Source organism: Mesorhizobium sp. C432A (genome assembly GCF_030323145.1).
Lineage (GTDB): Bacteria > Pseudomonadota > Alphaproteobacteria > Rhizobiales > Rhizobiaceae > Mesorhizobium.
Window position 1 is genome coordinate 1,924,085 of sequence record NZ_CP100470.1, and the last position, 57,671, is coordinate 1,981,755.

Genomic DNA, 57,671 nt, shown 5'->3' on the forward strand with positions numbered 1-57,671 from the left:
GGTTCACCGTGTTGCCGGTGGCTCCGGCGCAACCTTTCCTTAAAATCGATCATCCAGTGTTTTTTGCAGAAATGTGTTGCGCATGGGGTGGCATGCACAGTGATGCGGCGAGAGCGAAAAAGCCTGCGGGCTGACAGTCACGTGGCTTTGGTGCTTGCGGCCGGAGGGCTTTGCGCTGCCGTGGTCGCGCTCCTGCTGTCGCGGCTCGATGTCAGCGCCGAAGTGCTGAAGCTATGCTTGCAGATATCGGTGCCGGTCGCCGCCGTTGCGCTGGTTCTCGCCGCCCTGTTCATTTACCGGATACTGGACGACCGCCGGCAGATCGCCGAAAGCGAGCAGCGTTTCCGCCGCGCCATGGAGGATTCGGCGATCGGCATCGCCATTGTCGGCCTCGACGGCCGCATCCATGAAACCAACCCGGCCTTCGCCGCCATGCTCGGCTACAGCAAGCAGGAGATCGAGGCGCTGACCTTCTTCCAGATCACCCATCCCGACGATGTGCAGATCGGCCGTGAGACGATGGACGGCATGCGGGCGGGCACCGTCAACGCCTTCCACTTCGAAAAGCGCTACCTCAGGAAGGACGGCACGCCGGTATGGGCCCATCTTGCCGGTTCCGTCATTCGCGACGAGAAGAGCGGGAGCCCGCTCTACCTGGTCTCCCAGATCGAGGATATCGATGCGCGCAAGCAATCCGAGGCGCGCATAGCCGAAGCCGAAACGCGCTGGAATTTTGCCCTGGCCAGCGCCGGACAAGGCGTCTGGGATCTTGATATGCGGAAGGGCGGCACCACCTACTCCGCCACCTGGGTGAAGATGCTGGGCTATGCCGATGGCGAACTGGACGGCGACCCCGACCGCTGGCTGGCGATGATCCACCCCGACGATCGCGAAAACGTCGCCGAAGCCGATCGTGCCCATCTGGAGGGCAGGACACCGTTCTTCGAAGCCGAGTTCCGGATGCGCCACAAGGATGGCCACTGGGTCTGGATCCTCGACCGCGGCAAGACGCTCGAACGCGACAAGGACGGACGGCTGGTCAGGGCCATCGGCAGCCTGACCGACATCACCCAGCGCAAGCAAACCGAGGAAAGCCTCATCGTATCGGCGGCAATGCTGGCCGACGAGAAGGAGCGGCTGAGGGTGACGCTGCAGTCGATCGGCGACGCCGTCATCTGCACCGATGCCGCCAACCGCATCACCTTCATGAACCCGGTCGCCGAAAAGCTCACCGGCGTTGTTGGCGCGGAGGCGCTCGGCAAGACGCTTGGCCATGTCTACTGGGCGGTGGACGAAGAAACCGGGCAAAGGATCGGCATGACGCGGCCGGCGCTCGGCAGCGCCAGCCCTGCCGACCAGAACAGTCGCGCCGTCCTCATCCGTCGCGACGACACACGCTGCAGCATCCGCCAGGTGGTGTCGCCGATCATGAACGACCGCCAGGAGTTCTGCGGTCTTGTCATCGTCTTCCAGGACTTCACCGATGCGCGCGCCTTGCAGCGCCAGCTCGCCTATGCCGCCGCGCATGATGCGCTGACCGGCCTTGCCAACCGTTCGAGCTTTATCCGCACCATGGAGGAACTGGTCGACCGGAGCCGCAAGGCCGGCACAGCCAGGTCGGCGGGCGAACATCATTTCATGTTCATCGATCTGGACCATTTCAAGCTGGTCAACGACACTGGCGGGCACGCCGCCGGCGACGCCTTGCTGAAGCGGGTTGCCGAGGCCATTCGCGGTGCGCTTGGGCCGGAGGATATCGTGGCCCGCCTCGGCGGCGACGAATTCGCGGTCATCCTGAAAGCCGGGCCGAGCGCCGGCGCCAGGATTGCCGCACGCTCTGTCATCGACGCCATCCGCGGCCTGCAGTTCAGCTGGGACGGCCGGCCGCATGCGATCGATGCCAGCATCGGGCTGGCGCCAATCCACAGCAACAGCGGTGAAGTCGACGAGATCATCGCCCGGGCCGATGCTGCCTGCTATGCGGCCAAGGCCGCCGGCCGCGGCTGTGTTTCCGTGGCGCCTGACGATACCGGGTCAAGAGGCCAAGCAGAGCCGCCGCTTGCAGCGGCGTCCTGAGGGAGCACGGAACTTTCGTTCTGGTGGTTAGCGCGTCGGAACCGGATGCTCGCCGCGATAGTCGTAGAAGCCGCGCCCGGTCTTGCGGCCGAGCCAGCCGGCCTCGACATATTTCACCAGCAGCGGGCAGGGGCGATATTTCGAATCCGACAGGCCGTCATGCAGCACCTGCATAATCGACAGGCAGGTGTCGAGGCCGATGAAATCGGCGAGCTGCAGCGGTCCCATCGGATGGTTGGCGCCGAGCCGCATGGCGGTGTCGATGGCATCGACCGAGCCGACCCCCTCATAGAGCGTGTAGATCGCCTCGTTGATCATCGGCAACAGAATGCGGTTGACGATGAAGGCCGGAAAATCTTCAGAGACGGTGATGGTCTTGTCGAGCTGTTTCACATAGGCCTTGGCCGCCTCGAAGGTCTGATCCTCGGTAGCGATGCCGCGCACCAGTTCGACCAGCTTCATCAGCGGCACGGGGTTCATGAAATGTATGCCGATGAAACGCTCAGGACGGTCGGTCTGCGCGGCAAGCCGGGTGATCGAAATCGACGAGGTGTTGGTCGCCAGAATGGCTTCCGGGTTGAGCTGGGGACAGAGCTGCGCGTAAATCTTGCGCTTGACCGTCTCGTCCTCGGTCGCCGCCTCGATAACCAGATCGGCACCGGCGAGATCAGCCATGGTGGGGGCTGCGGAAATGCGCGCCATCGCTTCGTTACGCAGCTTTTCCTCAAGCTTGCCGGAGCCGACCTGGCGGGCCATGTTGCCGCTGACCGTGGCAATGCCCTTCTCGATACGGTCGGGCGAGACGTCGTAGATCAGCACCTTGAAACCCGAAAGTGCTGATACATGCGCGATGCCGCCGCCCATCTGGCCGGCGCCGATGATGCCGATCGTCTCGATCTTGGCCATTTGCAGCGATCCCGTCGAAAAGGCCTTTGCGGCCTGCTTTTTGTGCAGTGCAAACTAAAAGGGTGGGGCAGCTTCGTCTACCCCACCCTTTCACAATTTAATACGCTTTGGCAGAAAGCGTCAAAGCGCCTTTTGCAGTTCCGGCAGGATGACGAACAGGTCGCCGACCAGGCCATAATCGGCAACCTGGAAGATCGGCGCCTCCTCGTCCTTGTTGATGGCGACGATGACCTTCGAATCCTTCATGCCGGCAAGGTGCTGGATGGCGCCGGAAATACCGACGGCAATATAGAGGTCAGGCGCCACGACCTTGCCGGTCTGGCCGACCTGCCAATCATTCGGGGCGTAGCCGGCGTCGACGGCAGCGCGCGAGGCGCCGACGGCTGCACCGAGCTTGTCGGCGACCGGCAGGATGACTTCCTGGAACTTTTCCGAGGAGCCGAGCGCGCGGCCGCCCGAAATGATGATCTTGGCCGAGGTCAGTTCCGGACGGTCGGTTTCCGAGAGTTTGTTCTCGACGAAAGTGGAGAGGCCGGGATTGGCCGCGGCCTTCACCGTCTCGACAGCTGCCGAGCCGCCCTCGGGGGCAGCCTGGAAGGAGGCGGTGCGCACAGTGATGACTCTCTTGGCGTCGGTAGACTGCACCGTCTGGATCGCATTGCCAGCATAGATCGGCCGCTTGAACGTGTCTGGTGAAACCACTTCGATGATCTCGGAGACCTGCGCGACATCGAGCAGGGCCGCCACGCGCGGCGAGACGTTCTTGCCCGACGAGGTCGCCGGCCCGATTATGGTGTCGTAGGCGCCGGCCAGTGAGACAACGAGTGCGGCGAGCGGTTCGGCGAGGCGCTCGGCCAGTTCGTCGGCCTCGGCCAGCAGCACCTTGCTCACGCCCTTGAGCTTGGCGGCGGCGTCGGCCGCGCCCTTGGCGCCTTTGCCGGCGACCAGCACATGCACGTCCGAACCGATCTGCAGCGCCGCCGAGAGCGCCTTCGCGGTCTGGTCGGAAAGGCTGGCGTTGTCGTGTTCTGCGATGAGGAGAATGGTCATTTTATCTGTTCCTTCCAGTCTCAGAGCACGCCGGCTTCGTTCTTGAGCTTGTCGACCAGTTCGGCGACACTGTTGACCTTCACGCCCGCCTTGCGGCCGCTGGGCTCCTCGGTCTTGAGCACCTTCAGGCGCGGCTTGACGTCGGCGCCGTAATCGGCCGGGCTCTTTTCGTCGAGCGGCTTCTTCTTGGCCTTCATGATGTTGGGCAGCGAGGCATAGCGCGGCTGGTTGAGGCGAAGATCGGCGGTGATGATCGCCGGCATCTTCAGTTCCACCGTCTGCAGGCCGCCGTCGACTTCGCGCGTCACCTTGGCCTTGTCGCCGTCGATCACGACCTTGGAGGCGAAAGTGCCCTGTGCCCAGCCGAGCAGGGCGGCCAGCATCTGGCCGGTCTGGTTCGAGTCATCATCGATCGCCTGCTTGCCGAGGATCACGAGACCGGGCTGTTCGGCGTCAACGACGCCCTTCAGCACCTTGGCGACGCCGAGCGGCTCGGTCTGCTCGTCGGTCTTGACCAGGATGGCGCGGTCGGCGCCCATGGCGAGCGCGGTGCGGAGCGTTTCCTGCGCCTGCTGCGGGCCGACCGAAACGACGATGATCTCTTCGGCCTTGCCGGCTTCCTTCAGCCGGAGCGCCTCTTCCACCGCGATCTCGTCGAACGGGTTCATCGCCATCTTGACGTTGGCGAGTTCCACCGCCGAACCATCGGCCTTGACGCGAACCTTGACGTTCGCATCCACAACCCGCTTCACGGGCACAAGGATCTTCATTGTCTGTCACCTCTCCTGAGATATCCGGGCGCGCTATAGCAGCGTGCGCCTCCGCAGAGTTGTCGAAAGCCGACATTCCTGACTGAATTCCGGCCAAACGGAATCCTGGCCGGACGAATTCTGGTCTTCTGCCGCCTAGCGGTGGCGCTCTCCGTAGTTGTGGCGACGCAACACGTCAATATGCCACGGCAGCGGCCAAACCACCCAAATCGGTTCACTTGTGACCGGAAGCGCCACCCCGGCCCCAACGCGTCTCAGGTTGCACGGGAGCGGGACCGGCTGGCGCCGGCCCAGTAGAAGCGGCTGGCTGATCGGCGGGTTGCGGCTCGCCGTCGCCACCGGCGAGCAGCGGCACGCCGCGGCTGCGCATAATGAGCACCAGCACGCCACCGGCAATGATGCCGCCAATATGGCAGGCCCAGGATATCTGGTTTTCGCCGCCGGCGGCAAACATCACCACCTGGAAGCCGATCCACAGGATCAGCGGGATGAAGGCCGGGATACGCAGCGGAATCCGGGCAAAGACCAGCACCCACACTTTCACCCGGGGGTAGAGGACCAGATAGGCGGCGACGACGCCGGCAATGGCGCCGGAGGCACCGATCAGCGGAACCTCCGAACTCCAGGCGACGAGCCCCTGGAAGAAGGCGCCGGCGATGGCGCAAAGCAGGTAGAAGATGAGGTAGCGGATGTGGCCGAGTGCGTCCTCGACATTATCGCCGAACACCCACAGGAACAGCATGTTGCCGCCGAGATGAAAGATATCGGCATGCAGGAAGGCATAGGTAAGGTAACTCAGGCTCTCGGGAATGACGACGAATTGGGGCGAGAGTTCTGCCGTGTCGTGGACAACCGAAGGAATGAAGCCGAAGCCGAGCACGGCTGCGTTGTTGAAATTTTCGCCGCCGATCGTGGTGATGAGAAACACAAGCGCGTTGACCGCGATCAGGCCGATCGTCACATATTGCAGCCGGATGTGGCGCAACCTGTTGGAGTCGTAAAGCGGGATGAACATGCCCCAAGCCCTTTCCCGCCTTCGAAAATTCAGCGGTTCTTGCCGGGCACCCATAACACGTCGGCATTTCCGTTGTCATTGACCGCACGAGCGGCGACGAACAGAAAGTCCGAGACGCGGTTTATGTATTTCAGCCCCTCGCGATTGACATGTTCGGCCGGGTCCTGCGCCAGCGCCACCATGATCCGCTCGGCCCGTCGCGCCACGGTGCGGGCAAGATGAAGTGCTGCCGCCGCCGGCGTGCCGCCATTGAGCACGAAGGATTTGAGCGGCTGCAGATCCTTGTTGAGAAGGTCGATATCCTTTTCGACGCGGTCGGTCTGCGAGGCGATGATGCGCAGCGGCTCGTAGCCCAGCGGCTTGCCGTCGTCGGGCACGGCGAGATCGGCGCCGAGGTCGAACAAATCGTTCTGGATGCGGGACAGCATGGCGTCGATGGCGGGATAAGTTGCCGCTGTGTGCAGGCGGGCGATACCGATGCAGGCATTGGCTTCATCGACGGTGCCGTAGGCATCGACGCGCAGGTCGGATTTCAGCCTGCGTTCACCGGTGCCGAGGCCAGTGGTGCCGTCATCGCCGGTGCGGGTGTAGATCTTGTTGAGCTTGACCACGTCGCCTCCCGAACGGCCGTCACTTGCGGGTGAAATACACCACCAGCAGGATCAGTGCCAACGCCAGCGCCTGCAGCAGCACGCGTGCCTGCATCAGCTTGTTCGAGCTCACACCGGAGCCGCCGCGCATCATGTTGATGAGGCCGCGGACAAGCACGATCACCACGGCGACCATGACGAGGACGAGGAGGACTTTGATGACGGTTGCCATGATCTGTTCCCAGTTCTGTTGCGATCAGGCGCGTCCGGCCAGAACGCGGTAGAGCATCGATGCCGGCAGGATGCGCTTGAGCATCACGCCAATCCTGGCCGGCACTGTTACCACATAGTGCGGGCGCGGGCGCCGCGACAGAAGTGCATGGCGCAAGGCCGCATAGACCACCTCCGGCCCCTTTTTCAGCCGTGATGAGCTGCCGCCGGCCCGAAGCCGCGCCAGCTGCGTGGCATAGGCGACGTGGTGGACGGAATTCTCGTGGTCGATGTTTTTCAGGAACCAGAACAGCCCGTTGCTGGCGATTTTCGAGGTCACCGGCCCCGGTTCGATCAGCGAGACATGGATGCCGCTGCCCCTGAGTTCCTGCTGCATGCACAGCATCAGGCCTTCGAGCGCGTGCTTGGAGGCCGAGTAGGCGCCGCGAAAAGGCACCGGCGCGAGCCCAAGGATGGAGGAACAATGAACGAGGCGGCCATGTCCCTGGCGACGCATTACCGGTACGATGCGTCGGGTGAGGTCGTGCCAGCCGAAGAAATTGGCCTCGAACTGCTCGCGCAATGCCGCAACCGGCAGGTCTTCCACGGCGCCGGGCTGTGCATGGGCGCCGTTGTTGAACAGGGCGTCGAGGCGTCCGCCTGTCCGCTCCAGCACCGAGCCCACAAGGGCTTCGATAGAGTCCGGCTCACGGTAATCGAGGTAAAACGCTTCGATGCCATCGGCTTCGAGTGCGGCTATGTCTTCAGGCTTGCGCGCCGTTGCAAGCACCCGCCAGCCATCCGCCTTCAGCGCACGGGCGCAGTGGGCGCCTATCCCGGACGAGGCGCCGGTGACGATGATGGTGCGCAACTCTTTGGCAGGCGGCGTCGTGGTTTGAGCAAGGGTTGCCATTTGCCACAATCCCTTCCCATATTCGCGGCGTCGAGACAATCGAAGGGAACGCGGCTCTTGATGCGGAATATCGTCGTGCTGCGCCGCGTGCTCTATGACGCGCTTGGCCATTTCAACACCGATGACGGCTGGGCCATGGCCAGCCATCTGGCGATCACTTCGCTGATGGCGCTGTTCCCGTTCCTGATCTTCGCCACCACGCTGGCGAGCTTCCTCGGCGCGCAGGCGTTCGCCGATACTGCCGTGCACCTGGTCTTCGACACCTGGCCCGAACAGATCGCCAAGCCTATCGCGCGCGAAGTGCTCAACGTGCTGACCGTGCGGCGCACCGATCTTTTGACCTACGGCGTGCTGCTGGCGGCCTATTTCGCCTCCAACGGCATCGAGGCACTGCGCACCTCGCTCAACCGCGCCTACCGCGTCGCCGAAACGCGCGGCATCATCTACCGCCGGGTGCAGAGCATTTTCTTCGTGCTGATCGCGACGGCCGGTTTCCTGGCGATCAGCGTGCTCCTGGTCTTTGCGCCTTTGCTGGCGCGGCTGGCGGAAGCTCATTTCGAGTGGATCAAACCCTATACGGGCACGATCACGCTGTGGCGCTACGTCATCGCCTCAACCGTCATCATTGGTGGCTTGTTTGCCGTCCACTACTGGCTGCCGGCGGGCAAGCGCCGCTTTGTCTCGCTGGTGCCTGGCATCATTTTCACTCTGGCTGCGTGGCTTGTCGGCTCGACGATGTTCGCGACCTACCTCGACCATTTCTCGTCCTATGTGACGACCTATGCCGGCCTCGCCTCGATCATGATCGCCGTGGTTTTCCTCTATATGCTGTCGGCGATCTTCATCCTCGGCGGCGAACTCAATGCGGCGATCAGCCGCTTTCTCGAAGCGCGCGCACGTGTCGGCAGCTAGGTTTTGGCTGGCCGAGCCGTGGCCAGCCCGACGCCGAGCGTCGCGATTGCCATGCCGACGATCTGCACGAGGCTGAGCCGTTCGCCGAACAGCGCCCAGGCGATGACAGCGGTGACGGCCGGCACCAGGTAGAACAGCGACGCGACCTTCGACATCTCGCCGTCGCGGATCATCACCATCAGCAGGAAGATGGCGCCGATCGACAGCACCAGGACCAGCCAGGCCATGGCGAAGATCAGTTCGCCGTTGATGATCACCGTGTGGGTCTCCAGTGCCAGCGAAGCCAGGATCATCAGCGAGCCGCCGCCAATATATTGCCACATCGTCGCCGCCACCAGGTCGCCACCCGAGGCATAGCGCTTCTGCCAGATGGTCCCGGCGCTCATGCCCAGCACCGAGACCAGCGACGCCGTCAGGGTTTCGGGCGTAACGCCGCCGCCGAGAGCGCCGAGCTTCGGCCACAGCACGATGATCACTCCCACAAGGCCGACGGCAAGGCCGGCCCAATGGCGCGGCAGGATGGCCTCGCCGAGGAACCGGCCGGCAAGCACGGCGGTGATCAGCGGTTGCAGGCCGACGATCAGCGCCGAAAGCCCGGCGGGCATGCCCCTGTGGATCGCCCAGAACACGGCGCCGAGATAGATGCCATGCATGAGGATGCCGGCGACCGTGGCGTGAAGCGCTTCTGCCCTTGTGGCTCGCTTCGAGCCAAGCACGAGCATCAGCCCGGCAAGCAGCAAGGCCGCGATGACAAAGCGGGCTGCCAGAAAGGTGAAGGGCTCCGCCCAGGGCATGGCGTAGCGCGCGCCGATGAAACCTGTCGCCCATAGGACGACAAACGAGGCGGGGATGAACCGCTTGAGACTGTGCATTTTCGGGGAAGCCGTTTCCGGTGGAGAGGTCCGATTCGGTGAAGAGACAAATACGGCAATTGCTCTAATGCGGTTCAATCCGGCAAGCAAAGCGAAACAATTGGTACATAAGCTCATCCTGATGTAGGAGGTGGCCGAATTCAAAGGGCGGCGTCAGGGCAATCGACTTCTGTCGATGGATCCGGCGACATGGCGTTTTGGCTTCGACAGGGAGCGCGCATGCTGTTGCATCTCGACACAAGCTGGCTGTTGATGACGGTGGCCAGTGTGGCCGTGTTCGGCTTCTTCTTCGGCTCAGCGCTCGACGCCATCATGCAGGAGGACGGTTTTGGGTCGACCGGCAACACATTGCTGTTCACGCTCGGCTTTTTCGCCGCGGTCATGGCCGCGAACGAACATGGCATCGTCCTGAGAGATCTGAAGCTCGCGGTTGCCTGGGGACTGGGCGGCGCCTTCGCGTTTATCGGCGCGTTGGCGCTGCTCAAGGCGGGGCTGGCCCGGCTTTAGTCATAGCCCGGCCAGCCGCCTGACTTCGTCCGGCGACATGCCTGCCTGCCTCAGCGCGGCAAGGCCGGTATCAGCAAAACTCTTCGACAGTTTGCGCCCATCCGGACCGAGTATGAGACGGTGGTGGAAATACTGCGGCTGGCCCAGGCCGAGCAATTCCTGCAGCAGGCGCTGGATGCCGGTCGCGGAATAGAGGTCGCGGCCACGCACGACATGGCTGACGCCTTGCAGAGCGTCGTCGACGACGACGGCCAGGTGATAGCTGGTCGGGATGTCGCGGCGCGCCAGAATGACGTCGCCCCAGTCCTGCGGACGCGCCTCGACGCGCTGCGTCGCCGAAAGCGTCTCGTTGGTGAATTCGCGCCAGGACAAATCCGTGCCGACGCGCGCCAGCGCTGCATCAATGTCGAGGCGCCAGGCGAAGGGCGCATTTTCGGCGATGCGGCGGTTGCGTTCGCTGACCGGCAGCGCCTTGTCGGCGGCGGGATAAAGCGGCACGCCGTCCGGGTCGCGCGGCCAGTCGCGGCGGCGCTTTTCGCTGTCGGCGATGAAGGCCCTGATCTCGCCACGGCTCATAAAGGCAGGGTAGACGAGTTCTTCGCGGACCAGCCGGTCGAGCACGGCCTGATAGTCGGTGAAATGCTCGGCCTGGCGCCGCACCGGCTGTTCCCATTCGAGACCTAACCATTCGAGGTCGCGAAAGATGCCGGCCTCGAATTCAGGCGTGCAGCGGATCGTGTCGATGTCCTCGATGCGCAGCAGCAGGCGGCCGCCGGCCGCACGCGCCAGTTGCTGGTTGAGCAGTGCCGAATAGGCATGGCCGAGATGCAGTTCGCCATTCGGGCTCGGCGCGAAGCGGAATGTCAGGAGCGTCATCTCACAAGCGGCAATCGGGTTGTGCAGCGGTTTTGCCAATTGCTACCGTGAGGTCGGTTCAGGAACAAGAAAACATGCAACGCATCGCGACACTGGACGATATTGCGCGCGGGCTGGATGCGCTTTGCGCAATCGATCCGCGCCTGGAAAAGGTGCGCGGCATGGCCGGCGAGGTGCCGCTGCGGCTGTCGGAGCCCGGCTTTCGAAGCCTGGCCTCCATTATCGTTTCGCAACAAGTATCCCGTGCGAGCGCCGATGCCATTTTCGGCCGGCTGGTGAAACTGGTCGATCCGCTAACGCCGCAGGCGATCCTTGCCGCCGGCGAGGACATGTTTCGTGAGGCTGGGCTGTCGCGGCCGAAGCAGCGCGGTCTGATCGCGGTTGCGCAGGCCGTGGTTGAGGGGCTCGACCTGCATCACCTCTGTTCGCTCGACGCCGAAGAGGCGATCGCGGCTATGATCGCGGTGCCGGGCATCGGCCCGTGGACGGCGGAAGTCTATCTCCTGTTTGCCGCCGGCCACCCCGATATTTTCCCCGCGCGCGACGTCGCGCTGCAGAGCGCGGTCGGCCACGCGCTCGGCATCGAGCCGCGTCCGCCGGAGAAAACGCTGATCGCCCTGGCCGAATCATGGAGCCCGTGGCGAGGTGTCGCATCGCGGCTTTTCTGGTCCTATTATCGCGAAACCAGGGGCCGGGACGCAGCACCTCCGGCCTGAAACCTTAAAAAAGCATGAAAATCCTGCATTTTTGCCGCTTTTGGCTGATGACAATCCGCTTCACATCCCTGTCATGTCGGGCTTACAGTATCCGCGCCGATCGGTTCTAGAACGAGGAGGTCAACAAGTGACGGTTGCCGTATCTCCGGATGGGCTTCCTGCGCTGGTGCTGAATGCGGATTACCGTCCGCTCAGCTATTACCCCTTGTCGCTCTGGTCCTGGCAGGACGCCATCAAGGCGGTGTTCCTCGACCGGGTCAACATCGTCGCCGAATACGAGCATGCGGTGTCTTCGCCGACCTTTTCGATGAAGCTGCCCAGCGTCGTCAGCCTGAAGGCCTATGTGAAGCCGTCGAGGCACCCGGCATTCACCCGCTTCAACGTGTTCCTGCGCGACCGCTTCCAGTGCCAGTATTGCGGCACGCCCGAGGATCTGACCTTCGACCACGTCATCCCGCGCCATCGCGGCGGGGCGACGACGTGGGAGAATGTCGTGGCCGCCTGTTCACCCTGCAATCTGAGGAAGGGCGGCATGATGCCGGCGCACGCCAAGATGTGGCCGCTGCAGAAGCCCTACCAGCCGACCGTGCACGACCTGCACAACAATGGCCGGCTGTTCCCGCCTAACCATCTGCATGAAAGCTGGATGGATTATCTCTACTGGGATGTGGAGTTGGAGCCGTAGGGATTGGCGCGATCGGCCTTGCCAGGGCAATCGCCGATGTCAGGTGCTGCCCCTCATCCGGCTGCCGCCACCTTCTCCCCGTATAGTGACGGGGAGATAGGGAATTGGCTGCAAATTTGGCGCCCTTCTTTCAGCGTTCGGGATTGGCGAAACCATTGATGACTGCGTCTTTCTCCCCGTCACTATACGGGGAGAAATGCCCGGCAGGGCAATGAGGGGCGGTGCCAACATTTAGAGACTGGCCGTATGGCGCGACCTCGCACTTGATTAATCGCGGGCCAGCGCGCCGCGAAAGGCGACGGCGGCGAGGATGAAGCTGGCGATGGCGTTCCAGCCGGCCAGCGACAGGCCGAGGATACGAAGGGCTGCCTTGTCGCAGGATGGCGGCACGAATTTGTCGAGCGCGTCGAGCACGCCCTTGCCGCCGGTGTCGACCGGGCCGGCGCCGGCCGTGCAATCGGCCGGGCCCTGCCACCAGGCCCATTCGACGCCCGAATGATAGACGCCGAGATAGAGCCCATAGAGCATCAGCAGGCCGCCGACGGCAAGCAGGCCGCGCGTCAGCCATGCGGGCGCGCTAAGCATCGAGGTAATCACCGCCAGCAGCATCAGCGGGGCGCCGATATAATAGGGCGTGCGCTGCTCCAGGCACAGATGGCAGGGGATGTAGCCGCCTATGTGCTGGAAGGCGAGCGCGGAGCCGACCGTGGCGGCCATGGCCACGGCGAGAAACAAAGCGGTGCGCGTCCGCTGGCGTCCGGTATCGGCTGTCATCGTGGCTGTCATGTTTCGTCCGTTGAATTCGCCGTCCGCCGGCATAGTCCTGACCCACCGCCCGCCTTGGGCGGTCAGAAGGCGTATTTGACGACGATATAGAGCAAAATCAGGGCAGCGGCGCCGGCGCCGACGATCAATCCCAAACGCTTCTCGATGAATTCCTTGATCTCTTCGCCATAGCGGCGCAGCAGCCAGGCAAGAAGCAGGAAACGAGCGCCACGCGCCAGGATGGCGGAGACGATGAAGACGAAAAGATTGACGTGGAGGGCGCCTGCCAGAATGGTGACCACCTTGATCGGCGGCAAGTGGGCGGCACCCGATGTGACAAGCAGCACCAGCATCAGCCCGGTGCCGGCCGACTGCCACCTCTCGAACGCGTCAAGGCCGCCAAAGTGCTCCAGCATCGGCCGTGCTATCGTGTCGTAGGCATAGTAACCGATCAGCCAGCCGGCAATGCCGCCCAGCACCGACGCGACAGTAGCGGTCAGCGCATAGCGATAGGCGCGTTCGGGCCGCGCCAACGCCATGGGCAGGTACAAGACGTCGGCAGGTATGAAAAACACCGAGCTTTCGACGAAGGCGATGAAGGCCAGCCACCATTCGGCGGATTTGCGGGCGGCCAGCGACAAGGTCCAGTCGTAAAGTCCGCGAAGCATCGGCTCTCCTGGATGCAGGTTGCCCAGACGCAACGCGCTTTGATGCGCGTCTGTCTAGAAAGATTTTCCGCGCCGCACAATGGCAGGAGCTTCACGAAACAGAAAGGCGGGCTTTTGCCGCAAGCAGGGCACGGCGGCGCATTTGGCCAGTTGACGAACACGCCTCCAACCGTATAGTCCGCGCCCATCCAGGCCTTTGGGCCTGAGCCCCTATGGCGGAATTGGTAGACGCGCTCGACTCAAAATCGAGTTCCGCAAGGAGTGCTGGTTCGATTCCGGCTAGGGGCACCACCACCTTCATTCAGGTGTTGAATTGCCGGAGCTTTTTGCGATTTTTGTCCCACTTTTCGTCGTCGACTTTTTTGGTGGGACAATTTCGTCCTGATTTTGTTCCGGGATGGCCAAGAGGTGGGCGGCCTGTCCGGCCATCCGGCGGCGTTGCGCTTTCCTCGTGTAGTGCGTCGTTTGCTGCTTGGTGGTCCATCCGAAGATCGCCATGAGTTGCTCGTCCGTGGCGCCGTTCTCGGCTGCTATGGTGGCCCCTGCCTTCCGCAGGCCGTGGAGCGTACAGTACGGAAGCTCTGCTTGATCGCACCAGTCTCGCATCTTGTTGCCCAGCGAATTGACCGTGAACGGTGTTCCCCACTCTGAGACCAGGAAGGTTAGGTCGCCGCAGGCAGTAGCGTCGATCGTCGCCCGCAACTCAGGAAGCAGGGGAAGTTCGACTTCCACACCTGACGATTTGCTGGTCTTCTGGGGACGGATGTGCAGCCATCCATTCGTCACGTGTTGGCGTCCAAGGATCGCAAGATCCTGACGACGGAGGCCTGTGAACAAACCCAAATGCAGTGCCAGACGTGCCTTGCTGCCAAGGGGATGGCGTGCTTCGAACTGGCGCACTTCCCCCCTGGACCATGTATGAAATCCGTCACCCGACCTGAGGCGCTTCACGCCGAGAGCTGGATTGGTCTTGACGAGGTCATTTTCGACTGCCCAGCCGTACATGGCCGAGATGACCTTGACGACCTCGTTTTGTGCGCCTGGTGTCGAACGAAGATCGTCACGAATCTCAAGAACGTGTTTCCGCTCTAGCAGGTCAAAAGGGAGTGCCCCCCGTTTGCTACCGCCCTTGTGCAAGCTGTCACAGATTTCATCGAGAACCGATGACCGCCGGGCCAGGATCTTTGGGGACAGCCTTACACGTCGCTTGTACTCCTGGCACAGCCATCGAAAAGATCGCTGGGACACTGGTTCATGCCGGTCCGCAACCCCGTTGGTCTTCAGGGGCAAGTAGGGAACGTTAAGCCGAGCGCAAGCCACCTCGGTCTCAAACTCCTGCGTTCCCGGTCGTTCCCTCAACCGAATTTTGGACCGGCCGGGGGCGCGAAAGTACAGGCGCACGTTTCCGTGCCGGTCACGATCATGGGAAACGCCTTTTGGTAGCTTTCTCGGCATCAGTTCCAAGGGTTGGTTGATGGGGACGACGTGCCCGATCTGTTAGGCTCGCCCCGATGCGGGATCGCGCGGAAAGCGGCAACGACCTCCTCCACGTCCCAAAGCAGGCGTGAAGCAATCGGCCGTGGCTCTGGCATTTGCCCGGCGGCAACTAGCTGGGTGAACAAAGACGTTCCGATCCCGACGAGCGCGGCAGCTTGGTCAATATTGACCGCAACAGGGGCGAGGTTGTCTGGCAGTCGGCTTGACGGTCGCTTCATACGGTTTCGGGCTCAAATTATGTGGAACGCACCTCGATCTAGTTCCGCCCATGTCGCGGTTCTATGGGTCATTAGCGTGGTACTATAGGGGGAGCGGGTTTTCGTAATCGCAGGCCTGCGGAGGCGAGTGCTATTACCCGAAAACGCGAATTTTTTTGCGGGCCGAGGGTAGGTCCATACCCGCCATCGGTCAGTCTCAAAGGAGGAAAAAGCGTGTACTCCTTCCCCACTGGACCTAATTGCGCGCGGGTGATCGAAAGATCCACGGCCGAGCCGGTTCCAAAACGTCCCAGCCGGCGGCCGAGCTGCAGGAGGGGAATGGCGCTCGAAGATCCAGCTGGCAGTACCGTCGCTCCTCGATCCTGCAACTGTGTACAGGCCGGGGAGGCCGCTCCCGAGAGACGCCCAGGAGGGTACGAAGCCCAATCGGCGTGCGAAGAGCGCAGCGAGAGCCGTGAGCGAACGCGGGCGCCGAGGAGGACCACTGGATGATCATGGCTGCTGAGGAAGGATGGAGAAGGGGCAGAGCGTGAGAGGTTCATTCAGGATCAAACTTGGCCATACGCTCAACGGCCTCCCAAAGTCTTGCTGTCGTCCGACGGCCGCGCTCCTTGATCATTTCCTGCAGCTGGTCATGCGAAATGGTTGGCACGAAGTCCGCTGAGTTCACTTCGCCATCCTGATAGGTGAAGCTGAGCCCCATTGCCCCGACCAAGGTCACGTGCTTGGCTAGGTACGACGCGACGTCGTTGAGGCGGGCTGCATGCGCGTACAAAAGTGCCGTGGCCGCAGGAGATTTGTGACGGGTGACATCGCCTACTAGCAGCTCATAGCCCCTCCACCACATCAATTCCCCAAGTCCCCGCCACGGGCCCGAGTCAGCCGCCCGGGCGGCATCCACATATCTCTTCAGGAAGTCCTCGTCATACAGGATATCCAGTTCCCCGCGCGCCCAGCTGATCTGCGCGTTGCCCTTCTGGTTAATCTGGGCATGCAGGAAGACCCTGGGTTTCCTGTCCTCATCTCGAACGACGGCGTTCCAGTTGGGAGGGTCAATCAGGATAGCGACATGCTCCTTGTTGAGCCCACAGTCGTAGGTCTCGTCGTCCAGCATCCAGGCAAGCTCCTCTTTCAGCCTGGATGTTCTGGCCCGGTGTCGCTCACGCGCCAGGGCCAGATAGTCGGAGCTCGAAATGGAGGGGTCGAATGGTTCGATCATTTTGAAAGTCCTGTGGAGGGGGGTGGCGCGGCACCGTGAAATTCTTGCCTTGGATCGCTATGTTAGGAGCGAGTCGAGCGTTCGAAGCGGCGCATGACATGGTGGTAGACTTCAGGGTCTTGTGGCCCGCGTCCGTCATCAGGGTGGCAGCGCATCGCAGCGTTTCAATCGTTGCCTTAAGGGCAGGGAACTCGTCATCTTCGTGATGAAGGTCCAGTTCCGAGGAGAGTTCGCGCAGGAGGTTGGTCAGCACTTTTGCCGTTGTGTGGTCGATGGTCATGTTGTGAGTTCCTAATCGAGCTTGAGTGGTAACTAATATATCTTTTTCAGTATTAAACAGAAGGTTTGAGATAGATAAATATGAAGACGCGCCACGCAATAGGTCGAGCAACATTTTTTTCGCGGAGAATGTCCCGATGACCGAGACCGAATGGCAGCGGCTGCTCAGCGGGCTGGTGAAGGCTGAGCTGAAACTGCGGGGGCTCAGCTACGCCGATCTGGTCGAAAGGCTGGCCGATATCGGAGTTCACGAAAAAGAGGTGAACATCGCTAACAAGCTCTCACGAGGGAGCTTCACCGCCGTTTTCTTCGCGCAGTGTCTCCAGGCGATAGGCTCGCAGAGGCTGAAGCTCGACTGACCTGGATGGGAATAGCGCCTACGGCTCCTCTACGCACCCGACTTGGACGCAACGATCGTAACCCTATTGAGAGTCGAGTTGGGCCCACGGACCGGGTCGGGGTTCTGACGCAGGCACAGACACACGCTGAGGTGCTCTCCACTTCGAACATACGTCAGGTCGGACGGCTGTACACGTTGCCGGTGCTTCGATCTCAGAGATTGCTCCAACCGGTAGTTCTGGGCTCTGTGGGCCTACGACAGCGCTAGCGCTTGCGCCCGCTCAGACTCGGCTCCGGTGAGGACCGTTTAGCGGCTCGTCTCGGGGACCTGCCGGGATCGGGCGGTGGCGCGGGCGGGGGGCTGATAATTCGGCCCTCAGCCAATTTTTCTTCTCGCGTGCGAGCATGGAGGTTCTGGGCGATCACTCTAATGCTTATCCCCGACAGGAAGGCCGAAAACGTCGAGAAGGCCACCGGCGGCTGACGGCGGACCGGAGAGCCGGCGGGGTGAAGGAGCTGGCAAGCATAGATCGGAAATGCCGCACGTCGGGCGACGTCCAAACCTATATTTCTCTACTTCTTCCATTTGGTGGGGATAAAGGGGGTACCAATTCTTGCTGGTTCGGGACTGACAGAAGTAGGAGATACTATAGGATAAAAATCTCTGTAGTGATTTCAAAAACGGCCTCGCCGGTGCCCCCCAAACACCCCACATGACGAGGGCGATCAACTAGAGAGTGACTAATGGCCCGCCCTAAAATACCGCTTCCTGTTCGTGTCGCCCGCCGGTCCCGCCGCGTGGGCGACCACTTGGTCTGGGACGGCCGTTTCAAAAAAGGGCGACCATATCTTAAGGGTGTCGGTAACCCGGTGCGTGTACCCCTGTGTCTCGTTGATCATCGCGGCTTCCAGGTCCGGAACAACTGCGGCCTAGAGGCGTGCATCGAGCCGCACCATTACCGGGTGATCGAGGAGACTTCTTTTGGATGCCACGACAGACCGAAGTCGTCTTGGCGCGACCCGCGGATCGGCAGTTCGGAGAACTTCAGTGACCGAGAGCTGGAAGCAATCGAGCTTGAGGTGCAGAGCTTGATCGACGGCGAGGTGACTGAGGACGAGGTTATCTCCGTGACATCCAACCCCGAGATGCTGGCGGAGATCCTCCGTCGCGCTCGCGCCGTAGCATAACTGAGCTACACCTCGCGACCGCCATCTCTGTGTCCCAGAACCATAGAGCTGGCAGGCGCGGATAGATCCGCGCCTGCCATTTGGTGCTTACCTCGTCGACGACATGACCGTGACGTAGTTGTACTCGAAGTCGAAGCCGCCGTTCCGTGGTTCCCGATGCACCTCAAACTTGAACGCCTCCGCCAGTTCGCGCATCAACCCGTGAAATTTGGACGGCGACACCCTTCGCACACCACCACCTCCCAACGCGCAGAAGGTCAAAAATTCGTCGTAGAGCACGTCTCCCGGCGTACGCGTCTTCGAAGCGCTAACACCCTCGTGCTGCAGCTTCCCGACCCGCAGACGATGGCCTTGGGACAAGAAATAGCGGACCGAGTTGTTCTGGTTCGCCATGTCGTCGATCACCACCTGGTGGCTGGCGGGGATGGAGTAGCCCTTGTTCTGCTTCAGCCGCGAAAGCCCCTGCAGAGCCCACGCGACGATCTGCTCGCGCTCGGAGGCCAGGATGATCTGGTCGATGTCGATGACCTTCTTCGCGTCCGGGATCCTGCGCGGGAACTCAATGAACAGCCAGCGACGGTTGAAGCCATCGGAGGTGTCCTTCGTCTTGGGCGCGTGGTTCGATGCGAACCACTGAGCCGCCTTGGGGTTGAAGTCGAACGGCGCCTGGTTCTTGTGCTGGGCGGTCATCGACTCCCCGCACACGACCTGCTTGAAGATCTCGCCGGCAATCTCGCGCTTCTCGGAAATCTCGCCCGCGAAGTTGACCAGCTTATCGGCCATTTGCGCCGGCAAAAACTTGTCGTCCCATTCGGTCGGCGGGATTGACGAGAAGCTGCCGTGGGGCACTAGGCCCTTAAGGATTTCCAAGATGCGGGACTTACCGCTGTGAGCTGCGCCGAAAAGGCAAAATGCACGCTGATAGCTGGGAGCCATGCCCATCAGGGTGACCGCCATGGCCTCTTGGAGTGCCATGGCCTTGTCCTCACGGTCGACATCTTGCCCCCAGCAATCGTCAAGCATCTGGAGAAACTGCGGGCAGCGGCTGTCTTCCTGGTAACGGTAGGGCAACACGTAGGTGCAACCGTAGTCCGGCGAGTGCTTCTTGAGCTCCAGGTCGGTGGTCAGGAAGCCGTTGGCGAAGTTCACGCCGGGCATGGCGATTGTGTGCAGCGGGCGGGCGAGCAAGTTGCCCATCAACGCGACGATCTGGGTGAGGTCACTATAGCGCTTGCAGGCCGGCAAATGGCGATACTCTTCGGCCAGATGGTTGACGAAGATTCTCTTTTCGACGGTTTCCCAAGCCGCGCCCTTCCACTGCCAGAACTGGCCCCTGTGAAACCTGATATCACCGAAGACCTCCAGGTCCTTGATCGCCGCCTTGGCGATCTCGGAGTGGTCGGTGCCCATGATGTCGCCGGCGCGCAGCTTCTGAAGCTCCTTGCGCAGCGTGGTGACCGTCAGGGAGCCCTTGGACTGCGAGACGATGAACTTGAGGATGCGCTCCTCGTCGATGTTGCCCAAGTCGTGGCTGCGGGCGATGCGATCGAGCGAGAACTCAATGGCGCGTGTCCAGCCGGCGGTGTCAGGCGTGACATGGCGCTCGAACTCGCTGACCAGATGGGCAACGATGCGCTCGGCGTCCCACGCCTCGTTCTCGTCGGTGAAGACGAGGCCCAGCTTCTCCTTATCGTCGATCGTGAGCCCGTCGTCCCAGCCTTGGGGGAGGGCCTTCCGCTTGTTGCCGAGCACATCACGCAGCAGGAAGTCGACGACCTTGGTCTGCGCCTTACTGACGTCAACCTCATCACCGGCCACCTTCTCAGTGTAGCTCTCGACCCAGGCCTTCATCTCACCCATAGCCTCGACCAGGGTGCGCTCACCACGGGTCACGGCGCGGGCCAGCAGGCCGGCGTTGTAGACAAGCGCGTTGTCGCGCGCGCCGGCCGGCACGAACGACGTGATCTTGGTGTTGCCCGAGGACGAGAGTTCGAAGCCTTCAGCCTTCAGTGCCTCGCGCAGCATGCCCTCGACGCCCTTGGGAAGCGCGGGGAGGGCGCCGATCACCTCGATCAGGTCGCAATTCGCAGCGTAGGCCTTACCCGTGTCCGGGTGGATCGACGGCGGCAGAACGATCTGCGTGCCCTTGGACAGACACTCGAGCAGCATCTGGCCCGTCGCGTCCTTGACGCGGAAGGTGCGCTCACCCTCGAACCGATATGCGTAGGCGGCGCCCTTCTTACCGACACGGCGCCACGGGGACTTTGGCAGGAGCTGGTCGATGATGCGCTGAACACGCGGGTCGTCGCTGTCGACGTCGAGCGCGACCACGCCAGAGGCCGCACCCATCGGCAGACCGATGTTGCCGTTGCCCTTTTGCTGCAACCAGATGTGTTGCTCGCGCTCGGTGGGCATGCGATCGGCAAAAACCTGCCACGCATCGATCCACGGGTTCTTGAAGCCGGCCCGGAGAGGGATCGCGGGCTTGCCAAGGGCCCAATATTTCGGCGCTTCATCGAAGAAAACTGTCACTTGTAACCTCGTTTACAAATCTATGTGGCGCAAAGGCTGACCCTGCTGGTCGTGCTTCTTCTCCGAAGGGTTCAGGGCTGGCCTGAGTTAAGAGCCCGGACGGAAAATAATCATCTTGAGCGACAGGAGGCCTCCGCTGTGAGGTCACATATCTGGATGCGATCGTTTTCATTACCAACTGTATTACTATAGGGTAAGACAATTTTCCTATTACTATAGGGTAAGTGAGTCTTTACTCTAGAAACGCTTGTGGGGCAGCTCCATTCCACGTTGCGAAGCCAGCGCAATGGCGCATCGGCGCTTGAGATGGAAAGGTCTACCAATTGAAGCCTTTTGAACGCCTAGAGAGGGCAGCTAATGGTCTGGCAGACGCTTGGGATGCAGATCTGCTTTACATTAACGCAGAAATCGACCGGTATGCGCTTGATCGTGTGATCATGGAGACTGAAGTCCGGAAAGATCCGGCGGCACATTTGTTCATTTTCCTCACCACCATGGGAGGGAGTGCCGAAATCGCCTACAAAATCATGCGGTATTTGATGGGCAGGTACGGGGATGCAACCGGCATCTTCGCCTTGGGCCCCTGCAAGGGTGCTGGAACCCTGATGTGCGCGGGTGCAAGCGAAATCTGGGTCGGGAAGTCGAGTGAGTTCGGCCCTCTTGACCCTGCCTCGACGTTGGTTGCAAATGCACCATCAGCCCAAGTGGCTGAGATCGCACTCAAGGCCTATGCTGAAAGGCTGGACATGTATCTTCCCACTCTCCGGAAGGCACATGATTTTCGACGCCTTAGAGCGGTTGGTTTCCGGCTATCCGACCTCTGACTTCATCATTGACAGCGAAGAAATCTCGACACTGTTTAGCAGGGTGTATCATGTTGATGTTGAGTATGCGGAAGATAGAGAACACGACCTCCACAAAGTTGTTCAGTTCGTTCAGCATCATGTAGCACTCCCTAACTCGGCCGCGTTTGGACAGGATGCGGACATCTTCTACCTGAACGGCGAATACAATTGGGGAAACGAATGAGCGATCGACGGCTCGCCAAAGAGAAGAGCTTTCGATAACGCTGTGCCGAGCTCCGAGCTTGGGGAAGGGTCTTCCTACGGGGCCGGCTCCTCGCAATCAGGTCGGTCGGCGGTTGCTGCGATCGGCCTCTGCAGGTTGTTATCGCGGTGCCGTCGAATGGGTCAGGCTTGCCTGGTCAGCCGCGTCAGGTTCCCAAAGGTAGAGGGAAAGCGTCGCAACGCGTCACTGAAGAACTTCAGCGAGAAACTTAGTTGGCCCCGCATCTCCGGAAATCTCCACAAGGACCAAAATTGTTACAGGGAAGGTGGGGCGAGCCAACCGCCCCATCCCGTCCCTGCGAGCAAGGTGGATACGGTCTGCGGCGCCTTCTCACGGGTGAAGAGTAGAACTGGGGAGATTAGTCGAGGAAGAAGCGCGATCGCCACACAGCAGCATCTGAGAGCCTGACCATCGCGAGGCCATCTCCAAGGAGCTTCTTCGGCTTTCGGCCAAGACCCGAGGTCTGCCAAGCGTGTGAAGAGCGTGAACCTCCCGCAGGTCTAGCCTACTTCCAGCCACTGTTCGTGCGACCCTAACCAACGCCAAATCCGGTCCGCTACTTCTACAACTTGACTCCGCGTCTTTAGGGCGCACTCCCAGACTGTGGCAACACGCCAACCGGTATCAAGCAGTGCCTGTTCGACATGCCTGTCGCGTGCGATATTGGCCGCAAACTTCTGCTCCCAGAATTCTCGCCTAGTCGAGGGCATTGTGGAGTAGCGGCATCCCTCATGCCGATGCCAAAAGCATCCGTGAACGAACACAGCAGCATGAAACTTCGGGAACACCAGATCGGGTCGGCCAATTAAGTTTTTCGCGTGAAGCCGATATCGGAGGCCACGTGCGTGCAGGGCCGCTCGAAGCTCCTTCTCCGGTTTGGTGTTGCTTCCCCTGATCCCAGACATCATCCGGGATCTGGTTACCTTGTCCACTATGTCGGCCACGTGCCACCTGGTTTCGAACTGTACAAGTGATATATGTGCTAATCAATCTGATCGAGAGTCGATTTTGGCGCGTAGCTTTGGAATCGTTGACCTGTTCGCCGGCCCTGGCGGCCTTGGAGAAGGCTTTGCATCCTACGAGGAGGCTGGACGCACTCCATTTCACATCGGCATTTCCATAGAGAAGGAAGGTTCGGCTCACCGCACTTTGTGCTTACGGGCGTTCCTTCGAGAGTTTCGTTCCCGACATGGCCGACTGCCCCGCGAGTTTATTGACTTTCATGCCGGGTTATCGAATGAACCCGACTGGGAACAGGTCGATCCTGCCGCGTTCAAGAAGGCGACCGGGGAAGCCCGTCGTCTCGAACTCGGCACTGATCACGCGACCGTCGCGATTGACAAAGCCATTGGCAAGCTGCGTTCGAATTTCGACGACACCATTCTAATCGGTGGACCACCCTGCCAGGCGTACTCTCTTGTCGGCCGCTCTCGATCCAGAGGAAAGGCGAACTATGTCCCTGAAAAGGACGCCCGCCATTACCTGTTTCGAGAATACATTCGAGTTTTAGAACGCCTTAGGCCTGCGGTTTTTATTATGGAAAACGTCAAGGGCATGCTCTCTTCCACGGTGGAAAGCAGGCTGGTATTCGAGATGCTCATTGAGGACCTCTCGTCGCTTGGTGCACATGGGTCGGCTCGCTATGAACTCAGGGCAATTAGGGTCACCGATGGCGTTGCGCGTCTGGAGGAGGCAAGCCGCCCAGCCGACTTCATCGTGAGAGCGGAGGCTTTCGGAGTGCCGCAGAATCGCCATCGTGTAATTATCGTTGGTGTGCGGTCCGACCAGATTTCCGGAACAGTGGACACCGCCATCGCCCTAGCCCGACCACGGACGGTAAGCGATGCAATTGGCAACCTGCCGGCGCTGCGCAGCGGAGTCAGCCGTGAAGACGGTGTTGAGGCTTGGCTATCCACTGTCATAGCCGCTGCGTCGTCCCTCTCAAACGATGTCGGCGGCTCGTCGGATCTGGGCCGATTGCTCGGCGAAGTAGCCGAACGCCTGCCGGGCAGCAACGCCATTAGTCGCTCGGCAAAGTCATTACCGGCCGGTTACAGCCAATCGAACGACGAGCTCTCCCGATGGATCGAGCGACCTGAGCTCTTGGCTCTTGCTCAGCATGAAACCCGTGGACATATGCGATCCGATTTGGGGCGTTATCTCTTTGCTGCGGCCTATGGCCAGCTGCACGGCAGGAGCCCGAAGGCCGAGGGGTTCCCGATCAGCTTGGTGCCTAACCACAAGAACTGGCACACGGGTGTCTTTTCCGACCGCTTCCGTGTCCAGATCGCCGGCGAACCATCGACCACGGTCACCAGCCACATCTCAAAGGACGGGCATTACTTCATTCACCCGGATCCGCTGCAGTGCCGCAGCCTGACTGTACGGGAAGCTGCTCGCTTGCAGACATTCCCGGACGACTACTTGTTCATGGGCAACAGGACGCAACAGTATGTCCAAGTGGGCAATGCTGTGCCCCCTTTTCTAGCCCGACAGATCGCTAAATTGATCCACTCGGCACTCGATAAGAGCGCGTCCAAGAACCAAGATGTCCGTGAGGAGATTCTTGCCGTCTAAACCTCAGGCGTCTGTCGCTGACTCAGCTCGGGGATGCCTTTGCCGGGGGGGGCAAACGTCGCCACGCGGATTTGATCCCAAACGGTGGATCGCTTTGCCACTTCTGAGATCTGCTGCCCTGGAGCAACCCTGTCGAATTCCGCATTGATCGTAACGGACCACTCCCAAAGCAGTTCGCGAAAGGGCTTGGATACGTCTTGCTTCAGCCAGATCTGCTCCAGATCTAACCGGTTGCCAAGTCGGTCACCGACGACCGAAAGCACGTAGGTCGCGATGTTGACCCATCCTTGCCGGAAGATCTCCTTGGCTTCCTTCGTTTTGATCATCTGCTCCACCGCCTTGTACAGAATGACCTTGGCGATCAGTCCCTTGTACCATTTGGCGTCAATTGGGTTCGGTACCAACGACGGATTTTCATCCAACGCAGACATGAAGGCAGCGAAATTCTTCTCGCCGGCTGCTGCCACCTGCGAGGGTTTGCCTCGCCAAGCCTCATGATACTTGGCGACATCGGTCTTGCTGAGCTTGCGCTTGGGCGCGATGATTTCCTGCAGCTTTTTCCGCTTAGCCGGTGTCGTTCCATCCCGCAGGAGCATGACATTGTACGCGCCTGCGGCCCGTTCATAGAACCAGCGCGTGGAGCCATCCGGGCACCAAGTGTCGTTAGCCAGCTTCTCAAGCTGGACATGGAATGGCCGATTGGCGGACAGGTCCGAGAGCTTGACCGCATTCTGGCTATTGGCGAATTTCGAGACGTTGCTGATTAGCTTCTCACGCGCGTCGTCGTTGCTGCCTTTTAGAATGATGATCTTCGCGGGAATCATAACGTGGCTGAGATCGAGGGTCTTGTCATCACGGGATGCGAAATAGATCGAAGAGGTGGTCTGGCCGCCGTTGACGATCTGCAGGCCCTTCAGAAATGATAGCCCACGACCTCCATCCGCCGTCTTTTCGAAATCCGCCTCATCGCAGACAAGCACGAGACCATTGTTGAACGCCAAGAAGTGCTCTGGCTCCCTTCGCAAGGTCTCTATGATTCCCTTGTTCACGGTCTTCTTCGCCCCAAGGAACGTCCGCACATTTGCTTCCAGCAACTGCGACCCAAACTTGAGGTACAGGTCGCGGATGACAATACCGGGGATCGCCGTCAGCACGTACTCATAGTCGGCGTCGGGGTCAGGTACGTGGACGCACGGCAGCGCACGACCAATCGATTGGACAAGGCTCAGGGCTAGCTCATCGCGCGGCTTTCCATCGGTGTGCCTGAACAGGCGTTCGATATCCATCGCCTCGATGGACACCATCTTGCCTTGCACTTCCTTGCTCGCAAACCGTTTGCTCTTGGTGAGACCATCCGTCATCACGAAAACCCGGAGGCGGTCGAGACCATGCCAGCGGCTGCTTATGGTACTCACCAAGTTCCTGACGGGATGCGTCGGGTCGATTTTGGCTTCAAGGTTACCGCTCGCCGCCTTGAGCAGAAACTTCACGCCCTCGCCGGCAGTGGCTGCGGCCTCAGCATCCTTCAACTCGTTCAGAATGTCGGTGCCGAAGTAGTGGGTGACGAAAAGATCCAAGGCTGTCTCGTCCGAGGAAAGAGCGTAACCCGTGATTCTGAGCTTGGCGTTGCCGATAGTCCCGTTCCAGTGACAGATCGTCGGGCTTTCGCTTATGCCAACCTGCGAGATGTGTTCCATCACCATCTCCGCGAAGATAAGTTCCTCGGATGGAAACGGCCCCTCATCGGAGGCAACTCGCTCTGCGACCGTCGCAAGTATGTCGGATCGGTAATCTCGATGAAAATCGTCTAAGCTCAATGTCAGCTCAATTCAAAAGCGTTGAGAACGTCAGTAAACGCCAGCGCGGGCACGTTCAATGCGTCGAGGTCGAGCACATAGGCTGCGGACCTGATTGCAGCGGGAAGATTGGCTCTCCGCAGTCTGGGCATGTCATCGGTCGCCAGGAAGGCGCCGACTTCCTTTAGGGCCAACACTCGCCCGTAGTGCTGCGCATGCTCGTCGAGATAGCCAAGGATCAAGAGAAGAGCATCAAAGGTACGGCGATGACCGGTTTCTATCAAGCGGTCCCTGAGCCGTTTAACCACGTCCACGAGCGACTGACCATCGTCGCGTTCCTCGAACCGCAGGGCACCCAGAATGAGCGGCGCCCTGTCAGTATCTAGCTGCTCGATGCTGTTGATGCGAGCCAGAAAGCCACCACCACCTGCAGTGCTCTTCACCTCGAGCGCACCACCACGGATATGGAAGTCCTGTGCCGCACGCATCGGACCCAGCCAACAGTGCAAGGCGTCTTGTCCCAAGGAGGAATCCAACAGCCTGTTCAGCATCCAGAGCTCGCCCATCAAACCGACCTGAGCCTCAGGAGATAGCGGACGGTGACGGCGCGCCATGAACGCCTGCCACTCGGCCACTCTCTCGATGAAGGCGTCCACCACGGTCTGGGCGTTGCCGCCAGCAGTCCTTTCGAGAGCGCGCAAAACGTTGACGGTCATTGCCGCAAATATGTCAGGTGCGCCCTCCGCACGACGGACGAGGGCAATTGCAGTGCGGCCAGAGAAAGCGGCCCTGTCTGTGACAAGCACCACATCGAAACCAGCGCCTTCAGGGAGGCGTGCCGAGTCGATCGGCCAAGACCTTGGGAATGCCACGATCAGTGCTTCGCGGCCTGCAGGAAAATAGCAGCCCGCTTCGATCGACACCTCTCCAAGCGATGTCATGTGGACAAAGCGCCAGTCCTCGTTCGACTCCTGTTTCGCCAACGCACGCCACGATTTGGCGAGTCCCTCCTCAGTCCACCCAAGCATTCACTTCCCCCCAAAGAACGCTGTTCCCGACGTATCTAGAGTTCGACACCCGCCGCTCGGATACACTGGAGGGGAAGCTTATTGCCCAACCGACCACTGGAGCGGCACCCTTGAGAGCATCGACCCCAGATTCTTCTGGATCGAGCAGGTACAGCATCAATAGACCGCGGTCTCTCCGCGGCGGCACGCCCATCTCCGGATATCCGTCGCCCAACACGCGGCGAATCTCAGGGCCTCTTGGCTCTTTGGGCGGTTCCTTTCCCTCGTTCCGTTCGGCGTCTCCCTTGCGCCAAGTCTCCTGGCTTCGCGCTAAGGCTCCCTTCCATTGCGCCTCGGAGAGGTCGATAGCTTGGTCACGCGGTGAGATCAACACCTTGATGGAGTACCTATCCGGATGGTCGACCGTTCTTTTGCGATCCAGCATCGTAATGGGGTGCCCGGCGATTGTTTTGATCGCGTCACCCTCCTTGCCGATCAAGGCAACCGTCCATCTAATTAACTCGCCGTCCTTGTTCATTTCCTCGATAAAGTCGGCGATGAGTGGGCTCATGATACGAAAGCTGGCACTATGCGTCTGGTACTGCCGGAGGAAGGTGATCACGTCCAGCGACGCGGCAGCTCGCCAAAGGTGACCGTTCCATCGTTGGCCCTCAGGCTTGTAGGCCTGCTGGTCCAAGTCGATCGGCGCGCCAAGCCTAGATAAGAACCGTTGGGTTGCATCGAAATTCGCTTGGACCTCGGGCTTGGTATTCGGGAAGACGATCGTCTGGAGGAGATCACCTGCATAAGTGAGCTGCATGGCCTTTGCGTTTCGCATCTTGGCGCGCGAAGTGATGGTGAGGACCGAATGCGACCGGACTCGTAAGCCGAACTGTTTCGGCGTCGAACCGGCCGCGACCATGTTGTCGAACTCCTGACGCAGTTCCTCCGCCGCGTCTGCAATATGTCCGAACCACTCGATCATCTCGTGGGAAGTGTACAGTCGGCAGATGTCCAGATATCCGTCGCGATAACCAAACCAGCGACCCATCTGCATCAAGGTATCGTACATCCTTGCAGTTCGCAGGAAATAGCTAGTACAAAGACCTTCGAGGGTGAGGCCGCGAGCCAGCTTGTCGCCGCCGACCGCGATCACCTTGAGACCGGTGGCCTCGTTGTCCACATAGTCGAGCGCGTCCTTGGCTGTTCCGTTGATCTCCCGAACACGTATGTCGGAGATGACGTCCGGTAGGATCGACCGAACCTCATCCCAGCTGAAGTCCTTCAGTACCTCGCCTTCCACAAGAGCGGTTCGGATGGCGATCATCCCCGGCAGGAATACTTCCGTGTACTCACGACGCATCAGCTCCTCAACCGACGCTAGATCGATGGACCGAGAGTAGCGTCCCTTGAGATCCTGAACGTACGAGGCGACCTGGCTCACCACCGTTGCCTGGATAGCAGTAAATCGGCTGACATGGATCAGCATGGAGGAATGCTTTTTCCCCTGACCTCTCAGCTTTCGGACCGCGCAAGCGTAGACAAATGAGCGGACTGCTTCCGCCAATGAATCGGGTATCCGGTCCTCACCGTTCCATCTGGGGCGCCAATGGCTTTTGTGCCTTTGTGGCATCCATGGAAGGTATTCGTCGGCTTTGAGGGGGCGGATCAGAGGCAGATTCTCCGGCGTGCTGGACGCGGAGCCGAAGACACGCCCAGGGCCTACATAGTTCGATGGGGCAGCCAGATTGGTTATGAAGGCAGCTGGAAAAAGGTCCGGCCCATGCTCGTCCGTTTCGCCCCGGTCATGAATGAAGATATTAGCGAACGGAGTGGCGGTGTACCCCACGTAAGCCTTGCGCGAGAAGTGATGTAGAACAGACCGTATCAGTCGATTTATCGTCGTCGGCTGGTGTTCGACATCGGGGTTCCCGAACTCGTCGACCACGTCCTCACCCGTGTCCACGGATCCATGGTCGGATTCATCGTCGATCACCAACAGAGGCAGATTCGTAACCAGTTTGCGGCCGGTCACAGGATCGGTGTGGTTGGCGACACGGTTCCTGATCCAGTGCAGTAGTCGTTCGAGAACGGTCTTGTTCTTCTTGATCACGAAAAGCCACGGGCGCTGCTCCGGGCTAACATTCATCCGAGCCGCCAGCTGCGTATTGAAGTCGCCGCTATCGCTTCGGTTGGTGGCAGCATTGGGACGAATCGAGCTGTCAGCATCGATCAAACCAACGCCTACGGCTGGTAGTTCGTCGCCATCAGAGATCGTTGCGAACCCGAGGAAGCCTTCGTCAAGCCGGATCTGAGTCTGCGACCGCAGGTTATTGTGCAGGCCGGCAAGCACGATGATAATCTTGTAACCAGCATCGGCCGCCTTGCAGATCAGCCCCGTGTAGTTCCCGGTCTTCCCGGATTGCACATGCCCGACCACGAGACCACGACGATCCCAAGCCCCCTCGCGTCGAGGGTCTTCGAGCTGGCTGAGTACTTCATCGGTGGCCACGTCTAGTGCGTCGAGCGCCGTCCATGGTAGCCGGCTCTCCATGTACTCCGAATAGCGCCGCCAATAGGACCAGCCCTTCTTACGGTCGGATGTCAGCCACGGCATATGATCCTCGCCGCTCGACAGCGTGGCATTTTCGCCGACCGTTCGACTGGATCGACGGATCAGCTCCTCCACCAGGGCGTCGCGATCGATCTCCTCAAAGTCCTCGCCGGCCACGAGTTCCAGTTTCTTCAACTCCCGCTCGATCATCTCCGGGGTTATGGCTGATTGCTCTCGCTCGGAAGCTCGGCGCAACATGTTCTGAGCCATCGAAAGGATGGAATCGAATGCCTTCTCGTTCATGCAATATCCATAAGTGTGAGTGATGAAATGAGTTCAGGGAAGCGCTCGAAGCCGGTGCTTCGACGAAGGCGTTGCCGTGCTTCCTCCTCGCTTAATCCGCTGTAGCGGACCAAGGCGTCGAACATGGAGCCAAGGGTTTCTCTGACCTCTTCCGTCGGAGCCTCGGCGAAGCCTGTCCGCGGCGTCTCTTTGTCCTCAGCGGTATCCAGCCAAATGCGCTGGACGGGAACTGTTTCCTCGATCAGGCGGAGCATCGCTACGATGTCAGGCCTGAGCGGACCGGCGCGATCAAGGATCGAGGCGATCAGATCGTTATCCCGAGCAATGCGATACGATGTGCCGTTCGCGGAACGCCTGACTTGCCATGCGTCCTTTACGCCGTCCGAACGGCCGCCAGAGGCGGATGAAACATGTCCACGGTGGGCAAACACCGTTCGGGCACTCTCCCTCGTCTCTTTAGCCAGTCGACGAAGCTGATCGCGCAGGCGAACGGGTGGATTCGCTGCGGACTTCAGGACGTTGATCTTCCAATCGCTATCGACGCTGTTGGGGATGTCGAGTCGAATGCGGGCAAGCCGATGAGGCTCATCTCGAACCCATAGACGGCCATTGTCACCAAGTCCGAGCCAGCCTCCAGCCATCAGCAAGCGCTTGTTGCGATAGACATAGAAGCCTTGCTGCAGCGTCCACCCACTGGGACCTGCGGCCTTCTCCTGCTCCGCGGGCTTGAGCATGTCCCTATGCGGAAGGACATGGCACTGCACGAAGGTCCCCGGTGAATGCAGGATTCGAAATTCAACGCTTTCCCAAGCCTTGGCTGGGTGCCCGGTCAGGAATGGATCCCAGGGCTGGACTGCCTTGGCGTTCAGCGTCAGCCGCATGGGGGCCCCTGGCCCTTCCAAGAGCCGGTGAAACGTCATGGCAAGATGGACCTCGACAAGATCGATCAGTTCGATCATGTCAGCCGCCGCGAAGCCGTCAGTGACCACACGATCGAGATCTTCCCAGAGAACGATCGTCCCCTGCTCCATATCGTCGAGCGGTTTTAGCAATGCTTCCGACCCGGGCGCCGGCCCTTCGAATAGCGGCCAAGGTAGTTGTTCCTGGTCGAGCAGGTTCAAATCCCACCGCAGACAGACTATCCGACCGTTGCTGCGACGACTGGCGACCGTGAGCCGGCGAGCCTGCGAAAAGCTTGCAGTCTTAAGCCCAAGGCCGAACCGCCCAAGGTCGGATTTGGCTCGTTCAGCACGTGGATCTTTAGCACCTAGACGCATGCCGGCCTCGAGAGCCTCATCATCCATTCCTAAGCCGTTGTCTGTGATGCGTATCCAGCTTTGCGGGCCCTCCCACTCAAATTGAATGTCCACTTTGCTGGCTGACGCCGCGATAGAGTTGTCGATCAGATCAGCAAGCGCCGTTGATGGCGTGTATCCCAAGCCGCGGAGCGACTCGAACATCGCGCCAGCGTGCGGCGGAATGTTGCGAACACCCACCGTCATGCTCCCACGAGCGAGCGGAGGCGCCTTACGCGCGCGGAACTGGATAGCTTGCGTAGGGCTTTTGCCTCGATCTGCCGAATGCGTTCTCTCGTGACGCCATAGATCTGCCCGACCTCCTCAAGCGTCATTTCCCCTGCTTCATCAAAACCGAATCGCTTTCGAATGATGTCCGCCTCTCTGTCATGCAGTTCGCCTAGCGCTTCGGTCACGACGGTCGCTGTGTCCAGTTCTTCCACCCGAGCCTCTTGGTCCGCAGGGGCAGAGAGCCACTCAAGCCCGAGTTCGTCCCAGTCGACTTGCACTCGAGGCGTGTCCAAAAGTTTCTCAACGTGCTGGCGGCTCCACTCACGATCAAAGGCAATTTCTTCGCTTGTTGGAGTTCGTCCAAGAACCAGCTCAAGCCGATCGTGAGCCTCATCCAATGCGGCAAGATCGGAGTGCCGGTGGACTGGGATGCGTATCATCGCCCGTTCGTCGGCCCTCCAGCGAGTCACCGTCTGCCGCATCCAGTTGCTGGCGTACAAGGAGAAAGGTGTGCCCCTATCGGGATCAAAGCGGCGAGTGGCTTTTTGCAAGCCGGTGAAGGCCACTTGGAAAACGTCCTCCAGATCCTCGCCGTCTTCGGCATGTCTTGAAGCAAAGCGCCGCGCGTAAGGAAGATGCGCCATGAGCAAGCGCGCCGTCCTGCTATCCATCTCGGCAATGAGTTCGTTGATAGCGCTCGCTGCGTTATGCTGCCCTGGCTGTTCTGACAGGTATTTGCCGATTGCCTTGAAGAATATCGCACTCAGATCGAGGCGTTCGAGTCCCTGAATGGCAACGCGTCTTCGTTTGCCTTCGATGGCCGAGTTTCCGCTGGCGACAACACGGAGGGTGTCGGCAACTTCACGCAGTACCATGCTGCCGGGGTCGTTTTCGCGCTCGGGAAACACGGCCAGCAACGTAAGGTATTCGGGCCGTTGCTGCCCGGCCAAGACCATTTCAACGAACCGCAGGATTGCGCGGACGGCTTCTTCATTGGAGACAAGCGCTAGATGCAAGCTTCCCTTCGTTTGGAGCATGGGAGCTATCAGTGCTGCTTGATCAGCGCGATCCATGTGGAAACGACCACTTCCTGGCAGCCGTGTGTGGCGGGTAAGGGTGACCTCCAATGCTTCCGCCAAATCCTCCCCATCGACCGCAACCGGCGCATTCCAAAGCCCTAGATCGTCATCGTCGACCTGCTGATGGCCGGCAAAATCCAGTATGCCTGCTATGTTTCTCCATAAATCACCTCTGTCCGCATTACCACGGCATGCCGAGATCAAAGCCTCGAGGTCCGACTGAGGTATGCGGCTACATTCAATCGCCTCTGACGCCCATGCCTCGACATAGGCAGAGTCGACGGACATCCTGGTCCCGACAGAGAGGGTCGCTGTCTTGGTCGACTTACGACCGCGACTCTTGGTAACCAAGAACTCGTCGTCGGCAGCAACGTTTGGCAGCGCAACAACAGCTGAACCTATTCCCTCTCCTGCGACGGGGGTCGCGGAGAGATCGAGATGCCAGTCAGGGGCGCCATCGACCGGTTCAGGCTTAAACGGACTGAAAGCCGCTTGCTTGTTGTCGGAAAAGCCGGGGCGTTCCCGCGTCCGATATGCTTCCGGGTCCGCTTCCGCTTCAAATGACAGATCGTATTCCGTATAGTCTGCAACTGCGGTCGCGGATGGCGATGATACGACCGTCGCGGGCGTCTCATGGATCGTATTGCCGGTGTCGATTTCTAGGGCACGAAGAAGCTGCGACAGCCCGATATGACCTTCGACCGCAGCAACTTCTGCAGCAGTTTCGCCGACAACGTTTCTCAGGTTTGGATCAGCGCCGTGTCGGATGAGCAGGTCGCAAAGAGCGAGTTTGCCGCAGCGAGCAGCAATATGGAGTGGTGTTTCGCTTTTACTGTCCAAGGCGTGAAGTCTCGCAGAGCGAGCAAATTCTCGAATCTCCGACACATGGGCGTCCGTGAGTAAACGGACCTCCGCAGCGTCGAGCGGCCGAAGCATTGCCAGGGTATCACCTCCCCTAGGAGATACCTCTCTGTTCATCAGTCCATACCCTGCAGGCAGGCCGTAGCGGTTCCAATGGTGGAAAGCTTCGACGTGCCCCCCAAGCAAGCGTTGCAGTCAAAAAACATATATTATTTGCGCCTCAGCGCCGGCATAGTGCTGCACGGCCACAGTGAGGACACGAATACGAGTCCGCGCAATATACGAAGTGCAATGGCATAGGGGAAACGCCATCATTGTCAATTGGGGCCACCTCCACGCGTAGCTCACCACGTCCGGGCGGGTTGTGGGGCCGAGCGGGGAGAATTCCTATAGGTAGGATTTCCAGCAAGCATGCGCGGCACGTCGTGCCAGCTGGTGTGGTCTATTAGAATCATGTGACCGCGGCCGTGGTGATGGATCGTTGAGTTCCGTCACGAACAAACAGCACCGCAATGGGACCGAACCTTGGGATAATCACGTCAATCAGGTTGCCATTGAGGTCTTCCCCGATACTTATGATGCTCGGTCAAGATTATGGATTGGGAGCTTGGGCCGTCGAACATGGCCCGCCCATGCACGCGCTTTCCACCATGACAATTGTGTAAATTGCAAACCGCGCTGGTCCCCTCAATTGGAGGCGCCAGCCTTAGCTACTTCACCAGCCGCGCCACCGAAAAGTAGGGCTCAGAGTCGAGGTTCAGAGCGCGAACTTTGGCCTTCATCAGTTCTCGCAGGTCCGCCTGCCGCGCCAAGACTGAGCGTAGGTCATATCCCTCCATCAAAAGGATACTCTTTTCCGGGTTCTGTTTGAGCAGGCCGGCGACATGTTCGGACCAGCCGTTGATCGACAGAAACAGGCCCATCGTTTGTCGGCCGGACCGCCTCACCTGCCCAAGAAGGCCGTCCAGGTCGCGGATGTCTGCGAGCTTCGCGCGCCAGCGGCATTCCACCAGATAGTGCCAGCCCTCAAGCTCGAACGCGCCGTCGATTTGCTCCCCGCCGCTGTTGCGTTGGAAGGCACGCGTGACCGGGAAGCCATGCAGGTCGAATAGTCGATTGAGAAGATCCTGTAGTAGATAACCGCGCTTATGGACGTCCTCGTCAATCGAGGCCTGCTCGAATTGAGCGAGCAGGAGGTCGCTCTGCTGCTGAAGCACTTGGGCAGCTTGTCTTTTCCGTAGAGTTTCGTCATCAAATGCTCGCTTCTGCTCTAGCGTTCGCTCGCGGGCATCTGCGTCTGCTAGGACGCCCGCGATCTCGCGGGCTTTCTGAACTACAGCTCGAGCTTTGTATTCATCCTGCGCCAAGTGAAAAGCATTCCACTCGGCTGCGATCGCGATCAAGCGGCGCACAACTTCGGCATCCATGCCGGCGTGCGCAAGTTCATCGAGCACTACAATGCCGGCCTCCCTCTTGGACCGCTTTTCGCCGGTGATTGGATCTCTTTCGGTGAGGAAACGGCGGATTAAATCGTTGCTGACGCCGGCATTCCGCAGCAACTGATCCGCAGCCGTCTTTTTTATGTTGACGAGCGTCGCAATGACCTCGAGTGCAAGGCGGCGCACGTCTGCCGCAGCAGTTGCGCCAACCTCCGATTCCCCTTGCTTAAACGGCAAATCTTGTTGCATTGATTCCGCTCTTATAACGAGAATTGGGCCACATCCCTTGCCAAAATGCTTTACTTTGTTGCATAAGGGTGGTCAAGGGATGCGACGGGTTGAAGGCTTGCAGGTGGATGAATATGGCTAAGGCAAAGCGACTGGACACTGAAATGAGGCGGACGGAAGGCCGCGGAATTGCGGCCGAAGACGCGGACACAATCATCGGCCTGGTCGAAGCGGCCATGGGGGCGGACTTTTCTGCGTTGCGTCGTGCGGGCTCCGAGCTTGTACGCCGACTTTCCGAAGATGGACAGTCTGAGCATGCTACGCGCCTTCGTGGCGTGCTTAGACGACGCTCCGCTCCGCTCCGAACCTCTGGCTATGTTCAGGAGCTTCCTGTGGACGGTCGCAGCCGGCTGCCACTCATGGACGAGAACCCCTTTCCGAGCACACCCATCCTTATGGAGCGCGAAACGGAGGCAGTCGTCACCCGGTTTATAGAAGACGCGACTCACGCCGATCGGCTTTCGCGCGCTGGGATCGAGTCCGGTCTGCGTTTGATCCTGTGCGGACCTCCAGGCACTGGAAAAACATTACTGGCCGGTCACATCGCAAGTCGCCTGAACAAACCCTTCCAAGTGGCCCGCCTCGACGCAACTATCTCTTCCTTGCTAGGCGACACCGCAAAAAACATCAGGGGTATTTTTGATTATGTCTCGGAGCACTCGGGTTTCGTGCTCTTGGACGAGATCGATGCGATTGCGAAAATGCGTGACGACCAGCGCGAGATCGGTGAGCTGAAACGGGTAGTGAATACACTTATCCAAGGCTTGGATGACCTTGATGATCAGACGATCGTCATCGCCGCGACCAATCATCCTAGTCTGCTCGATCCCGCTGTCTGGAGGCGCTTCCCCTACCGGATCGAAATGAAGCTTCCCGGGGCAGAACTCCGCTCAGAGCTTTGGAAGCTCTTCCTCGTGCCTGACGAAGAGTTAGGCCTCAGCGAACTACTGGGCCTGATTTCCGACGGCCTTTCCCCCGCAGACATTCGAGAACTTGCCCTCGGCGCACGCCGGGCCTCGGTAATTGGTGATACACCGATTGTTATCGACGATCTGGTTCGATGTGTGCTTGCCAGCCGGTCTGGTGCCATGACGGTTCCAACAGGACGCCCTTTGGCCGGGGAAGAACGTAGGCAGCTCGTTCGCGCGCTTCTGTCATTCAGGATGACTCGCGCCCAGATGGCCAGCCTGGTGGGCGTCTCCCGCCAACGAGTTGACGAGTATGTTCGCGCCCTAGGCGAACGGGTGAAAATGGAAGGAGAGAACCGAGATGGCGCGTCGGCCCGTTCTTAATCCGCTGCTAACTCTTGTCGCGCCGCCTCAGCCGAAACCTGCTCCGGGTGGTGGCAAAGGCGCGAATGATATTCGCGAAGAGCATTTCGAGCGTCGGCGCAAGCGGCTCATTAAGCAGTTTGGAGCGCTGTCCGCCAGCTCAAAGCTAGAGCGTTGCGCCAAAGCAGGCCGAGTGATCGTCCGCGTTACGATGGACGACTACTCGGCTGCGCCTAGCTATACGCCGCGGGACCTCTTCTCGGCTGAATACGATGCCGAGCTCGTCGCGCCGTGGCGTCGCGGCTATCTGGCTGAGCTGAAGATCGGAGCATTGGGCAAGCTCGCCCAACGTTTGAGCGGTCAACGACTTCCAATTGCGACGAGAGTCGACGTATCCCGTATCCGAGCCGTCTCGCTGCTCGCCAATGATCTCATGCAGGAAGACTTCGACGCGCTCTGGCAACGCGCCACTGTAATAGATGGCACCGCTCGGCTCTTCCTCGGCGCGCCGGCTCCGTTCCGGACAGAGGCGGCACGGGTTGGCCTTGTCAACGAAATTCACCGGGAGATGGTTCACGAGTGGCGGAGGGCCGGCCTCGCGGAGAACGAAGAGGAGGTCGAAACCGAACCGGACACTGATTTCTTCGCACTTATGCCCACGCCGGCCTTTCCTGCTTCGATCGATGCGCTCCGTGCCGTTGTCGGTAAACGCGAGCACTTCGTAACCGTGGCATGCTCGTCGGTTGACGTGCTCCGGCGGTTAGTTGCATCCGGGTCTATCGTGAAGTGGGAGCCGGTGCAGCCGATGGTACCGACGCGGGCCAGTCAGATAAGCCTGCCGAGCCAAGATCCGCCCAATGTGCGTGGTGCGCCGATCGTCGGGGTGGTTGACGGAGGTTTGCTCCCGGGACGCTATGAGCATGCGACCGCCTGGAGTGAGCCGCCACTCGTTCCGGATCGCTACGCGGCCCGCGATCACGGAACGCACGTGGCCTCATTGATCGTCGAGGCGGAGCGTTGGGGCAACGAGTTGCAGGTACCTGCTCTGCCTTGCCGAGTCGGAGTTGTCCAGGCAGTCGCGGCGGACGGCGTGCCATGGTTGTTCGATCCGGGCGATTTCCTGCGGCATGTCGCCAGCGCAATGGCTAATCATCCCAATACAAAGGTGTGGAACGTTTCAGCTAATCTTGCAGAAGCCTGCGATGAATTCGAGGTCAGCGCGCTCGCGCACTCGTTGTCCCAGATCGCAAGGCGGTTCGGCAACACGCTGGTGATCTCTGCAGGGAATAGGGATGGCACTGATAAGTGTCGCATCTCACCGCCGGCCGACTGCGAGGCGGGTATCGTGGTAACGGGGCGTACGCACGACGAGCATGGCCAGGTTGCCAGCGCTTGTCCGGCGTGCCGGACCGGACTCGGCCCTGACAACATGCTAAAGCCGGAGCTAAGTTGGTTTTCAAATCACGGCCTTCCGGACGGAAGCGTGCTTGTAGGATCGAGCTACGCAGCGCCCTTGGTGTCACGTCTAGCAGCCCACACGTGGAGGCATTTGAAAGATCCAAATTCGGATCTAGTGAAAGCAATCCTGATTGGAGCAGGCGACCTTGGCACCTTTCACCATGAGCTTGGCTTCGGTAGCCCCATCACTCATGCGGCGCCGTGGGAAAGCCCGCCCGGCTCGGTTGTTCTGGCGTGGAAGGCGCGGATGAAGGCAGGGGCCTATTACTACTGGAATGATGTCGCCCTCCCTTCCACCATGGTCGATCGCAATTACTTGGTTGGGCGGCTCCGGCTGACCGCGGTCCTTGCACCGGAGGTTACTCTGACCGGTAGCGGCAACTATTTTGCAAGTCGCATTCAGACCGGCCTGCAGTTTCAGAACCCTTCGGGGCAATGGAAGCGCCTCATTGGTGGCTTGCCGGTCGAAACAGCCGAGGGCCTCGCGCGATCTGAGGACGCTAAATGGCAGCCGACGCGCTGCTATGAGGGGCGGTTCACGCACCCAAACGACCGAACGCGCAAAGATGGGCTTTCGTCGGCCGGGCTTGGCGGACGACGACTTCGCGTGTATGCGCGTACATTCGAGCGAGATGTTTTCGCCAGGGACAATCCCGTCACAGCCCGCGAGCGCGACCACGATGTCGCTTTCGTCTTGACAATGCAGGATGCAAACGGGGATGCGAGCACGTTTGACACTTTCGTCCGGGCTATGGGCAACCGGGTACAAAGCGCCGTTATAGATCAGGAAGTCTCCGTTGAGGCCCGTTAGGACCCCCACACGAAATCAGGTTGAGCGATGAAGGCGTACGCTGTTTTGGACGGCGGCGGCGTTAAGGGAGCCGCGCTCGCCGGGTGCCTTAAGGGTGCCTCGGAGATGAACGTCGAGTTCGTCGGTTACGGAGGAACTTCCGCCGGAAGCATCGTAGCGCTGCTGGCCAGCGTCGGCTACACCCCTGACGAATTGCTTGGCGTCATGTGTGATGAGCTGAACTTCAATGAGCTCCTCGATGATAATGGCGCTGGATTGCCGTTCTGGGGTGGGATGGTAGATGAATTGGTCGCTGTCCAGTCTTTTTTCGGCGGTGCCAAGGCAGGCTGGAGCGTGCTGACCTCGCGCAAAAAAATGGGCGAGGTTCTGACGGCCAAGGGCATATATTCCGGCGTCCGGCTCGAACGGAAGCTGCGCGAGTTCATCGTCCGCAAACACCGATCGCTGGAAAATCGTCCCGAGATTACGTTTACTGATCTCCAGCAGCTGGGGTGCAAGCCGCTTCGCGTCGTGGCTGCAAATCTGCAGACTCGCAGGGGCGTAGTCATGGGCGACCTGCTGGAAAGCCCCACACGTAACGTGTTGACTGCGGTCCGCGCTTCCTGCTCATACCCGTTTCTTTTCCAGCCGGTGATGCTGCATCGCGCGGCGCTTGTTGACGGGGGGCTAGCTAGCAACCTGCCGGTGTGGTTGTTTGACAACGAGCGTGACCGCGACGGATTTCCGCTGGTTGCATTTGATCTCACCACCCAGCTTCCTATAGGGGATCCACCGGACGCCGGTGTTCGCGGCTTCCTGATCGATATGCTGGAGACAGCCTTGGAGAGTGGAGACGCGCTCCTGCGCGAAACTTCGAACCGGCTGATGCACGTTGAGGTTCCGATAGCGTCCGACATCCGCACCTTAGACTTCGAACTCAGCTCTGCGCGCCGGCGCAGTTTATACAATGATGGTCAACGCGAGACACAGAGCTTCTTCTTGAAACGCTTTGGCGACCCCCGAGCTATGCTAAGCGATCCGGTCGGCCAGCTGGAGGCTGTTTATGGGGACCGCGCGGTGTTCCAAACCGTGCTCGCCGGCTTCGCCCAAGAGGTCCTCACGGCCTTTCCCAGATCTGGAGACATTCGGTGCAACGTCATGTTCCCCCATGGTGGGGGAGATCACTTTGTCATTGTGTACCAGCACGGAATGAGCGGCGATCCGGACATAGACCTTCAACTTCCCCGGGAGGCAGGCCCGCCGGGAGACGCGGTGCGGAATACGCTACCCATCGTGTCTGACTGGTCACGTGTTCGAGCTCGCCCAGAGGCCTTCGGCATGAATCGGGCGCAGGGGAACAAAATCCCGGTGAACCGACGGGCGGTGGCCAGTGCGCCAGTTTTCGACCTCCGACGGGCACCTACCGTCGAGGACGGTGTTATTGGTGGATTAAGCCTTGCCGGTGTACTATCTATTGACTCAGACCAATCTGCTGCAGCAGCAGGATGGGAGGACAACGACGGAGTTCCGAGCGTTGATTTTGTTCAGATCCTAAAGCGCTGGGCCGACGTGGTCGGTCGAGTGCTGAACTGAAAGAGGGCGCCATGGTTCCGAGCGGCATTAAACGCGACAAGAAGACACCGTTCCGCACCCGTAAGCTCGATAATGGGACGGTTGTGGTCGAGGATGCTTACGAGGGGCGCTATAGCTATCCCAGCCCCCGAAGCACGAGCACGCAAATCAAAGGCCTCCGGGTCGAGACTCCGGACTCGAAGAAAGTTCTTACCCAGAAGTAGGGAGCGTTGGGGGAGAGCTAAGGTTGAGTCTCCTCATCCATCCACAGCATTGAAGCGGATGGGAGCAAGCTCCGCTGATAGCGCGATTTGTGTATGCGATCGCTTCTCGGGGTCGGTAGTTATGCTCATGTCGATTTCGGTGAGACACATCGGACAAAAAGCATAAGGATTGTGATGGCCCCTTATTGTCCCACGTTCATGATGGGACATTGAAAAGGTTCAATCTTTGCACCCCGGCTAGGGGCACCATTTTTGATCTCACGCCAGTTCGCTTCGCTCACGGGCTCCGATGGGGCGGCCTGACCGGCCGACGGGCGGTCGCCCTTGCGAACCCTCCGGGTTCGAACAGTGCCTCGACAAAGACCCAGCGGCGGCTGCTGCGAATGACAGCGATAGCGCCAATCAGCGGCGGCCGGTAGCCCCGCTCTACGTGCTCTCAGGCCGCCGCACGGTGTTCTTCACGGGCAGCTTCCCACACTTCGCGGGCCGCGTCGGCGTTCATGACCGCGATCCCCAATCCCACCGCCAAATCGGGCCAGGCGGAATGCCAGAGCAAGGCCGTGACGAACCCTGCGGCAATAATGGCGATGTTGGCCAAGGCGTCGTTGCGGGCCGACAGGAAGGCCGCCTTTGTGAGGCTGCCGCCACGATGCCGGTGCGCGGCCAGCATGTAGGCACAGGACAGGTTGACGGCGAGGGCGCCAAGTCCCGCCAAGGTCAAGGCGATGGGCTGCGGCGGCACCGGCACGTTGAACTTCTCCCAAGCCGTCCAGAGCGTTGCCAGACCCGGCATGAGAAGGATGAGCGCCAATGCCATCCCCACCCGCGCACGGGAGCGCACAGACCACCCAAGTGCGAGCAGGATAAGGAGGTTCACGGAAGCATCTTCAAGAAAGTCGATGCTGTCGGCGAACAGGGACACTGATCCAATGGCGAGCGCCACAGCGAACTCGATCCCGAAATAGGCAAGATTGAGAAGCGCGACGATGAGGACGATGCGGCGAAGGTTCATCTTCTGGCAGTATCCGAAACCAGTGTGTGGAGCTACAGCTTCGCGGTTTCCAAGGAAAGCCCCTGCTCGTTCCGGGTCCCGGCCGATGGGCGGTTGCCCTTGCGACCTTTTGCGTTCGAGCCGCGCCTCGAACACGGACTTAGCGCATATTCCCCGTATGGCCTTGGGAATACCGTCCCGGTTGCGGCCACACCGTCAGGCCGTGCGGCTCTGAGCCAACCCGAAACTTGGTCACCGCGCCCGATGTCGTGTCGATCATGTAGGCGGCACTGTCGAAGCGGCCGGACAGCCATAGTTGTTTGCCGTCGGCGCTGACATTGCCCATGTCGGGGCTGCCGCCGCCGGGGATCGGCCATTGCGTGACGACCGCGCGGGTGGCGAAGTCGATCACCGTCACGCTGCCCGGTCCCTTTGCCTGGCCCTGCTCCATCTTGTGCGAGCCCCGGTTCGAGACATAGAGCCGCTTGCCGTCGCGGCTGACGACGAAGCCATGGGCGCCGATGCCGGTCGGGATGAAGCCGATCTCCTTGAAACTGTCGCCATCGACGAGGAACACGCCGTCATTCATCATGTCGGCGACGTAAAAAACCTTGCCGTCGGGCGAGAGGCGGATGTCCTGCGGCATGCCCATTTTCGAGAAGTCGAGATGGCCAAGCACCTTCTGGTTCTTCAGGTCGATCTTTGCCAATCCGCCATTGCCGTATTCGCAGGTGAAGATCGCGTAGGCCCCGTCGACCGAGAATTCGGCGTGGTTGATGCCGGGGCAAGTGGGCGTCGGCAGGCTCGACATTAGCGCCATGGTGTGAGGATCGCGGAAATCGAGCCGCTCCAGGGCTTCGTCGACGACGATGGCCGCGCCCGGCATGAAATACAAATTGTAGGGATCGTCCACGGCGATCTGCGGGCCGGGCTTGCCGGTCATCGGGTCGATCGGCGTCAGGCTGCCGTTCTTGCCGGTGCCATTGTTGGCGACCCAGAGCGTCTTCAGGTCCCAGGACGGCACGACGTGCTGCGGTTTGCTGCCGACCGGGAACCTGTCGACTTCCTTGAGTGTCATGGTGTCGATCACCGTGACGCTGTTGGAGGAGCGGTTCGGCACATAGACGCGCGGCAGTGCACCCAGCGTGGCCGGGCTGAGATAGCTGGCGGCGGTGTGGCTGTAGATGTTGATGGACGGCGCGGGCTCGCTGCAATCCTCGGGACAGCTATCGGCCCAGGCGCGGACAGGCAGCAGTGCAAGCAGCGAAAAGGCCGCACGGGGACCGGCGTGACGCAAAAAGGTTCTGATCATCAGGATGGCTTGTCGTGAAGGCCGGCCGAAATTGCCGCGCCGACCCATAGCTGGTGTCTTGCCGTTGATCCAGTGGCTATCGCCGTCCCAGCAAACTCTTCACGCGGTTGCGCAGCAGGCGGGCCATGTTGCGGGTCTCGCGGTAGAGATGCAGCTGCGAGGCGGCCTGGCGGGCGAGGCGGTCGGCATCCGGCGTCAGCCCGATCACCAGCGAGCCCATCGGCTTGCGCTCGCTCCACAGCCGGCTCATCACCGGGTGGTCGGGCACGGCGCAGGAATCGGTCATCATGATGTTGGGGTCGTCGAGATGCTGCCTGGTCACCTCGATCATCAGCAGCGTGCCCGGCGAATAGGTCGCCAGCGTCTCGTCATAGGCGGTCTTCCAGGTGTAGGCGACGCCGGCTTCGACGAAGACGACCAGGCAGGCGATGGTGCGGCCGTCCAGCGTCAGCGAATGGATCCGGCACAGATCCTGCTCGGCCAACCGGTGCACTGCCTCGCGAGCGAAGGCGGCGCGGTAGCGGTCGATGGCCATGGCGGTGCGCTCGCGGCCCTTCCAGCCGGCGGCTTCCAGCGTCAAAAAACTTTCGATGGCGTGGCGGATTTCGTCGGGGCCACGCGCCACGATATGTTCCAGTTTGCCGAGATCGCCCAGGCGCCGCTTCAGGCGGCGGAACTCGCGATAATGGTGCGAACGCAGCGACGCCTTCAGATAGGCTTCGCCTTCGAGCGTGCTTTCAAGCACCGGCCGGTCCGCCTTGCCGGTGGTGACCATTGTCAGGCCGCGCGTCTCGGCAACGGTGGCAAGCACGCTGGCCAACGGGCCGTCGAGGCGCATGTCGGGCAGCACGAAGACCTTCGGCAACTTGAGATGCGGCCGCGATAGCATGCCGAAGAAATCCTCGACGACGCCGATCGGGTCGTCATGGTCGACCAGCGGTGTGCCGATCGGGCCGAACGGGCTCGACCAAGTGCGCATCACCGGAACGCCGAGCGGCACCGCCGGCCGTTCGACCGAGAACGGCACCAGCAGGCGCAGCCGGTTGCGGTATTCGTCGCCGTCGCGGATCACCGCCAGCTTGACCTCGCGATCTTCCAGCCGAGGCATGGCCGGCGCCAGAAAGCGCGGGTTGAAGAAGACGTTGGGCTCGATCGTGCGGGTGCACAGATAGTCGAGTTCCTCGACCAGTTCGAAGCCGGCCGAAGCCGGATAGATCGCCAGCTTGCGCAACGGCCGGTTGTTGGCGAGGATCTCGAGATGCGCCGGATCGGCGTCGCGCGCTAGGCCGGCAAGGCCGGACACCATGGCGCCGGCCGGACCGCCGCTGGTTTCCTCGATCAGCGGGATGGCGGCCATCAGGCGGCTCCCTCGGCAGCGGGCACGAAGATCAGCATGACGATGCCGAGCTTGCGCCAGACGGTGAAGGACAGGGCGCTGGCCTCGAAGACCATGGCGAGGCTGGTGGCGATCGCCGCCCCCCACAGGCCAAAGAGCGGGATCAGCACCACGTTGAGGCCGATGTTGAAGGCCAGCGTCATGGCATAGACGGCGGCGCAGATGTTCTGGTTGCCGCTCATCGTCAACAGGCTTTCGCAAGGGCCGACGGCGGCGCGCGCCACGACGCCGAACACCAGCAGGAACAGCAGCGGATAGCCGGCGGTGAATTCGGGCCCGAACAGCACCAGCATCGGTTCGCCGAGCGCCAGCACCAGCAGCGCCATCAGCAGCGACGGCCAGAACGTCCACGACACGGTCTCGCGGGCGAAGGCGGCGAGCTTTTCCGGTTCGCCATGGGTGAACTGCGCATAACGCTGGGCAACGCCGGCCTTGACGGAGAAATAGACGAAATGCACCAGCGCCAGCGTCTTGACGGTGGCGAAATAGACGGCGACGTCATTGGGCTGGAGATAGGCGCCGACCATCAGCACGTCGGCGTTGGTGAGCAGGAAGAAGAAGCTCTCGACCAGGAAGATCGGCAGCGAGACGATGAACCACTCGGCGAAATGCACCTTCATCGGCCCGGCCGGGATATTCCTGCCCATGCGCGTGGTCACGCCGATGAGCTGGCCCAGCGTGGTGGCGTAGGTGGCGGCGATCGAAGCGAAGATCGCGGTCCTGGCGTCGGGCGCATAGCCCAGCGCCAGCATCAGCGCCATCAGCGCCAGGATCAGCACCGGCCGCACCAGATAGGTCGGCGACAATGCAAACAACGCCCAGGAATTGGCCCGAGACTGGCCCTGCAGCAGGTCGCCCATGGCGATCATCGGCAGGCAGAACAGGCCGAGGATGAAGGGCATCACATAGTAGCTCTCGATCCAGTTCGCGCACAGCCAGACGCCCAGCGCGCCAAGTCCGGCGATCGCGGTCGAGGCAATCAGCACGAACAGGCGGCTGGCGACCACGATGCCGCGCAGCTCGGCCAGCATGTTGCGTTCGCGGTATTCGGGGATGAAGCGGATGACCGAGGTGTGGAAGCCGAGGCAGGCGAGGTTGCCGACGATGACCATCGTCACCCAGACGAGGACGAAGATTCCGTATTCGAACGAGCCCATCCAGCGCGCCATCAGCACCTGGCTGATGAAGGCGATGACGGCGCTGACGATGCGGATGGCAAAGGCGATCAGCGACATGCGGCCGGCTTCGCCGCGTTCGTCGGCGGTGAACAGCACCGCATCGATGCGGCCAAGCAGAGGCCCCATGCGCAGCGCCAAGCGCTGCGGCAAGAACCGCCCGGCCGTCGTCGCCGCGGAAAAGCGCACCCCGATGTCTCTCCGTTTTCCGCCTCTTTTCAAGGTTTCGATGTAGCGGAGACACATTAAGAAAGGGTGGGCGGAGAGGCGGTCCGCCGGAGCGGACGAAAGGCCAACGATTTCTTGTCGACGCTTGCTTAGAACATCAGTTACGGGTTCATTGCTAGAATAGGGGGAGCGCATGGACATTCGTTTCGAATAGGTATTTGAAGGCGCTGGCGGCCAACTACCGCGATGGCGGAACGGAACATACCGGGCGAGCCGCGCTTGAAAACTTTCTTAATACATTCGCTGTGGACGCGATGGCGCCCGGCATTGAAGTGCAACACGAGCCGAAACGAGACGCCGACAAGGGCTCACCAGATTTCAAAGTGAAGCGGCAAGGCATGATCCTTGGATATGTCGAGGTGAAAGAGATTGGCGCAAACCTGGACAAGATTTTGAAGTCCGACCAAATCGTCAAGTATCGCAAGCTATCGGACAATATCGTCGTCACCGACTATTTCCATTTCATCCGCATTGATGGTGCCGGCAAGATACTAGACCGCCAGTCGCTGGCCTTTCCTAACGACATCGAAAGCCGCACGATCCAAGTTAACCCGGACAAGGCCGAAGCGGTGTCAAAGCTGCTCGCGGCATTCTTCTCCTCTCCCCCGCAGGGTTTGCAAAGGGCACAGCAACTGGCGGTCGCTCTAGCGACCCGATCGAAGCTGCTTCGCGACTACCTGACAGAGGAACTGGTTCGACAGACAAAAGTGCAAAGAAGGGAGACTACATGGACTCTACGACGTTTTTCGCGAGCAGGTCTTCCATGAGCTAACAGTTACCGAGTTCGCCGACGCGTTCGCGCAGATGCTTGCTTACGGTCTCTTTCTCGCAAAGTTGAACGCGAGCGACGACGAAATCATCCGGCTCGACAACGTGCGCCGCTTCATTCCCGGATCTTTTCGACTGATCCGCGAACTAGTCCGATTCTTGGAGGAGATGCAGGAGACCGAATATGATGAGGCGAAATGGGTGGTCGACGAGATTCTATCGATCGTCAACGGCCTCGCCATAGCTAACATTCGCGAAGACCTGTCGTTCCGCCAGCGCAAGGCGATCAGTCGCAAGATCCGTGCCGGGGACGAAGAAGAGCACCGGCTCTTCGAGCGCGATCCGTTCATCTATTTCTATGAAGACTTTCTGAGAGCCTATGACAAGGAGACACGCAAGGCACGTGGCGTTTACTATACGCCACCACCGGTGGTTAACTTCATTGTGCGGGCTGTAGACGACATCCTAAAAAATCAGTTTCAAATCGCCGACGGACTTGCCGACCACAAGAAGGTGACGGTGTTAGATTTTGCGGCAGGAACGGGCACTTTCCTGCTCGAAGTGATGCAACGCATCTTCGACAACATAGGCGGGCCGGAGACAGGCAAGGCGGATGCTGTGGTGCGCGAGCACATGCTCAAGAATCTCTACGGATTTGAGTACCTAATCGCGCCCTATACGATCGCCCATTTGAAGCTTTCGTAGTATCTCAAGGACAAAGGCCATCCGCTGACAGAAAATGAACGGCTACAGGTGTTCTTAACCAACACGTTGGATGCCTGTTGAGCCGCAAAAAAGCGCCTTCTTACCGGAGCTGTCGAATGAGGTGAGGGAAGCGCAGACCGTTAAGGAGAAGCCGATCCTCGTGATCCTTGGCAACCCGCCTTATGCAGGCCATTCAAAGAATAAGGGAAAGTGGATCACAACTGCTATTGACGGCTATAAATACACCTTCGGTCGTGTGCAAACGGAGACGGACGCGGACGGAAATCCGGTCTTTAGTGATGTGAAAAAGCCGCTGGGGGAAAAGAATCCGAAATGGCTGAATGACGACTATGTCAAATTCATTCGGTTTGCTCAGTTGAAAATGGACGAGGTCGAAGAAGGGGTCGTCGGAATTATCACCAATCACTCATGGTTGGACAATCCGACATTTCGCGGTATGCGCCAAAGTCTGTTGCGCAGCTTCGACCAGATATATTTGGTCGATCTCCACGGCAGTACTAAGCCCAAGGAGCTGGTGCCAGAGGGCAAAGAGAATGAAAACGTCTTTGATATTCAGAAAGGCGTGGCGATCGCGCTGTTAGTTAAAAAGAAGGATGCTGAGCAAGGGGTATGGCATACGGACATCTGGGGAAGCCGGCTGTCCAAATATCAGGAGTGTGCCGAGGCAGAGATCTCCACGATCGAATGGTCGCGACCTAAACCGTTCTCTCCCTACTTCATGCTCTCAGCGGTCGACTGGACTGGATGGGAAGAATACGGGCAATGGTGGCAGATCGCGGATAGCCTGAGCGCTGCATCCGATAAAAGGCAAATCTTCTCTGCGAATGTGCTAGGATTTCAAACTCATAGGGACCATTTCGCCGTGGCGTTTGATCGCCAAGAGATGCTGTCTCGCGTCCGAGATATGTGCGACACAAGCAAATCAGATCAGGTTCTCAGGGATCTGTATTTCCTCAAAGACAACCGGGACTGGCAGCTCAAAAACGCACGCGAATCATTACAGAAAGCGGAAAATCCGGAACGTCCCATCATCGATTGCGCCTTTCGACCCTTTGATGACCGACCATGTTATTTTGGTCCAGAGTTCATGGACTATCCCCGAAGGGAACTGCTCGACCATGTGGCTTGGCAGCAAAATCTTCAATTGCTGGTTTCTCGTCAAATTGGAACCGGCAGCTGGCGACACTCGCTCGTCGTCGAAACGCCCGCGAATGATTGCACCGTCTCGGATGCCTCAAGCGAGGCGAATTACGCGTTTCCGCTATGGCTGTATGATCTAACTGGAACCAAGTCAGAGAACCTCTCCCCCGATTTCCGCGCTTTCCTCGACAGGGGGTACGACCACCACTATTCGCCGGAAGAAATTCTCGGCTACATCTATGCGGTTCTGCACGCGCCAGCTTACCGGTCGCATTATGCTGCGTTTCTTCGCATTGATTTCCCACGCATTCCTTTTGCCGAGAAGGCAAAAGATTTCGAGGTGCTGTCTCTGCTTGGGTGGGCCTTGGTGCAGGCACATCTGCTTCATGATCTGCCTCGGCGGAGCCTAGCAAACTATCACGGCAAAGGGGCTAACGAGGTTGAGCATGTGCGTTGGTCGGCGGAAGATGAGCGCATTTCAATTAATAAAACACAGAGTTTTGCGCCTGTGCCGGAGGCGGTGTGGAATTTCCATATTGGCGGCTATCAAGTGATCGACAAATATCTGAAATCGCGCAAAGAGCGAATGCTATCACTCGACGAAATCAACCAAGTCGGGCGTATCGCCGACGCGTTGGCCTTCACGAATGAGCAGATAGCGCGCATTGATACTGCTTATGCACAGGCTTTTCCCAACCGGGGATAAGCTGGCGACGCCACTCGCATCGTCCACCAAGCTTTGTCATGATCGGGGTGATTCGAGGCGCCATGACAAAGCAAAGCGAACCTGACCTATTCGGTAATGTCGACTCGCAGGGCGACCTGTTCGGGACCGAACTCACGCAGCCCGTGTGGCAACCCGATCCGGATAAAGTGCGGCGGCGACTAGAGCGCATTCTTGCCGAAGCGAGGGCGGCAAAGTCGATGCCTTGGGATTGGTCCAAGCAGAGCCTCTACCGGACAATCTTTCCACAGATGGCCGGGCTGCTGTCTGACGAGGAGGCAGCGCAGTACTGCTTCCAGTTTGACCAGGAATGGGAACGGCTCAAGGCAGCTTAGGAAATATTGATACGCTGGGCCGGACAGTGCCCTCCTCTGGCCTACCGACCATCTCCCCCCAGGTGGGGAGTGGGCAATAACAAAGCCCGGCTGGCAGCCGGCGCGAAGCTGTCAACTGACAGGCTGCGTCAGGAACAGGGGATACGCCGGTTACGGGTGGTCGCTTCATGAAAACGGGATGAGGCAGAGTTCGGCCCAGAATCGACCCGTTACATCCGTGGACATGGCAAGAAATCAACTCGATCTTTTTGGCGCCGAAGAACAGTCCGAGCTGTTGCGCTGACTGTTTATTATCATGGCGATCCTGGCCGGGTACGCGCGCGATTGCATAGGCTTATCGCCGAGGCGCGAAGCGTGGAAACGCTGCCCTGGATCAGGACAGTGTCCGGCTCTACCGCAAGATCGTGCCCCAGATGGTGCTCTGGCTGCCGGAAGAAGAAGCCGCGCAGCTGAAGTTCGAGTTCGAGGCCGAAATGGTGCGGCTGAAGGCGGCGTAGAAACGGATACGCCAGCCCTGGGTTGTCGTCGGCTCGGGCATCGCTGTCTCGGGCTTGGCGAGTCGGAGGAAACAAAAGGGCGAGCGAACGCCGGGGAAGACTGGGGAGCCGGTCGGCGTTTCGCTCGCCCCTCCCCCGCCAAGGGGGATGGCCAGGCACCGGGTGTCCGATGCCAGAGGTGTCACATGGGGAAGCTCACATCCCCTTCATCGCGTCGCAGGACACGTTCGGATTCATGTCGGCGAAAGCGCCGGTCGGGTTCTGTTTCCAGGCCCAGACATGCAATTCGTAGAACGGGCCGAGGCCGTAGCGGTTGGGGGCGCTGTTGAAGTTGAACAGCTGGCCTTCGAGCGAGGCCGGGCCCTTCGAGGTGATGTATTCGACCGCTATCAGCTTCAGGCTGCCGTCGGCCGTCGGCTCGTACATCACCGCTTCGGGCTTGGCGACATCGACGGCATCGTCCTTGAGATAGGCGCCGTTGACATAGTGGATGCCCATGGCGCCGCCGGTGATGCCGCTGGCGCAAGGGATGGGGGCATAGCCTTCGGCAGTGGCGGCTGCCACATTTTCGAAGCGGCTGTTGGCGGCGCGCACCTTTTCGGCCAGCGGGTTGGCGTCGTGCGCCTGGGCGGCCGCACCCGCCGTGATCGAGATGGCGGCGAAAGCCGCGAAGCGTGTCGTCCAAAGAGTTATGGTCATGGTCTTCCGTCCGTTTGTTGACGCTCGAGGCGACGGCGGCCGATCAGGCTGCCCGAAGCTGCGGCGTTGGTTTAGGATTTGGTTTGTCCGTCCCGGTTCATGCGATGCGGCTTCCGTTGCCGGGCTTTGGCCGCAGCCCTTAAAAACCGTGAAAAATCAACGATCCCAAAAGTAATATTGCCAATATTCCTGCGGGACGTCCCGCTCCGATAGCCCGATGTCGCGCCTCAGATAGTCGCCTTCCGGGGGCAAGCGCCGCCTTTCAGACAGATACGCAGGCAGCTTCGACGCGAACCGCCATAGACGGCCGAGCACGGAGGTTGGCCGGCCGGTCTTTCCCAGGACAGGCCCGATTCCACCGAGCGGCAGGCCATCAGGCAGTTCGCCATGGCCGCGAAGGACAGTTTGATGCTCATCACCGTGGCGACCGAACGCAGGATCAGAGGTAAAAGTAAGGGTCAAGAACCCGCACCTCCGTGATCTTGTCGACCGGCAGCGAGTTTTTCTGAGCGGTGCTGCGGATAGCTTCGGGCGTCGGCGCGTCGTAGATGCAGAAGCTGTGCTTCTTGTCGGGCGTGACGAAGGACTGGATCCAGGTGACGCCCTTTTCGGCATTGCGCATGACGACGCCGCCCACCGCGCTGGCGCCGATGTCGGTCATCGGTATGTTGAGGCCGTCCGGAAATGTGCGTTCAATCAGGTAGCGAGGCATGGAAGGTTTCCTTTTCCATTGGTTCACGCTCGATCGGAGCGCGGCTGGACGTTGACCACGCCGGCCCGGCCCGCGCATCGGAACGATTCCCCATATTTGGCGGGACGATTCCCTATATTGGCGTCGTTCTTTGTGGAAAGAGGCACGGCAATGTGTGCAAAGTCACATTGCGGCGCTTTCTTCACGGGCTAATCGTGAGCGGCCCGCCATGGTGGGAAAACTCCGATCCTGTGAGACCATGACAATGATGCTTCTGGAACGGCAGATGCAGCTGCAGCAGCTGGAGACACTGCTTGGAGATGCAATAGGCGGCCATGGCCGAGTCGCGGTGCTGGCCGGGGAGGCCGGCGCCGGCAAGACGGCGCTGGTCGAGGCATTCGCGGCCCGTGTCGGGCAGAGCGCGGCAATTTTGCGTAGCGCCTGCGAGGACCTGTCGATCCCCGATCCGCTGGGGCCGCTCTACGATCTGGCCCGTGAGGCGCAATGGGCGCTGCCGCGCGCAATAGATGCCCGGCATGGGCAGAGACTGCCGCTGTTTTCCGATGCGCTCGACGCCTTCGCGGCCAAGGGGCCGAGCCTGCTGATCATCGAAGATTTGCACTGGGCCGACGATGCGACGCTCGATTTCGTGCGCTTCCTCGGCCGGCGTATCGCCAACACCCATATCCTGCTGTTGCTGACGGCGCGCACCGACCGCAGCGAGGGACAGATGCGGGTGCGCCGCGCCCTGGGCGAAATCCCGGCCGGCAGCGTGGCGCGCATCGACGTGCCGCTGCTCAGCGAGGCGGCCGTGCTGTCGCTCGCCGATGCGGCCGGCCGCGATGGCGACGCCATCTACCGGGCGACCGCCGGCAATGCCTTCTTCGTCACCGAATTGCTGTCGGCCGAAAACGAAATGGCACTGCCGGCAAGCGTGCGCGACGCGGTGCTGGCAAGGGCTGAACGGCTGTCGGTTGGCGCCCGGGCAATGCTCGACGCGGTGTCGGTGTTTCCGCGCCGCGCCGACGCCTGGGCCTTGCAAGGCCTGTGCGGCGTCGCCAGCGCCGGCCAGCTGGCCGAGTGTGTCGCCAACGGCCTGCTCGACGATCTGGGCGACGGCTACGCCTTCCGCCACGACATCGCGCGGCGCGCCATCGAAATGATGCTGACGACGTCGCACAGGCGGCAGTTCAACCAGCGTGCGCTGGCGGCACTGCTCGAAAATGGCGACGTCTCCACAGGCCGCCTGGTGCATCATGCGGTCGAGGCGCACAATCTGGCGGCGGTGCGCGAACTTGCGCCAATCGCCGCGCGCGAGGCGTCGCGCGTCGGCGCCCATCGCGATGCCGCCGGTTATTACGAGATCGCCTTAAGGCAGGCCGACAGCCTGCCGGTGATCGAGCGCGCCGCGCTCTACGAAAGTCATGCGTTCGAGTGCCATCTCATCGGCAAGATCGATGATGCGCTTGCAGCGCAGGGACAGGCGCGCCGGTTGCATCGGGCCGATGGTAACAGGCTGAAGGAGGGCGACAGCCTGAGATGGCTCTCCCGGCTGAGCGAAATGGGCGATGACCGTGAGGCGGCGGCCGCCTACGGAGCCGAGGCGGTGGCGATGCTGGAAGCGGCGCCCGCCGGTCCCGAACTCGCCATGGCCTATTCGAACCTTTCGCATCTGGCGATGCTTTCGGAGAGGGTGGAGGACACGCTGTTCTATGGCGAGAAGGCAGCGGCGCTGGCTGCGCGCATGAACCGTCCCGACATCGCCTCGCATGCCCTCAACAATGTCGGCTGCGTCGAGCAGTGGCTCAATCCGGATGCCGGACGCCTGCGCCTCGACCAAAGCCTTGAGATTGCGCTCCAGGGCAATTTCCAGGAGCATGCCGCGCGCGCGTTCACCAACCGCGCCTGTTTCGAGATCACGCAGATGAGCTACGACGCAGCGCGTCCGGTGCTCGAGAGCGGCATCCACTATTGCACCGAAAACGACCTCGGCACCTGGCGCGACTATCTCAGGGGCATGCTGGCCGATGTGCAGCTGCGTCAGGGCCAATGGGATGAGGCCGCCGCGACGGCAAGCGATGTCATCGACAATGAGCGGACAACCACCGTGGGCCGGTTTCCGGCGCTGCTGGCTTTGGCGAAACTGCGCCTGAGGCGCGGCGATCCTTCGGCCGAGCCGCTGTTCGCCGAAATGGCGCGTCTGGTCGGAAGCGGCGGCGACCTGCAGATGCTGAGCTCCTATGCGGCCTTGATAGCGGAGCAGGCATGGCTGGGCCTGGCCGACAGGCAAGAGGCGCTGGCGCTGATCACCCGCGCCGAAACGCCGGTGCGCTCGCGTGCCCATGTCGGGGAGCTGGCGCTGTGGCGAACATTGCTCTCTCCCGATATGCCGGCCGGCGACACCGCCGACATGGCGACACCATACCGGCTGCTTCTGACCGGCGACTGGCGTTCGGCTTCGGCACTCTGGGCCGAATTGAATGCGCCATACGAGCGCGGACTGGCGCTCATCCTCGGCGACGACGAGGGGCAGCGGCTGGCATTGGATATTTTCGACGGCCTGGGGGCAAGGCCGGCAGCCCAGCGCCTGCGCGATATCATGCGCAAGAACGGCGTTGGCGGCATCGCCCGCGGCCCGCGCCGCTCGACGCGCGCCAACCTCGCCGGCCTCACCTTGCGCCAGATGCAGGTGCTGCAGCTGATCGAACGCGGCCTGTCAAACAAGCGGATCGCCGAGCAATTGACGATTTCGCCAAAGACGGTCGATCACCATGTCTCGGCGGTGCTGGGCAAGCTGGATGCGGTGTCGCGCGGCGAGGCGACAGCGACCGCGCGCGATTCGGGGTTGTTGTGAGGTTTTGACGAGGGTTGGACCGAGAGGTCGCGATCCTTCGCGCCCCCCTCTGTCCTGCCGGACATCTCCCCCTCAAGGGGGGAGATTGGCTGTGATCAAGGCTTTCGCCAATTGTCGAAGTTGAAAAGGAAGTGGGGCCCGCAACTGCGTGATCTCCCCCCTTGAGGGGGAGATGGCCGGCAGGCCAGAGGGGGGTGCTGTCCCGCCGACCTAATGATCAAGCAAACGCGCCGTGGCAGTGCTTGTATTTCTTGCCGGAGCCGCAGGGGCAGGCTTCGTTGCGGCCGATCTTGCCCCAGGTCGCCTGGTTGTTCGGATCGCGGTCTTCGGGAGCGACGATGGCGTTGCTCTCCTGGCGGACCAGAAGTGCGGTCTCGCCACCCTCGAAATCGTCCTCGCCCGTGGTGCCGTCAATGTGGCTGCCGAACATTTCAGGCGCTTCGGGCGGCGGCGCTTCGGCGGCCTGGCGGACCAGTTCGACGCGCATCAATTGGGCGGTGACGGCCTGGCGCAGATTGCCGAGCAGCGCCTGGAACAGCTCGAACGCCTCGCTCTTGTATTCCTGCAGCGGGTCGCGCTGGGCGTAGCCGCGGAAGCCGACGACCGAACGCAGATGGTCGAGGTTGACGATGTGCTCGCGCCACAGATGATCGAGCGTCTGCAACACCACCGAGCGTTCGACATAGCTCATCACGTCTGGGCCGAAGCGCTCGGCGCGCTCCTTGGCGGCGGCGTCGGCGGCCTTGGTCAGGCGCTCGCGGATGTCGTCCTCGGCAATGCCTTCTTCCTTGACCCAGTCCTCGACCGGCAGGTCGAGATTGAGGAATTCGGCGACCTCGGCCTTGAGGCCGGCGACGTTCCACTGCTCGGCATAGGCGTTTTCGGGGATGTTCTTGGTGACGATCTCCTCGATGACGCCTTCGCGCATCTCGGCGATCGTCTCGGACAGGCCTTCGCCGTCCATCAATTCGATGCGCTGCTCGAACACCACCTTGCGCTGGTCGTTCGAGACGTCGTCGTATTTCAACAGGTTCTTGCGGATGTCGAAGTTGCGCGCTTCGACCTTCTTCTGCGCCTTTTCCAGCGCCTTGTTGATCCACGGATGGATGATGGCCTCGTCTTCCTTGAGGCCAAGCTTCTGCAGCATGCCGTCCATGCGCTCGGAGCCGAAGATGCGCATCAGATCGTCCTGCAGCGACAGGAAGAATTTCGAACGGCCGGGGTCGCCCTGGCGGCCGGAGCGGCCGCGGAGCTGGTTGTCGATGCGGCGCGATTCATGGCGCTCGGTGGCGAGCACGTAGAGGCCGCCGGCGGCTAGCGCCTTTTCCTTCAGGCGCTCGACATCGGCAATGATTTCCTTTTCGCGCGCCTCTCGCTCGGGACCAGCAGGCATGTCGCCCAGTTCGTCCTCGATGCGCATCTCGGCGTTGCCGCCGAGCTTGATGTCGGTGCCGCGTCCCGCCATGTTGGTGGCGATGGTGATGGCGCCGGGTTTGCCGGCCTGGGCGACGATGGCGGCCTCGCGCTCGTGGTGGCGGGCGTTCAACACCTCGAAATCCTTGAACCCTTCCTTGCGCAGGCGCTCGGCCAGCTGCTCGGATTTTTCAATGGAGGTGGTGCCGACCAGCGTCGGCTGGCCCTTGGCGCGCGCTTCCTTGATCTCCTTGACGATCGCCTTGTACTTCTCCTCGACCGTCCGGTAGACCTCGTCGTCCTCGTCCTTGCGGATGACCGGCAGATTGGTCGGGATCTCGGTGACTTCGAGGCCGTAAATGTTGCCGAACTCCTCGGCCTCGGTCAGCGCCGTGCCGGTCATGCCGGAAAGCTTCTTGTAGAGGCGGAAGTAGTTCTGGAAGGTGACGGAGGCCAGCGTCTGGTTTTCCGGCTGGATCGCCACATGCTCCTTGGCTTCGAGCGCCTGGTGCAGGCCTTCCGAATAGCGGCGGCCCGGCATCATGCGGCCGGTGAATTCGTCGATGATGACGATCTCGTCGTTGCGGACGATGTAGTCCTTGTCCTTCTGGAACAGCCGGTGCGCCTTCAGCGCGTTGTTGACGTGGTGGACGATGGCGACGTTCTCGACGTCATAGAGCGACTCGCCCTTGAGCAGGCCGGCCGCGCGCAGCAGGTTTTCCAGCTTCTCGGTGCCTTCCTCGGTGAAGATCGAGGTCTTCTGCTTCTCGTCGATCTCGTAGTCGGCTGGGCCGAGCTGCAGCATGAAGGCATCGATGGTGTTGTACATTTCCGAACGGTCCTCGAGCGGACCGGAAATGATCAGCGGCGTGCGCGCCTCGTCGACCAGGATGGAATCGACTTCGTCGACGATCGCGTAATTGTGGCCGCGCTGCACCATCTGCGCGCGCTCATACTTCATGTTGTCGCGCAAATAGTCGAAGCCGAGCTCGTTGTTGGTGGCATAGGTAACGTCGGACGCGTAGGCGACGCGGCGTTCCTCGTCGGACAGGCCATGGACGATGACGCCGACCGAGAGGCCGAGGAATTTGTAGACGCGGCCCATCCATTCGGAGTCGCGGGTGGCAAGGTAGTCGTTGACGGTGACGACATGGACGCCCTTGCCGGCAAGCGCGTTGAGATAAACGGGCAGGGTGGCGACCAGGGTCTTGCCCTCGCCGGTACGCATTTCGGCGATGCCGCCATTGTGCAGCACCATGCCGCCGATCAGCTGCACGTCGAACGGGCGCATGCCGAGCACGCGGCGGGATGCCTCGCGGACGGTGGCGAAGGCCGGCACCAGCAGGTCATCGAGCGTAGCGCCGTTGGCGATATCCTGGCGGAATTTTTCCGTGCGGGCCTGAAGCTCGGCGTCGGACAGCGCCCGCATCTCGTTTTCCATGGCGTTGATCGCCTCGACACGCGGCCGGGTCGATTTTACGCGACGATCGTTGGAGGAACCGAAAACCTTACGGGCGAGACCGCCGAGACTGACCATCCGATGGTCCTTTCGATAGAATTCTCAATTTTGAGATGAGCGCCGGCCGGCCCCATCAATTCCGCGTGAAACGCGGACAAACACAAAAAGCGCCCGGAAAACGGTTCTGGACGCAAAGTCGTTGGACAGATAAGAGGGGGCTCAACTGATGTCAACGCCGCGTTAGCCCTATGGGCAGCGCCAAATTCCGCCACAATCCGGCTGATCTGCAAGCCCTACCAATCCCCCCTTGGAGTTAATCTTGATGTCCTTACTGTTTCGCCGTGCGTCGCTCGCCAGCCTTGGCTTGGCTTTCGGCCTGTCGGCCCTGTCGCTGTCTCCGCTGATGGCCCAGGAAGCCGCTCCCGCCCCGGCCGATGCCGCAGCAGCGCCGGCGGCAGCCCCCGTCGATCCGAACGCCGTTATCGCTACCGTCAATGGCCAGAAGCTGACCGAGGCGGACCTTGGGCTTGCCGAGGGCGAGCTGTCGCAGCAGTTCTCGCAGTTGCCACCCGAGCAGCGCCGCGCCGCCGCCCTTTCGGCGGCCATCGAAATCCGCGTCATGGCCGCCCAGGCGGTCGCTACTGGGC

At 60.6% G+C, this 57,671-nt stretch carries 48 protein-coding genes and 1 tRNA gene (1 of these 49 cut by a window edge); 19 read left to right on the top strand and 30 right to left on the bottom strand.

The genetic code is table 11. From position 1 onward, the window contains the following. The first annotated feature begins 180 nt into the window (after positions 1 to 180). Positions 181 to 2,076 (top strand): PAS domain S-box protein, encoded by a 1,896-nt coding sequence (locus NLY33_RS09315; RefSeq protein WP_023707531.1) that lies wholly within the window; start codon positions 181 to 183, stop codon positions 2,074 to 2,076. Positions 2,077 to 2,103: 27 nt separating this feature from the next. Here NLY33_RS09315 and NLY33_RS09320 read toward each other — a convergent pair whose 3' ends face one another. The 7 genes from NLY33_RS09320 to NLY33_RS09350 form a co-directional block, all read right to left on the bottom strand. Then, positions 2,104 to 2,982 (bottom strand): 3-hydroxybutyryl-CoA dehydrogenase, encoded by an 879-nt coding sequence (locus NLY33_RS09320; protein WP_023671668.1) that lies wholly within the window; start codon positions 2,980 to 2,982, stop codon positions 2,104 to 2,106. A gap of 120 nt (positions 2,983 to 3,102) precedes the next feature. Then, entirely contained in the window at positions 3,103 to 4,032 is a 930-nt protein-coding gene (locus NLY33_RS09325; RefSeq protein ID WP_023704307.1) for an electron transfer flavoprotein subunit alpha/FixB family protein, read from the bottom strand. Between the two features lie 20 nt (positions 4,033 to 4,052). Beyond that, positions 4,053 to 4,802 (bottom strand): electron transfer flavoprotein subunit beta/FixA family protein, encoded by a 750-nt coding sequence (locus NLY33_RS09330; RefSeq protein ID WP_023685322.1) that lies wholly within the window; start codon positions 4,800 to 4,802, stop codon positions 4,053 to 4,055. Between the two features lie 214 nt (positions 4,803 to 5,016). Continuing rightward, positions 5,017 to 5,817, bottom strand: a complete 801-nt coding sequence (locus NLY33_RS09335; protein WP_023685321.1) for a rhomboid family intramembrane serine protease — start codon at positions 5,815 to 5,817, stop codon at positions 5,017 to 5,019. Positions 5,818 to 5,846: 29 nt separating this feature from the next. Continuing rightward, on the bottom strand, positions 5,847 to 6,428 hold the full coding sequence (locus NLY33_RS09340; RefSeq protein WP_023704306.1) for a cob(I)yrinic acid a,c-diamide adenosyltransferase: 582 nt from the start codon (positions 6,426 to 6,428) through the stop codon (positions 5,847 to 5,849). Positions 6,429 to 6,447: 19 nt separating this feature from the next. Beyond that, the gene (locus tag NLY33_RS09345; RefSeq protein ID WP_023671673.1) at positions 6,448 to 6,639 is read right to left on the bottom strand and encodes a twin transmembrane helix small protein; all 192 of its coding nucleotides are present in this window, start codon (positions 6,637 to 6,639) and stop codon (positions 6,448 to 6,450) included. A 24-nt stretch (positions 6,640 to 6,663) separates the two neighbouring features. Then, a complete protein-coding gene (locus NLY33_RS09350; protein WP_084013621.1) occupies positions 6,664 to 7,530 on the bottom strand; it encodes an SDR family oxidoreductase in 867 nt (288 codons plus the stop codon). A gap of 60 nt (positions 7,531 to 7,590) precedes the next feature. Here NLY33_RS09350 and NLY33_RS09355 point away from each other — a divergent pair, with 60 nt between their 5' ends. Continuing rightward, complete coding sequence (locus tag NLY33_RS09355) at positions 7,591 to 8,442, top strand: YihY/virulence factor BrkB family protein (RefSeq protein ID WP_023671675.1); 852 nt, start codon at positions 7,591 to 7,593, stop codon at positions 8,440 to 8,442. Here NLY33_RS09355 and NLY33_RS09360 read toward each other — a convergent pair. Then, positions 8,439 to 9,314: a DMT family transporter gene (locus NLY33_RS09360; protein WP_027050717.1), complete on the bottom strand. Its 876-nt coding sequence runs from the start codon at positions 9,312 to 9,314 to the stop codon at positions 8,439 to 8,441. The two genes, NLY33_RS09355 and NLY33_RS09360, sit on opposite strands and share 4 nt — an antisense overlap. A 189-nt stretch (positions 9,315 to 9,503) precedes the next feature. Between NLY33_RS09360 and NLY33_RS09365 the strand changes: the two genes are divergently transcribed. After that, a complete protein-coding gene (locus NLY33_RS09365; RefSeq protein WP_245260927.1) occupies positions 9,504 to 9,821 on the top strand; it encodes a hypothetical protein in 318 nt (105 codons plus the stop codon). Here NLY33_RS09365 and gluQRS read toward each other — a convergent pair whose 3' ends face one another. Next, complete coding sequence (gluQRS, locus tag NLY33_RS09370) at positions 9,822 to 10,697, bottom strand: tRNA glutamyl-Q(34) synthetase GluQRS (protein WP_023704304.1); 876 nt, start codon at positions 10,695 to 10,697, stop codon at positions 9,822 to 9,824. 74 nt (positions 10,698 to 10,771) lie between these two features. Here gluQRS and NLY33_RS09375 point away from each other — a divergent pair, with 74 nt between their 5' ends. Then, a complete protein-coding gene (locus NLY33_RS09375; protein ID WP_023685318.1) occupies positions 10,772 to 11,413 on the top strand; it encodes a DNA-3-methyladenine glycosylase family protein in 642 nt (213 codons plus the stop codon). Positions 11,414 to 11,540: 127 nt separating this feature from the next. Then, positions 11,541 to 12,098: an HNH endonuclease gene (locus NLY33_RS09380; protein ID WP_008874122.1), complete on the top strand. Its 558-nt coding sequence runs from the start codon at positions 11,541 to 11,543 to the stop codon at positions 12,096 to 12,098. A gap of 267 nt (positions 12,099 to 12,365) precedes the next feature. On the opposite strand, the gene NLY33_RS09385 is transcribed toward NLY33_RS09380, so the two are convergent. Together NLY33_RS09385 and NLY33_RS09390 are read right to left on the bottom strand one after the other, a co-directional pair. Next, the gene (locus NLY33_RS09385) at positions 12,366 to 12,884 is read right to left on the bottom strand and encodes a disulfide bond formation protein B (RefSeq protein ID WP_023685317.1); all 519 of its coding nucleotides are present in this window, start codon (positions 12,882 to 12,884) and stop codon (positions 12,366 to 12,368) included. Positions 12,885 to 12,946: 62 nt separating this feature from the next. Continuing rightward, the gene (locus tag NLY33_RS09390) at positions 12,947 to 13,531 is read right to left on the bottom strand and encodes a YqaA family protein (protein WP_023673756.1); all 585 of its coding nucleotides are present in this window, start codon (positions 13,529 to 13,531) and stop codon (positions 12,947 to 12,949) included. 206 nt (positions 13,532 to 13,737) lie between these two features. Between NLY33_RS09390 and NLY33_RS09395 the strand changes: the two genes are divergently transcribed. Next, positions 13,738 to 13,822: transfer RNA gene (locus NLY33_RS09395), tRNA-Leu, on the top strand. A gap of 6 nt (positions 13,823 to 13,828) precedes the next feature. On the opposite strand, the gene NLY33_RS09400 is transcribed toward NLY33_RS09395, so the two are convergent. The 3 genes from NLY33_RS09400 to NLY33_RS09410 all read right to left on the bottom strand — a co-directional run bounded on the left by NLY33_RS09400 (position 13,829) and on the right by NLY33_RS09410 (position 16,745). After that, positions 13,829 to 14,668 carry a tyrosine-type recombinase/integrase gene (locus NLY33_RS09400; protein WP_198020324.1) on the bottom strand — a complete coding sequence of 280 codons (840 nt, stop codon included), beginning with the start codon at positions 14,666 to 14,668 and terminating at the stop codon, positions 13,829 to 13,831. Between the two features lie 1,116 nt (positions 14,669 to 15,784). Then, a complete protein-coding gene (locus tag NLY33_RS09405; RefSeq protein WP_023707533.1) occupies positions 15,785 to 16,465 on the bottom strand; it encodes a hypothetical protein in 681 nt (226 codons plus the stop codon). Beyond that, positions 16,407 to 16,745, bottom strand: a complete 339-nt coding sequence (locus tag NLY33_RS09410; protein WP_286439674.1) for a hypothetical protein — start codon at positions 16,743 to 16,745, stop codon at positions 16,407 to 16,409. Before NLY33_RS09410 ends, NLY33_RS09405 begins: the two co-directional genes overlap by 59 nt. Positions 16,746 to 16,881: 136 nt before the next feature. Between NLY33_RS09410 and NLY33_RS09415 the strand changes: the two genes are divergently transcribed. Together NLY33_RS09415 and NLY33_RS09420 are read left to right on the top strand one after the other, a co-directional pair. Continuing rightward, positions 16,882 to 17,103 (top strand): DUF6471 domain-containing protein, encoded by a 222-nt coding sequence (locus NLY33_RS09415; RefSeq protein ID WP_023707535.1) that lies wholly within the window; start codon positions 16,882 to 16,884, stop codon positions 17,101 to 17,103. A 790-nt stretch (positions 17,104 to 17,893) separates the two neighbouring features. Continuing rightward, the gene (locus tag NLY33_RS09420; RefSeq protein WP_156932563.1) at positions 17,894 to 18,271 is read left to right on the top strand and encodes a hypothetical protein; all 378 of its coding nucleotides are present in this window, start codon (positions 17,894 to 17,896) and stop codon (positions 18,269 to 18,271) included. 87 nt (positions 18,272 to 18,358) lie between these two features. Here NLY33_RS09420 and NLY33_RS09425 read toward each other — a convergent pair whose 3' ends face one another. Further along, positions 18,359 to 20,803, bottom strand: a complete 2,445-nt coding sequence (locus tag NLY33_RS09425; protein ID WP_023707537.1) for a phage/plasmid primase, P4 family — start codon at positions 20,801 to 20,803, stop codon at positions 18,359 to 18,361. A gap of 323 nt (positions 20,804 to 21,126) precedes the next feature. On the opposite strand from NLY33_RS09425, the gene NLY33_RS09430 reads away from it, so the two are divergent. Further along, positions 21,127 to 21,627 carry a hypothetical protein gene (locus tag NLY33_RS09430; RefSeq protein WP_023707538.1) on the top strand — a complete coding sequence of 167 codons (501 nt, stop codon included), beginning with the start codon at positions 21,127 to 21,129 and terminating at the stop codon, positions 21,625 to 21,627. A gap of 744 nt (positions 21,628 to 22,371) precedes the next feature. Here NLY33_RS09430 and NLY33_RS09435 read toward each other — a convergent pair. Further along, positions 22,372 to 22,779 carry a very short patch repair endonuclease gene (locus tag NLY33_RS09435; RefSeq protein WP_488505117.1) on the bottom strand — a complete coding sequence of 136 codons (408 nt, stop codon included), beginning with the start codon at positions 22,777 to 22,779 and terminating at the stop codon, positions 22,372 to 22,374. A 100-nt stretch (positions 22,780 to 22,879) separates the two neighbouring features. On the opposite strand from NLY33_RS09435, the gene NLY33_RS09440 reads away from it, so the two are divergent. After that, a complete protein-coding gene (locus NLY33_RS09440; protein ID WP_023707541.1) occupies positions 22,880 to 24,448 on the top strand; it encodes a DNA cytosine methyltransferase in 1,569 nt (522 codons plus the stop codon). Here NLY33_RS09440 and NLY33_RS09445 read toward each other — a convergent pair. The 6 genes from NLY33_RS09445 to NLY33_RS09470 all read right to left on the bottom strand — a co-directional run bounded on the left by NLY33_RS09445 (position 24,445) and on the right by NLY33_RS09470 (position 35,262). Continuing rightward, a complete protein-coding gene (locus tag NLY33_RS09445; protein WP_023707542.1) occupies positions 24,445 to 26,265 on the bottom strand; it encodes an AIPR family protein in 1,821 nt (606 codons plus the stop codon). The genes NLY33_RS09440 and NLY33_RS09445 overlap by 4 nt on opposite strands. 2 nt (positions 26,266 to 26,267) lie before the next feature. Then, on the bottom strand, positions 26,268 to 27,272 hold the full coding sequence (locus NLY33_RS09450) for a PD-(D/E)XK motif protein (protein WP_023707543.1): 1,005 nt from the start codon (positions 27,270 to 27,272) through the stop codon (positions 26,268 to 26,270). Next, positions 27,256 to 30,108, bottom strand: coding sequence for a Z1 domain-containing protein (locus NLY33_RS09455; protein WP_023707544.1), 2,853 nt, complete (start codon positions 30,106 to 30,108; stop codon positions 27,256 to 27,258). Before NLY33_RS09455 ends, NLY33_RS09450 begins: the two co-directional genes overlap by 17 nt. Continuing rightward, the gene (locus NLY33_RS09460) at positions 30,105 to 31,604 is read right to left on the bottom strand and encodes an ATP-binding protein (RefSeq protein ID WP_033002245.1); all 1,500 of its coding nucleotides are present in this window, start codon (positions 31,602 to 31,604) and stop codon (positions 30,105 to 30,107) included. The genes NLY33_RS09455 and NLY33_RS09460 overlap by 4 nt, the downstream gene beginning before the upstream one ends. 2 nt (positions 31,605 to 31,606) lie before the next feature. Further along, entirely contained in the window at positions 31,607 to 33,691 is a 2,085-nt protein-coding gene (locus NLY33_RS09465; protein ID WP_084565729.1) for a sigma-70 family RNA polymerase sigma factor, read from the bottom strand. A 593-nt stretch (positions 33,692 to 34,284) separates the two neighbouring features. Then, entirely contained in the window at positions 34,285 to 35,262 is a 978-nt protein-coding gene (locus tag NLY33_RS09470; RefSeq protein ID WP_023707547.1) for a hypothetical protein, read from the bottom strand. A gap of 398 nt (positions 35,263 to 35,660) precedes the next feature. On the opposite strand from NLY33_RS09470, the gene NLY33_RS09475 reads away from it, so the two are divergent. The 3 genes from NLY33_RS09475 to NLY33_RS09485 are packed head-to-tail and all read left to right on the top strand — an operon-like array spanning position 35,661 to position 40,413. Beyond that, entirely contained in the window at positions 35,661 to 36,593 is a 933-nt protein-coding gene (locus NLY33_RS09475; protein ID WP_245260930.1) for an AAA family ATPase, read from the top strand. Then, entirely contained in the window at positions 36,571 to 38,841 is a 2,271-nt protein-coding gene (locus NLY33_RS09480) for a S8 family serine peptidase (protein WP_023709113.1), read from the top strand. Before NLY33_RS09475 ends, NLY33_RS09480 begins: the two co-directional genes overlap by 23 nt. A 27-nt stretch (positions 38,842 to 38,868) precedes the next feature. Beyond that, positions 38,869 to 40,413: a patatin-like phospholipase family protein gene (locus NLY33_RS09485; RefSeq protein WP_023707550.1), complete on the top strand. Its 1,545-nt coding sequence runs from the start codon at positions 38,869 to 38,871 to the stop codon at positions 40,411 to 40,413. Positions 40,414 to 41,052: 639 nt separating this feature from the next. Here NLY33_RS09485 and NLY33_RS09490 read toward each other — a convergent pair. From NLY33_RS09490 to NLY33_RS09505, 4 genes are all read right to left on the bottom strand, one after another. Beyond that, positions 41,053 to 41,628, bottom strand: coding sequence for a cation efflux transmembrane domain-containing protein (locus NLY33_RS09490; RefSeq protein WP_023704303.1), 576 nt, complete (start codon positions 41,626 to 41,628; stop codon positions 41,053 to 41,055). Positions 41,629 to 41,767: 139 nt separating this feature from the next. Continuing rightward, complete coding sequence (locus NLY33_RS09495; protein WP_023704302.1) at positions 41,768 to 42,919, bottom strand: YncE family protein; 1,152 nt, start codon at positions 42,917 to 42,919, stop codon at positions 41,768 to 41,770. A 76-nt stretch (positions 42,920 to 42,995) separates the two neighbouring features. Next, on the bottom strand, positions 42,996 to 44,276 hold the full coding sequence (locus NLY33_RS09500; protein WP_023704301.1) for a GNAT family N-acetyltransferase: 1,281 nt from the start codon (positions 44,274 to 44,276) through the stop codon (positions 42,996 to 42,998). Further along, the gene (locus NLY33_RS09505; RefSeq protein ID WP_023704300.1) at positions 44,276 to 45,679 is read right to left on the bottom strand and encodes a lipopolysaccharide biosynthesis protein; all 1,404 of its coding nucleotides are present in this window, start codon (positions 45,677 to 45,679) and stop codon (positions 44,276 to 44,278) included. The genes NLY33_RS09500 and NLY33_RS09505 overlap by 1 nt, the downstream gene beginning before the upstream one ends. Before the next feature lie 197 nt (positions 45,680 to 45,876). Between NLY33_RS09505 and NLY33_RS09510 the strand changes: the two genes are divergently transcribed. The 4 genes from NLY33_RS09510 (at position 45,877) to NLY33_RS09525 (ending at position 49,411) form a co-directional block, all read left to right on the top strand. Further along, positions 45,877 to 46,485, top strand: a complete 609-nt coding sequence (locus tag NLY33_RS09510; RefSeq protein ID WP_023707551.1) for a hypothetical protein — start codon at positions 45,877 to 45,879, stop codon at positions 46,483 to 46,485. 37 nt (positions 46,486 to 46,522) lie between these two features. Continuing rightward, positions 46,523 to 47,191 (top strand): N-6 DNA methylase, encoded by a 669-nt coding sequence (locus tag NLY33_RS09515; RefSeq protein ID WP_023707552.1) that lies wholly within the window; start codon positions 46,523 to 46,525, stop codon positions 47,189 to 47,191. A gap of 70 nt (positions 47,192 to 47,261) precedes the next feature. Beyond that, on the top strand, positions 47,262 to 49,058 hold the full coding sequence (locus tag NLY33_RS09520) for a type ISP restriction/modification enzyme (protein ID WP_023704298.1): 1,797 nt from the start codon (positions 47,262 to 47,264) through the stop codon (positions 49,056 to 49,058). A gap of 62 nt (positions 49,059 to 49,120) precedes the next feature. Continuing rightward, complete coding sequence (locus NLY33_RS09525; RefSeq protein ID WP_156932561.1) at positions 49,121 to 49,411, top strand: hypothetical protein; 291 nt, start codon at positions 49,121 to 49,123, stop codon at positions 49,409 to 49,411. A gap of 692 nt (positions 49,412 to 50,103) precedes the next feature. Here the strand turns inward: NLY33_RS09525 and NLY33_RS09530 are convergent. The 3 genes from NLY33_RS09530 to NLY33_RS09540 all read right to left on the bottom strand — a co-directional run bounded on the left by NLY33_RS09530 (position 50,104) and on the right by NLY33_RS09540 (position 51,319). Continuing rightward, positions 50,104 to 50,607 (bottom strand): hypothetical protein, encoded by a 504-nt coding sequence (locus NLY33_RS09530; RefSeq protein ID WP_023673764.1) that lies wholly within the window; start codon positions 50,605 to 50,607, stop codon positions 50,104 to 50,106. Between the two features lie 156 nt (positions 50,608 to 50,763). Next, positions 50,764 to 51,069, bottom strand: a complete 306-nt coding sequence (locus tag NLY33_RS09535) for a hypothetical protein (protein ID WP_081731383.1) — start codon at positions 51,067 to 51,069, stop codon at positions 50,764 to 50,766. After that, positions 51,047 to 51,319, bottom strand: a complete 273-nt coding sequence (locus tag NLY33_RS09540; protein WP_023673765.1) for a DUF4242 domain-containing protein — start codon at positions 51,317 to 51,319, stop codon at positions 51,047 to 51,049. Before NLY33_RS09540 ends, NLY33_RS09535 begins: the two co-directional genes overlap by 23 nt. Before the next feature lie 244 nt (positions 51,320 to 51,563). Between NLY33_RS09540 and NLY33_RS09545 the strand changes: the two genes are divergently transcribed. Beyond that, complete coding sequence (locus NLY33_RS09545) at positions 51,564 to 54,152, top strand: helix-turn-helix transcriptional regulator (RefSeq protein ID WP_031196032.1); 2,589 nt, start codon at positions 51,564 to 51,566, stop codon at positions 54,150 to 54,152. Between the two features lie 217 nt (positions 54,153 to 54,369). Here NLY33_RS09545 and secA read toward each other — a convergent pair whose 3' ends face one another. Next, positions 54,370 to 57,102 carry a preprotein translocase subunit SecA gene (gene secA / locus NLY33_RS09550; RefSeq protein ID WP_023672992.1) on the bottom strand — a complete coding sequence of 911 codons (2,733 nt, stop codon included), beginning with the start codon at positions 57,100 to 57,102 and terminating at the stop codon, positions 54,370 to 54,372. A 244-nt stretch (positions 57,103 to 57,346) separates the two neighbouring features. Here secA and NLY33_RS09555 point away from each other — a divergent pair, with 244 nt between their 5' ends. Further along, positions 57,347 to 57,671: the beginning of a peptidylprolyl isomerase gene (locus NLY33_RS09555; protein ID WP_023686683.1), read on the top strand. Its footprint extends 596 nt past the window's final position; 325 of the gene's 921 nt are visible here — the first part of the coding sequence; the start codon lies at positions 57,347 to 57,349; the stop codon falls past the right edge of the window.

Excerpts from the sequence above, each read along its gene's own strand:
- NLY33_RS09520 (WP_023704298.1), top strand. The coding sequence starts at position 47,262 with ATGCCTGTTGAGCCGCAAAAAAGCGCCTTCTTACCGGAGCTGTCGAAT.
- NLY33_RS09435 (WP_488505117.1), bottom strand. The coding sequence starts at position 22,779 with ATGATGTCTGGGATCAGGGGAAGCAACACCAAACCGGAGAAGGAGCTT.
- NLY33_RS09330 (WP_023685322.1), bottom strand. The coding sequence starts at position 4,802 with ATGAAGATCCTTGTGCCCGTGAAGCGGGTTGTGGATGCGAACGTCAAG.
- NLY33_RS09525 (WP_156932561.1), top strand. The coding sequence starts at position 49,121 with ATGACAAAGCAAAGCGAACCTGACCTATTCGGTAATGTCGACTCGCAG.
- NLY33_RS09475 (WP_245260930.1), top strand. The coding sequence starts at position 35,661 with ATGGACGAGAACCCCTTTCCGAGCACACCCATCCTTATGGAGCGCGAA.
- NLY33_RS09360 (WP_027050717.1), bottom strand. The coding sequence starts at position 9,314 with ATGCACAGTCTCAAGCGGTTCATCCCCGCCTCGTTTGTCGTCCTATGG.
- NLY33_RS09355 (WP_023671675.1), top strand. The coding sequence starts at position 7,591 with ATGCGGAATATCGTCGTGCTGCGCCGCGTGCTCTATGACGCGCTTGGC.
- NLY33_RS09320 (WP_023671668.1), bottom strand. The coding sequence starts at position 2,982 with ATGGCCAAGATCGAGACGATCGGCATCATCGGCGCCGGCCAGATGGGC.
- NLY33_RS09335 (WP_023685321.1), bottom strand. The coding sequence starts at position 5,817 with ATGTTCATCCCGCTTTACGACTCCAACAGGTTGCGCCACATCCGGCTG.
- NLY33_RS09345 (WP_023671673.1), bottom strand. The coding sequence starts at position 6,639 with ATGGCAACCGTCATCAAAGTCCTCCTCGTCCTCGTCATGGTCGCCGTG.
- NLY33_RS09545 (WP_031196032.1), top strand. The coding sequence starts at position 51,564 with ATGATGCTTCTGGAACGGCAGATGCAGCTGCAGCAGCTGGAGACACTG.
- NLY33_RS09415 (WP_023707535.1), top strand. The coding sequence starts at position 16,882 with ATGACCGAGACCGAATGGCAGCGGCTGCTCAGCGGGCTGGTGAAGGCT.
- NLY33_RS09350 (WP_084013621.1), bottom strand. The coding sequence starts at position 7,530 with ATGGCAACCCTTGCTCAAACCACGACGCCGCCTGCCAAAGAGTTGCGC.
- NLY33_RS09390 (WP_023673756.1), bottom strand. The coding sequence starts at position 13,531 with ATGCTTCGCGGACTTTACGACTGGACCTTGTCGCTGGCCGCCCGCAAA.
- NLY33_RS09515 (WP_023707552.1), top strand. The coding sequence starts at position 46,523 with ATGCTTGCTTACGGTCTCTTTCTCGCAAAGTTGAACGCGAGCGACGAC.
- NLY33_RS09410 (WP_286439674.1), bottom strand. The coding sequence starts at position 16,745 with ATGACCATCGACCACACAACGGCAAAAGTGCTGACCAACCTCCTGCGC.
- NLY33_RS09495 (WP_023704302.1), bottom strand. The coding sequence starts at position 42,919 with ATGATCAGAACCTTTTTGCGTCACGCCGGTCCCCGTGCGGCCTTTTCG.
- NLY33_RS09455 (WP_023707544.1), bottom strand. The coding sequence starts at position 30,108 with ATGAACGAGAAGGCATTCGATTCCATCCTTTCGATGGCTCAGAACATG.
- NLY33_RS09480 (WP_023709113.1), top strand. The coding sequence starts at position 36,571 with ATGGCGCGTCGGCCCGTTCTTAATCCGCTGCTAACTCTTGTCGCGCCG.
- NLY33_RS09375 (WP_023685318.1), top strand. The coding sequence starts at position 10,772 with ATGCAACGCATCGCGACACTGGACGATATTGCGCGCGGGCTGGATGCG.
- NLY33_RS09325 (WP_023704307.1), bottom strand. The coding sequence starts at position 4,032 with ATGACCATTCTCCTCATCGCAGAACACGACAACGCCAGCCTTTCCGAC.
- secA (WP_023672992.1), bottom strand. The coding sequence starts at position 57,102 with ATGGTCAGTCTCGGCGGTCTCGCCCGTAAGGTTTTCGGTTCCTCCAAC.
- NLY33_RS09385 (WP_023685317.1), bottom strand. The coding sequence starts at position 12,884 with ATGACAGCCACGATGACAGCCGATACCGGACGCCAGCGGACGCGCACC.
- NLY33_RS09365 (WP_245260927.1), top strand. The coding sequence starts at position 9,504 with ATGGCGTTTTGGCTTCGACAGGGAGCGCGCATGCTGTTGCATCTCGAC.
- NLY33_RS09500 (WP_023704301.1), bottom strand. The coding sequence starts at position 44,276 with ATGGCCGCCATCCCGCTGATCGAGGAAACCAGCGGCGGTCCGGCCGGC.
- gluQRS (WP_023704304.1), bottom strand. The coding sequence starts at position 10,697 with ATGACGCTCCTGACATTCCGCTTCGCGCCGAGCCCGAATGGCGAACTG.
- NLY33_RS09485 (WP_023707550.1), top strand. The coding sequence starts at position 38,869 with ATGAAGGCGTACGCTGTTTTGGACGGCGGCGGCGTTAAGGGAGCCGCG.
- NLY33_RS09450 (WP_023707543.1), bottom strand. The coding sequence starts at position 27,272 with ATGCTTGGGTGGACTGAGGAGGGACTCGCCAAATCGTGGCGTGCGTTG.
- NLY33_RS09490 (WP_023704303.1), bottom strand. The coding sequence starts at position 41,628 with ATGAACCTTCGCCGCATCGTCCTCATCGTCGCGCTTCTCAATCTTGCC.
- NLY33_RS09465 (WP_084565729.1), bottom strand. The coding sequence starts at position 33,691 with ATGAACAGAGAGGTATCTCCTAGGGGAGGTGATACCCTGGCAATGCTT.
- NLY33_RS09470 (WP_023707547.1), bottom strand. The coding sequence starts at position 35,262 with ATGCAACAAGATTTGCCGTTTAAGCAAGGGGAATCGGAGGTTGGCGCA.
- NLY33_RS09405 (WP_023707533.1), bottom strand. The coding sequence starts at position 16,465 with ATGATCGAACCATTCGACCCCTCCATTTCGAGCTCCGACTATCTGGCC.
- NLY33_RS09530 (WP_023673764.1), bottom strand. The coding sequence starts at position 50,607 with ATGACCATAACTCTTTGGACGACACGCTTCGCGGCTTTCGCCGCCATC.
- NLY33_RS09540 (WP_023673765.1), bottom strand. The coding sequence starts at position 51,319 with ATGCCTCGCTACCTGATTGAACGCACATTTCCGGACGGCCTCAACATA.